The sequence below is a fragment of the Escherichia sp. HH26CH genome (genome assembly GCF_009820205.1).
GTDB lineage: Bacteria > Pseudomonadota > Gammaproteobacteria > Enterobacterales > Enterobacteriaceae > Escherichia > Escherichia coli_F.
In genome coordinates, this window is sequence record NZ_VNXM01000005.1 from 1 (window position 1) to 57671 (window position 57671).

The 57671-nt window shown below is 51.0% G+C and carries 56 protein-coding genes, 1 other RNA gene and 1 pseudogene (1 of these 58 running past the window's edge); 37 read left to right on the forward strand and 21 right to left on the reverse strand.

From position 1 onward, the window contains the following. Positions 1–75 precede the first annotated feature (75 nt). Entirely contained in the window at positions 76–984 is a 909-nt protein-coding gene (locus FQ015_RS00450; protein WP_000646925.1) for a prohibitin family protein, read from the reverse strand. A 375-nt stretch (positions 985–1359) separates the two neighbouring features. On the opposite strand from FQ015_RS00450, the gene cmtB reads away from it, so the two are divergent. The 10 genes from cmtB (at position 1360) to mscS (ending at position 11758) form a co-directional block, all read left to right on the forward strand. Then, positions 1360–1803 carry a PTS mannitol transporter subunit IIA gene (cmtB, locus tag FQ015_RS00455; RefSeq protein ID WP_039021546.1) on the forward strand — a complete coding sequence of 148 codons (444 nt, stop codon included), beginning with the start codon at positions 1360–1362 and terminating at the stop codon, positions 1801–1803. Positions 1804–1830: 27 nt separating this feature from the next. Beyond that, a complete protein-coding gene (cmtA, locus tag FQ015_RS00460; RefSeq protein ID WP_160523565.1) occupies positions 1831–3219 on the forward strand; it encodes a PTS mannitol transporter subunit IICB in 1389 nt (462 codons plus the stop codon). 14 nt (positions 3220–3233) lie between these two features. Beyond that, on the forward strand, positions 3234–4511 hold the full coding sequence (locus tag FQ015_RS00465; protein ID WP_039021544.1) for a zinc-binding dehydrogenase: 1278 nt from the start codon (positions 3234–3236) through the stop codon (positions 4509–4511). After that, complete coding sequence (gene glpX, locus FQ015_RS00470; RefSeq protein ID WP_039021543.1) at positions 4508–5473, forward strand: class II fructose-bisphosphatase; 966 nt, start codon at positions 4508–4510, stop codon at positions 5471–5473. The genes FQ015_RS00465 and glpX overlap by 4 nt, the downstream gene beginning before the upstream one ends. A gap of 21 nt (positions 5474–5494) precedes the next feature. Continuing rightward, a complete protein-coding gene (gene fumE, locus FQ015_RS00475; protein WP_000224154.1) occupies positions 5495–6004 on the forward strand; it encodes a fumarase E in 510 nt (169 codons plus the stop codon). After that, positions 6001–6714, forward strand: coding sequence for a nucleoside/nucleotide kinase family protein (locus FQ015_RS00480; protein WP_039021542.1), 714 nt, complete (start codon positions 6001–6003; stop codon positions 6712–6714). The genes fumE and FQ015_RS00480 overlap by 4 nt, the downstream gene beginning before the upstream one ends. A gap of 284 nt (positions 6715–6998) precedes the next feature. Continuing rightward, positions 6999–8018, forward strand: coding sequence for an erythrose-4-phosphate dehydrogenase (gene epd / locus FQ015_RS00485; protein ID WP_000218480.1), 1020 nt, complete (start codon positions 6999–7001; stop codon positions 8016–8018). A gap of 49 nt (positions 8019–8067) precedes the next feature. After that, positions 8068–9231, forward strand: a complete 1164-nt coding sequence (gene pgk / locus FQ015_RS00490) for a phosphoglycerate kinase (RefSeq protein WP_000111269.1) — start codon at positions 8068–8070, stop codon at positions 9229–9231. A 214-nt stretch (positions 9232–9445) separates the two neighbouring features. After that, positions 9446–10525: a class II fructose-bisphosphate aldolase gene (gene fbaA, locus FQ015_RS00495; RefSeq protein ID WP_000034372.1), complete on the forward strand. Its 1080-nt coding sequence runs from the start codon at positions 9446–9448 to the stop codon at positions 10523–10525. A 357-nt stretch (positions 10526–10882) separates the two neighbouring features. Beyond that, positions 10883–11758 (forward strand): small-conductance mechanosensitive channel MscS, encoded by an 876-nt coding sequence (mscS, locus tag FQ015_RS00500; RefSeq protein WP_160523566.1) that lies wholly within the window; start codon positions 10883–10885, stop codon positions 11756–11758. A gap of 41 nt (positions 11759–11799) precedes the next feature. Here the strand turns inward: mscS and dctP are convergent. Both dctP and FQ015_RS00510 read right to left on the reverse strand, forming a co-directional pair. Next, positions 11800–12842: pseudogene (gene dctP / locus FQ015_RS00505) on the reverse strand (TRAP transporter substrate-binding protein DctP). Between the two features lie 54 nt (positions 12843–12896). Beyond that, positions 12897–13826 carry a hypothetical protein gene (locus tag FQ015_RS00510; RefSeq protein ID WP_160523567.1) on the reverse strand — a complete coding sequence of 310 codons (930 nt, stop codon included), beginning with the start codon at positions 13824–13826 and terminating at the stop codon, positions 12897–12899. Positions 13827–14040: 214 nt separating this feature from the next. On the opposite strand from FQ015_RS00510, the gene argO reads away from it, so the two are divergent. The 3 genes from argO to srsR all read left to right on the forward strand — a co-directional run bounded on the left by argO (position 14041) and on the right by srsR (position 16573). Next, positions 14041–14676, forward strand: coding sequence for an arginine exporter ArgO (argO, locus tag FQ015_RS00515; RefSeq protein ID WP_160523568.1), 636 nt, complete (start codon positions 14041–14043; stop codon positions 14674–14676). Positions 14677–14768: 92 nt separating this feature from the next. Next, positions 14769–15509, forward strand: coding sequence for an oxidative stress defense protein (locus FQ015_RS00520; RefSeq protein ID WP_000669834.1), 741 nt, complete (start codon positions 14769–14771; stop codon positions 15507–15509). A 167-nt stretch (positions 15510–15676) separates the two neighbouring features. After that, a complete protein-coding gene (srsR, locus tag FQ015_RS00525) occupies positions 15677–16573 on the forward strand; it encodes a LysR family transcriptional regulator SrsR (protein ID WP_000350807.1) in 897 nt (298 codons plus the stop codon). Here srsR and scpC read toward each other — a convergent pair. From scpC to argP, 5 genes are all read right to left on the reverse strand, one after another. Next, complete coding sequence (gene scpC / locus FQ015_RS00530) at positions 16570–18048, reverse strand: propionyl-CoA:succinate CoA transferase (protein ID WP_039021541.1); 1479 nt, start codon at positions 18046–18048, stop codon at positions 16570–16572. The genes srsR and scpC overlap by 4 nt on opposite strands. 23 nt (positions 18049–18071) lie before the next feature. Beyond that, the gene (gene scpB, locus FQ015_RS00535; protein WP_000122080.1) at positions 18072–18857 is read right to left on the reverse strand and encodes a methylmalonyl-CoA decarboxylase; all 786 of its coding nucleotides are present in this window, start codon (positions 18855–18857) and stop codon (positions 18072–18074) included. A 10-nt stretch (positions 18858–18867) separates the two neighbouring features. Then, positions 18868–19863 carry a methylmalonyl Co-A mutase-associated GTPase MeaB gene (gene meaB, locus FQ015_RS00540; protein WP_039021540.1) on the reverse strand — a complete coding sequence of 332 codons (996 nt, stop codon included), beginning with the start codon at positions 19861–19863 and terminating at the stop codon, positions 18868–18870. Beyond that, entirely contained in the window at positions 19856–22000 is a 2145-nt protein-coding gene (gene scpA / locus FQ015_RS00545) for a methylmalonyl-CoA mutase (protein WP_039021539.1), read from the reverse strand. Before scpA ends, meaB begins: the two co-directional genes overlap by 8 nt. 203 nt (positions 22001–22203) lie before the next feature. Next, a complete protein-coding gene (gene argP / locus FQ015_RS00550; RefSeq protein WP_001360955.1) occupies positions 22204–23097 on the reverse strand; it encodes a DNA-binding transcriptional regulator ArgP in 894 nt (297 codons plus the stop codon). A 140-nt stretch (positions 23098–23237) separates the two neighbouring features. Between argP and FQ015_RS00555 the strand changes: the two genes are divergently transcribed. The 4 genes from FQ015_RS00555 to ibsC all read left to right on the forward strand — a co-directional run bounded on the left by FQ015_RS00555 (position 23238) and on the right by ibsC (position 26084). Further along, the gene (locus tag FQ015_RS00555) at positions 23238–23468 is read left to right on the forward strand and encodes a LysR substrate-binding domain-containing protein (protein ID WP_160523569.1); all 231 of its coding nucleotides are present in this window, start codon (positions 23238–23240) and stop codon (positions 23466–23468) included. Positions 23469–23646: 178 nt separating this feature from the next. Further along, complete coding sequence (gene rpiA, locus FQ015_RS00560) at positions 23647–24306, forward strand: ribose-5-phosphate isomerase RpiA (RefSeq protein WP_000189743.1); 660 nt, start codon at positions 23647–23649, stop codon at positions 24304–24306. Between the two features lie 255 nt (positions 24307–24561). Then, positions 24562–25794, forward strand: a complete 1233-nt coding sequence (serA, locus tag FQ015_RS00565) for a phosphoglycerate dehydrogenase (protein WP_001151604.1) — start codon at positions 24562–24564, stop codon at positions 25792–25794. 230 nt (positions 25795–26024) lie between these two features. Next, positions 26025–26084 carry a type I toxin-antitoxin system toxin IbsC gene (ibsC, locus tag FQ015_RS00570; protein WP_071525914.1) on the forward strand — a complete coding sequence of 20 codons (60 nt, stop codon included), beginning with the start codon at positions 26025–26027 and terminating at the stop codon, positions 26082–26084. 100 nt (positions 26085–26184) lie between these two features. Here the strand turns inward: ibsC and FQ015_RS00575 are convergent, their stop codons facing one another. The 3 genes from FQ015_RS00575 to zapA all read right to left on the reverse strand — a co-directional run bounded on the left by FQ015_RS00575 (position 26185) and on the right by zapA (position 27362). After that, entirely contained in the window at positions 26185–26787 is a 603-nt protein-coding gene (locus FQ015_RS00575) for a 5-formyltetrahydrofolate cyclo-ligase (RefSeq protein ID WP_160523570.1), read from the reverse strand. Positions 26788–26807: 20 nt separating this feature from the next. Continuing rightward, positions 26808–26991: non-coding RNA, 6S RNA (gene ssrS, locus FQ015_RS00580), on the reverse strand. 41 nt (positions 26992–27032) lie between these two features. Continuing rightward, on the reverse strand, positions 27033–27362 hold the full coding sequence (gene zapA / locus FQ015_RS00585; RefSeq protein ID WP_001276008.1) for a cell division protein ZapA: 330 nt from the start codon (positions 27360–27362) through the stop codon (positions 27033–27035). A 167-nt stretch (positions 27363–27529) separates the two neighbouring features. Between zapA and ygfB the strand changes: the two genes are divergently transcribed. Genes ygfB through ubiI form a run of 4 tightly spaced genes read left to right on the forward strand, consistent with a single transcriptional unit; the run spans position 27530 to position 31859 of the window. Further along, positions 27530–28108, forward strand: a complete 579-nt coding sequence (gene ygfB / locus FQ015_RS00590) for a UPF0149 family protein YgfB (RefSeq protein ID WP_001295378.1) — start codon at positions 27530–27532, stop codon at positions 28106–28108. A gap of 25 nt (positions 28109–28133) precedes the next feature. Then, a complete protein-coding gene (gene pepP / locus FQ015_RS00595; RefSeq protein WP_160523571.1) occupies positions 28134–29459 on the forward strand; it encodes a Xaa-Pro aminopeptidase in 1326 nt (441 codons plus the stop codon). Beyond that, positions 29456–30634: a 2-octaprenyl-6-methoxyphenyl hydroxylase gene (ubiH, locus tag FQ015_RS00600; RefSeq protein ID WP_160523572.1), complete on the forward strand. Its 1179-nt coding sequence runs from the start codon at positions 29456–29458 to the stop codon at positions 30632–30634. The genes pepP and ubiH overlap by 4 nt, the downstream gene beginning before the upstream one ends. Positions 30635–30656: 22 nt before the next feature. After that, complete coding sequence (gene ubiI / locus FQ015_RS00605; protein ID WP_160523573.1) at positions 30657–31859, forward strand: FAD-dependent 2-octaprenylphenol hydroxylase; 1203 nt, start codon at positions 30657–30659, stop codon at positions 31857–31859. 73 nt (positions 31860–31932) lie between these two features. Here ubiI and FQ015_RS00610 read toward each other — a convergent pair whose 3' ends face one another. After that, entirely contained in the window at positions 31933–32016 is an 84-nt protein-coding gene (locus tag FQ015_RS00610; protein ID WP_122633141.1) for a hypothetical protein, read from the reverse strand. Positions 32017–32306: 290 nt separating this feature from the next. Between FQ015_RS00610 and gcvT the strand changes: the two genes are divergently transcribed. From gcvT to FQ015_RS00630, 4 genes are all read left to right on the forward strand, one after another. Further along, positions 32307–33401 carry a glycine cleavage system aminomethyltransferase GcvT gene (gcvT, locus tag FQ015_RS00615; protein WP_000068704.1) on the forward strand — a complete coding sequence of 365 codons (1095 nt, stop codon included), beginning with the start codon at positions 32307–32309 and terminating at the stop codon, positions 33399–33401. A gap of 22 nt (positions 33402–33423) precedes the next feature. After that, the gene (gene gcvH, locus FQ015_RS00620) at positions 33424–33813 is read left to right on the forward strand and encodes a glycine cleavage system protein GcvH (RefSeq protein ID WP_001295377.1); all 390 of its coding nucleotides are present in this window, start codon (positions 33424–33426) and stop codon (positions 33811–33813) included. A gap of 118 nt (positions 33814–33931) precedes the next feature. After that, complete coding sequence (gene gcvP, locus FQ015_RS00625; RefSeq protein WP_115738230.1) at positions 33932–36805, forward strand: aminomethyl-transferring glycine dehydrogenase; 2874 nt, start codon at positions 33932–33934, stop codon at positions 36803–36805. A gap of 60 nt (positions 36806–36865) precedes the next feature. Further along, positions 36866–37609 carry an SDR family oxidoreductase gene (locus FQ015_RS00630; RefSeq protein ID WP_160523574.1) on the forward strand — a complete coding sequence of 248 codons (744 nt, stop codon included), beginning with the start codon at positions 36866–36868 and terminating at the stop codon, positions 37607–37609. Positions 37610–37670: 61 nt separating this feature from the next. Here FQ015_RS00630 and bglA read toward each other — a convergent pair whose 3' ends face one another. After that, on the reverse strand, positions 37671–39104 hold the full coding sequence (gene bglA, locus FQ015_RS00635; protein ID WP_160523575.1) for a 6-phospho-beta-glucosidase BglA: 1434 nt from the start codon (positions 39102–39104) through the stop codon (positions 37671–37673). Positions 39105–39148: 44 nt separating this feature from the next. Here bglA and yqfB point away from each other — a divergent pair, with 44 nt between their 5' ends. Continuing rightward, complete coding sequence (yqfB, locus tag FQ015_RS00640) at positions 39149–39460, forward strand: N(4)-acetylcytidine aminohydrolase (protein ID WP_001182967.1); 312 nt, start codon at positions 39149–39151, stop codon at positions 39458–39460. Between the two features lie 163 nt (positions 39461–39623). Then, on the forward strand, positions 39624–40283 hold the full coding sequence (gene trhA / locus FQ015_RS00645) for a PAQR family membrane homeostasis protein TrhA (protein WP_032185065.1): 660 nt from the start codon (positions 39624–39626) through the stop codon (positions 40281–40283). 195 nt (positions 40284–40478) lie between these two features. Here the strand turns inward: trhA and ygfZ are convergent, their stop codons facing one another. Further along, positions 40479–41459, reverse strand: coding sequence for a tRNA-modifying protein YgfZ (ygfZ, locus tag FQ015_RS00650; protein ID WP_000886103.1), 981 nt, complete (start codon positions 41457–41459; stop codon positions 40479–40481). A 251-nt stretch (positions 41460–41710) separates the two neighbouring features. On the opposite strand from ygfZ, the gene sdhE reads away from it, so the two are divergent. Together sdhE and FQ015_RS00660 are read left to right on the forward strand one after the other, a co-directional pair. Next, positions 41711–41977 (forward strand): FAD assembly factor SdhE, encoded by a 267-nt coding sequence (sdhE, locus tag FQ015_RS00655; RefSeq protein WP_000354046.1) that lies wholly within the window; start codon positions 41711–41713, stop codon positions 41975–41977. Beyond that, a complete protein-coding gene (locus FQ015_RS00660) occupies positions 41958–42365 on the forward strand; it encodes a protein YgfX (protein ID WP_000244781.1) in 408 nt (135 codons plus the stop codon). Before sdhE ends, FQ015_RS00660 begins: the two co-directional genes overlap by 20 nt. Before the next feature lie 39 nt (positions 42366–42404). Here the strand turns inward: FQ015_RS00660 and fldB are convergent, their stop codons facing one another. Then, the gene (gene fldB / locus FQ015_RS00665) at positions 42405–42926 is read right to left on the reverse strand and encodes a flavodoxin FldB (RefSeq protein WP_039020580.1); all 522 of its coding nucleotides are present in this window, start codon (positions 42924–42926) and stop codon (positions 42405–42407) included. A 111-nt stretch (positions 42927–43037) separates the two neighbouring features. On the opposite strand from fldB, the gene xerD reads away from it, so the two are divergent. From xerD to lysS, 5 genes are all read left to right on the forward strand, one after another. Further along, positions 43038–43934: a site-specific tyrosine recombinase XerD gene (xerD, locus tag FQ015_RS00670; protein ID WP_000806638.1), complete on the forward strand. Its 897-nt coding sequence runs from the start codon at positions 43038–43040 to the stop codon at positions 43932–43934. Positions 43935–43958: 24 nt separating this feature from the next. Further along, positions 43959–44669, forward strand: coding sequence for a bifunctional protein-disulfide isomerase/oxidoreductase DsbC (gene dsbC / locus FQ015_RS00675; protein ID WP_039020579.1), 711 nt, complete (start codon positions 43959–43961; stop codon positions 44667–44669). Positions 44670–44674: 5 nt separating this feature from the next. Further along, entirely contained in the window at positions 44675–46408 is a 1734-nt protein-coding gene (gene recJ / locus FQ015_RS00680; protein WP_160523576.1) for a single-stranded-DNA-specific exonuclease RecJ, read from the forward strand. 90 nt (positions 46409–46498) lie between these two features. Beyond that, positions 46499–47597, forward strand: a protein-coding gene (gene prfB / locus FQ015_RS00685) for a peptide chain release factor 2 (protein ID WP_001701073.1) whose coding sequence is annotated in 2 segments (ribosomal slippage) — positions 46499–46573 and positions 46575–47597 — 1098 coding nt in all. Because the reading frame shifts where the segments join, the coding sequence is not laid out codon by codon here. Positions 47598–47606: 9 nt separating this feature from the next. Beyond that, positions 47607–49124: a lysine--tRNA ligase gene (lysS, locus tag FQ015_RS00690; RefSeq protein WP_160523577.1), complete on the forward strand. Its 1518-nt coding sequence runs from the start codon at positions 47607–47609 to the stop codon at positions 49122–49124. A gap of 42 nt (positions 49125–49166) precedes the next feature. Here lysS and idi read toward each other — a convergent pair whose 3' ends face one another. Then, on the reverse strand, positions 49167–49715 hold the full coding sequence (idi, locus tag FQ015_RS00695; protein WP_096986670.1) for an isopentenyl-diphosphate Delta-isomerase: 549 nt from the start codon (positions 49713–49715) through the stop codon (positions 49167–49169). 54 nt (positions 49716–49769) lie between these two features. Between idi and FQ015_RS24055 the strand changes: the two genes are divergently transcribed. Beyond that, positions 49770–49862: a hypothetical protein gene (locus FQ015_RS24055; protein ID WP_223344823.1), complete on the forward strand. Its 93-nt coding sequence runs from the start codon at positions 49770–49772 to the stop codon at positions 49860–49862. Here the strand turns inward: FQ015_RS24055 and yqfG are convergent. Both yqfG and uacT read right to left on the reverse strand, forming a co-directional pair. Continuing rightward, positions 49837–49962: a protein YqfG gene (gene yqfG, locus FQ015_RS00700; protein ID WP_001050745.1), complete on the reverse strand. Its 126-nt coding sequence runs from the start codon at positions 49960–49962 to the stop codon at positions 49837–49839. The two genes, FQ015_RS24055 and yqfG, sit on opposite strands and share 26 nt — an antisense overlap. A gap of 1 nt (position 49963) precedes the next feature. After that, positions 49964–51412, reverse strand: a complete 1449-nt coding sequence (gene uacT / locus FQ015_RS00705) for a urate/proton symporter UacT (RefSeq protein WP_105271611.1) — start codon at positions 51410–51412, stop codon at positions 49964–49966. Between the two features lie 435 nt (positions 51413–51847). Between uacT and ygfT the strand changes: the two genes are divergently transcribed. Together ygfT and FQ015_RS00715 are read left to right on the forward strand one after the other, a co-directional pair. Further along, entirely contained in the window at positions 51848–53767 is a 1920-nt protein-coding gene (ygfT, locus tag FQ015_RS00710; protein ID WP_039020577.1) for a formate-dependent uric acid utilization protein YgfT, read from the forward strand. Next, positions 53767–54255, forward strand: a complete 489-nt coding sequence (locus FQ015_RS00715) for a 4Fe-4S dicluster domain-containing protein (RefSeq protein ID WP_000838422.1) — start codon at positions 53767–53769, stop codon at positions 54253–54255. The genes ygfT and FQ015_RS00715 overlap by 1 nt, the downstream gene beginning before the upstream one ends. Positions 54256–54290: 35 nt before the next feature. On the opposite strand, the gene ghxQ is transcribed toward FQ015_RS00715, so the two are convergent. The 3 genes in view from ghxQ to xanQ are tightly spaced (at most 35 nt apart) and all read right to left on the reverse strand, a layout consistent with a single transcriptional unit that may run on beyond the window. Next, positions 54291–55658 (reverse strand): guanine/hypoxanthine transporter GhxQ, encoded by a 1368-nt coding sequence (ghxQ, locus tag FQ015_RS00720; protein WP_000012163.1) that lies wholly within the window; start codon positions 55656–55658, stop codon positions 54291–54293. Between the two features lie 35 nt (positions 55659–55693). Further along, positions 55694–57010, reverse strand: coding sequence for a guanine deaminase (guaD, locus tag FQ015_RS00725; RefSeq protein ID WP_160523605.1), 1317 nt, complete (start codon positions 57008–57010; stop codon positions 55694–55696). A 17-nt stretch (positions 57011–57027) separates the two neighbouring features. Beyond that, positions 57028–57671: the end of a xanthine/proton symporter XanQ gene (gene xanQ / locus FQ015_RS00730; protein ID WP_039020574.1), read on the reverse strand. The gene runs 757 nt beyond the window's last position; the window shows 644 of its 1401 coding nt (coding positions 758–1401); the start codon falls outside the window, past its right edge; its stop codon occupies positions 57028–57030.

A 57671-nucleotide genomic window follows, 5' to 3' on the forward strand; every position in this document is an offset into this window, starting at 1 on the left:
CCTGTTAGGGCGCGGCTGGTAACAGAGCCTTACAGGCGCATTTGAAAAACCTCCGGCTATGCCGGAGGATATTTATTACTTAGTAGAGATAAACGGAACTGTACTGCCGGGGATCATGGTATCGGGTAGCTTACCGTCCCAACGCTCAGCAGTGGTGAGGGCAACAAGTCCGGGATTATCCCGCAGAGCTTCACCGCGCAGGCGGATCGCTTCTGCTTCAGCCGCACTTTTTAAACGAATAGTTTCAGCCTCTGCCGCGCCTCTTACGCGAATAGTCTCAGCTTCTGCTTTGGCTGCCGCCAGTTTACTGTCTGCTTCTGCCTGGGCCTGAGTTACCGCTATTTGCGCCTGGATTTTCTCTGTTTCCAGATTTTGCTTACGTGTGGCAATGGCGACTTCTGCTTTCATTCGATCTTCAATCGATTTTTCATAAGCGTCAGAAAAATCAATATTTTCAATCTGGACACCATCAATCACCACCGGGCCAACAACGGCTTTACGCATTGCATTTTGCAGATCCTGAACCAGTTTTGTACGATCCTGTACCGCGCTGATGGCGGTATATTGGCCGAAAACGTTCTCCAGTTGAGTTGGCAACTGACGGACAATCAGACGATCTTTTAATGCTTCAATGGTGTTGTAGGTGGTATAAACCGCGCCTGCTTCTGAAGGTTTAATGTGGAAGCTGACTGATACTGTCATTTGTGCCGGTTGCTGGTCGCGGCTGTAGGCCTGTAATCCCTGATAAACCACAGCCTGATTACGCGTGGAAATTTTCTCTACGCTTTCCATAAAAGGGATCTTAAAACCCAGACCCGGCTCGGCAACTTTTACGATTTTTCCGTAGCGCAGCAAAATGCCGCGTTCACCTTCATTAACGGTGTAATACGAGAGAAATGGCAGCACAACCACGGTAAGCACGCCAATGGCGATAGCAATAGATTTTTGTGGGCGAAATGAGGTTATTGAAACAGGCGCTTTCATGAGAATCTTCCTTGAGTAAAGTGTGGGAATATGTCACATGAGGTGAGGAGAAAACAGCCAACAGGTGAGAATTCAGAATCTATAAAGGGGGAGAGCGAAAAACATCGGCTAAAAAAGTATGTTTTCGAACATTCAATAGATAAATAGAGATATGCATCACAAATACATAGGCAGATAAAACATTGGTTTTGTGATAAACATAACAAACACAAACTTGACTTTATAAGTATAAATTTCATGTTGTTGTTATTTAAAATTTTATTATTTTGGTTCATGTTTTTTTTCTTCTCGCGTGCCCAATTGCTTTCATTAAATCGCACGAGTATTTTATTTTTACCGCCGGACGGTACCCTAAAAATAAAATAAGGATAATTTATGCGGCTTATTGATTATTTTCCAGAATCATCAATCTCAGTTATACATTCAGCAAAAGATTGGCAGGAAGCTATCAATTTCTCGATGGCATCATTGCTGGATAAAAACTATATCAGCGAGAATTACATTCAGGCTATTAAAGATTCCACCATTAACAATGGCCCTTATTATATTCTCGCACCAGGCGTGGCAATGCCTCATGCGCGACCGGAATGTGGGGCGCTTAAAACCGGGATGTCTTTGACGTTACTTAAACAAGGCGTTTATTTTCCGGGGAATGACGAACCGATTAAATTACTTATCGGTCTTTCTGCTGCCGATGCCGATTCGCACATTGGTGCTATTCAGGCGTTAAGTGAATTGTTGTGCGAAGAAGAAATACTTGAACAACTCTTAACTGCAACATCAGAAAAACAATTAGCGGACATTATCAGCCGCGAATAATGACTCTCTCCTCTACAGGATAATATTATGGAAAACAAGTCTGCTCGTGCAAAGGTCCAGGCTTTTGGGGGCTTTTTGACTGCAATGGTCATTCCCAATATTGGTGCTTTTATTGCCTGGGGTTTTATAACGGCGTTATTTATTCCCACCGGTTGGTTGCCTAACGAACATTTCGCCAAAATTGTCGGCCCCATGATCACCTATTTATTACCGGTGATGATTGGTTCTACCGGTGGCCATTTAGTCGGCGGTAAACGCGGCGCAGTCATGGGCGGAATAGGGACAATTGGTGTAATCGTCGGCGCAGAGATTCCGATGTTCCTTGGCTCAATGATCATGGGACCGTTAGGTGGGCTGGTCATAAAATATGTCGATAAGGCACTGGAAAAACGCATACCTGCTGGTTTTGAGATGGTTATCAATAACTTCTCATTAGGTATCACCGGGATGCTCCTTTGTCTGCTGGGTTTTGAAGTTATCGGCCCGGCGGTGTTAATTGCCAATACTTTCGTCAAAGAGTGTATTGAGGCGCTGGTACATGCGGGCTATCTGCCTTTGCTGTCAGTCATCAATGAACCGGCGAAAGTGCTTTTCCTCAATAACGCGATAGATCAGGGCGTCTATTACCCGTTGGGGATGCAACAGGCTTCAGTTAACGGTAAATCCATCTTCTTTATGGTGGCGTCCAACCCTGGGCCTGGCTTAGGACTGCTGCTGGCGTTTACTTTGTTTGGTAAAGGGATGAGTAAACGTTCTGCGCCCGGGGCGATGATTATTCACTTCCTCGGTGGGATCCACGAACTGTATTTCCCGTATGTGCTGATGAAGCCGCTGACCATTATTGCCATGATTGCCGGCGGTATGTCTGGCACCTGGATGTTTAACTTACTGGACGGTGGTCTGGTGGCTGGTCCAAGTCCGGGGTCTATCTTTGCTTACCTTGCACTGACGCCGAAAGGTTCGTTCCTGGCGACAATTGCCGGTGTTACGGTAGGTACCCTGGTGTCCTTTGCTATCACTTCCGTAATACTGAAGATGGAAAAAACGGTGGAAACGGAGAGCGAAGATGAGTTTGCGCAGTCCGCCAATGCGGTTAAGGCGATGAAACAAGAAGGTGCATTCTCGTTAAGCCGGGTTAAGCGTATCGCCTTTGTTTGCGATGCGGGAATGGGCTCCAGCGCGATGGGCGCAACCACCTTCCGTAAGCGCCTGGAAAAAGTGGGGCTGGCAATAGAAGTAAAACATTACGCGATAGAAAACGTGCCTGCGGATGTGGATATCGTCGTTACTCACGCTAGTCTGGAAGGGCGCGTGAAACGCGTGACGGATAAACCGCTGATATTGATTAATAACTATATTGGCGATCCCAAACTCGACACTTTATTTAATCAATTAACCGCTGAACATAAAAACTGATTGCCGAGGTAAAAATGAAAACCAAAGTTGCTGCTATTTATGGCAAGCGGGATGTCCGTCTGCGCGAATTTGAACTGCCCGAAATTACCGATAATGAACTGCTGGTGAGTGTAATTTCTGACAGTGTGTGTTTATCGACCTGGAAAGCGGCGTTACTCGGTAGCGAACATAAACGGGTGCCCGACGATTTAGAAAATCATCCGGTCATTACCGGGCATGAATGTGCCGGGATTATTGTTGAAGTGGGGAAAAATCTTACCGACAAATATAAAAAAGGCCAACGTTTTGTATTGCAACCGGCGATGGGGCTACCAAGCGGGTATTCTGCGGGATACAGCTACGAATATTTTGGCGGTAATGCTACCTATATGATTATTCCGGAGATCGCCATTAACCTGGGCTGCGTATTACCGTATCACGGATCTTATTTTGCTGCGGCGTCTCTGGCAGAGCCGATGTGCTGCATTATTGGCGCTTATCATGCCAATTATCACACCACGCCATATGTTTATGAGCATCGCATGGGCGTGAAACCTGGTGGCAATATTGCGCTGCTGGCGTGTGCGGGCCCGATGGGGATAGGCGCTATCGATTACGCTATTCACGGCGGCATACAACCGTCGCGGGTAGTGGTGGTCGATATCGACGACAAACGCCTGGCACAGGTGCAGAAGCTGCTGCCGGTGGAGCTGGCGGCCAGCAAAGGCATTGAGCTGATATATGTGAATACCAAAGGAATGGCCGATCCGGTACAGAAGCTGCGGGCGCTGACAGGAGATGCTGGGTTCGATGACATTTTTGTTTATGCGGCGGTGCCTGCTGTCGTTGAGATGGCTGACGAATTACTGGCGGAAGATGGCTGCCTGAACTTCTTTGCCGGGCCGACGGATAAAAACTTCAAAGTGCCGTTTAATTTCTACAACGTCCATTACAACAGCACGCACGTCGTCGGTACATCCGGTGGTTCAACGGACGATATGAAAGAGGCGATTGCCCTTAGCGCCACGGGACAGTTGCAACCGTCGTTTATGGTGACGCATATCGGTGGCCTGGATGCAGTGCCAGAAACCGTTCTCAATTTACCGGATATCCCCGGTGGTAAAAAACTCATTTACAACGGCGTTACCATGCCGCTCACCGCCATTGCCGATTTTGCCGAAAAAGGTAAAACAGATCCGCTGTTTAAAGAGCTTGCGCGGCTGGTTGAGGAAACGCACGGCATCTGGAATGAACAGGCCGAGAAATATCTGCTGGCGCAATTTGGCGTTGATATCGGGGAGGCCGCGCAATGATGTCCCTGGCGTGGCCATTATTTCGCGTTACGGAGCAGGCAGCGTTGGCTGCCTGGCCGCAAACCGGATGTGGCAACAAAAATAAAATTGATGGCCTGGCGGTCACCGCGATGCGCCAGGCATTAAACGATGTCGCTTTTCGTGGGCGAGTGGTTATCGGCGAGGGAGAAATTGACCATGCGCCGATGCTGTGGATTGGCGAAGAGGTGGGCAAAGGCGATGGGCCAGAAGTCGATATCGCGGTTGATCCGATTGAAGGCACGCGGATGGTGGCGATGGGGCAGAGCAATGCGCTGGCGGTCATGGCTTTCGCCCCTCGAGATAGCCTGTTACACGCGCCCGATATGTATATGAAAAAACTGGTTGTTAATCGGCTGGCGGCGGGCGCGATTGATCTGTCTTTGCCTCTGGCGGACAACTTGCGCAACGTGGCGAAAGCGTTAGGCAAACCGCTGGACAAGTTGCGTATGGTTACGCTGGATAAACCGCGCCTGAGTGCCGCAATTGAGGAAGCAACACAGCTGGGCGTGAAGGTTTTTGCCCTGCCGGATGGCGATGTCGCCGCCAGCGTGCTGACCTGCTGGCAAGATAATCCTTACGACGTGATGTACACCATCGGCGGTGCGCCAGAAGGCGTGATTTCTGCCTGCGCCGTTAAAGCATTAGGCGGGGATATGCAGGCCGAGCTGATTGATTTTTGTCAGGCCAAAGGGGATTACACGGAAAATCGGCAGATTGCAGAACAGGAACGCCAGCGTTGCAAGGCAATGGGCGTTGACGTTAACCGTGTGTACTCGCTCGATGAGCTGGTGAAGGGGAACGATATCCTTTTTAGCGCTACGGGCGTGACGGGCGGCGAGTTGGTGAATGGTATCCAACAGACGGCGAATGGAGTGCGGACGCAGACATTACTGATCGGCGGCGCGGACCAAACGTGTAATATAATAAACTCCCTGCATTGATGGTGATCTATCGGAAGACCAATGGCGACGCTGACAGAAGATGATGTGCTTGAGCAACTGGACGCACAGGACAATTTATTGTCATTTATGAAAACTGCACATGCCATTTTGCTCCAGGGGATACGCCAGTTTCTGCCGTCGCTGTTTGTCGATAACGATGAAGAGATCGTGGAATATGCAGTGAAGCCGTTACTCGCTCAAAGCGGCCCGCTTGACGATATTGATGTTGCGCTACGTTTGATTTTTGCGCTGGGGAAAATGGACAAATGGCTGTATGCCGATATCACGCACTTTTCCCAGTTCTGGCATTACCTGAATGAACAGGATGAAACGCCCGGATTTGCCGATGACATTACCTGGGATTTTATCAGCAACGTCAATAGCATAACCCGCAATGCGACGCTCTATGACGCGTTAAAAGCGATGAAGTTCGCTGATTTCGCCGTCTGGTCAGAGGTGCGTTTTAGTGGGATGGTCAAAACGGCGCTGACGCTGGCAGTAACGACCACCTTAAAGGAATTAACGCCGTGAAAATCGAACTGACGGTGAATGGATTGAAGGTACAGGCGCAGTACCCGAACGAAGAGATTGAAAATGTGCATAAACCGTTGCTGCGTATGCTGGCAGCCTTACAGACGGTAAATCCGCAGCGGCGTACCGTGGTTTTTCTTTGCGCTCCGCCGGGGACGGGTAAATCTACCCTAACCACTTTCTGGGAATATCTCGCGCAACAAGACCCGGAACTACCCGCTATTCAGACGCTGCCGATGGATGGTTTTCACCATTACAATAGCTGGCTGGATGCGCATCAATTGCGCCCCTTTAAAGGCGCACCAGAGACATTCGATGTGGCAAAACTGGCGGAAAATCTGCGCCAGGTAATGGAAGGGGATTGTACGTGGCCGCAGTACGATCGACAAAAGCATGATCCTGTTGAAGATGCGTTGCACGTTACCGCACCACTCGTCATCGTCGAAGGAAACTGGTTGTTGCTGGATGACGAGAAGTGGCGGGCGTTGGCATCTTTCTGCGATTTTTCTGTTTTTATTCATGCCCCCGTTCAAATTCTGCGGGAACGCTTGATTAGTCGTAAAATTGCGGGGGGATTATCGCGGGATGAAGCTGAAGCTTTTTATGCCCGAACCGATGGTCCCAATGTCGAGCGTGTGCTGCTGAATAGTTGTCAGGCCAATCTGATATTAGAGATGACGGAAGAAGGCAGGTATAACTTCATAAGCTGACAATTTATTCCAGTTATTGTGCGGTTATTATTACGCCAGTCTGGAATAAAGCCTCCTACAAGAAGGGAAGAAAATGTGACGTAAGTCAGATAATTGTCTTCTTTGACTGGACAATCATTCCTTTTATTCCACGTTTCGCTTATTCTAGCTGAAGCGTTTCAGTCGATTAAATGTTCGACAATTAACCAATCAGTCGCAGTTTGCGACAGGTAAGGTTTCCCCGGACGATTTGCTGGATTACTCTGTCTGGCAAATTTGCTCAGGGAAAACCTTGCAGGAGATCTATGACCGTACGCGTAGCGATAAATGGCTTCGGTCGCATCGGGCGTAATGTGGTTCGTGCTTTGTATGAATCCGGACGCCGGGCGGAAATTACCGTGGTGGCAATCAACGAACTGGCGGATGCTGCGGGCATGGCGCATTTGTTGAAATATGACACCAGTCATGGCCGTTTTGCATGGGAAGTACGACAGGAACGCGATCAACTTTTTGTTGGTGATGACGCCATCCGCGTATTGCATGAACGTTCGCTGCAATCGCTTCCCTGGCGTGAACTAGGCGTTGATGTGGTTCTCGACTGCACCGGCGTATATGGCTCCCGCGAGCATGGCGAAGCACATATTGCCGCCGGGGCCAAAAAAGTGCTCTTTTCACATCCTGGTAGTAACGATCTCGACGCGACCGTGGTTTACGGCGTCAATCAGGATCAACTTCGTGCGGAACACCGCATCGTTTCTAACGCTTCCTGTACCACGAATTGCATAATTCCCGTCATCAAATTGTTAGATGATGCGTACGGTATTGAGTCCGGCACTGTGACCACAATTCACTCCGCCATGCACGATCAACAGGTTATTGATGCATATCATCCTGACCTGCGTCGCACCCGGGCAGCCAGCCAGTCGATCATTCCAGTCGATACTAAACTGGCCGCCGGTATCACACGATTTTTTCCGCAATTTAACGATCGCTTTGAAGCAATTGCGGTGCGTGTACCAACCATAAATGTGACGGCAATCGATTTAAGCGTGACGGTGAAGAAACCTGTAAAAGCCAATGAAGTCAACCTGTTGCTGCAAAAAGCAGCACAAGGTGCATTTCATGGTATAGTTGACTATACGGAATTGCCGTTGGTCTCTGTAGATTTTAACCACGATCCGCACAGTGCCATTGTCGATGGCACCCAAACCCGGGTCAGTGGCGCACACCTGATCAAAACGTTGGTCTGGTGCGATAACGAATGGGGCTTTGCTAACCGAATGCTCGACACGACGTTAGCTATGGCTACTGTTGCTTTCAGGTAAGACGCAAGCAGCGTCTGCAAAACTTTTAGAATCAACGAGAGGATTCACCATGTCTGTAATTAAGATGACCGATCTGGATCTTGCTGGGAAACGTGTATTTATCCGTGCGGATCTGAACGTACCAGTAAAAGACGGGAAAGTAACCAGCGACGCGCGTATCCGTGCTTCTCTGCCGACCATCGAACTGGCCCTGAAACAAGGCGCGAAAGTGATGGTAACTTCCCACCTGGGTCGTCCTACCGAAGGCGAGTACAACGAAGAATTCTCTCTGCTGCCGGTTGTTAACTACCTGAAAGACAAACTGTCTAACCCGGTTCGTCTGGTTAAAGATTACCTCGACGGCGTTGACGTTGCTGAAGGTGAACTGGTTGTTCTGGAAAACGTTCGCTTCAACAAAGGCGAGAAGAAAGACGACGAAACCCTGTCCAAAAAATATGCTGCACTGTGTGACGTGTTCGTAATGGACGCATTCGGTACTGCTCACCGCGCGCAGGCTTCTACTCACGGTATCGGTAAATTCGCTGATGTTGCGTGCGCAGGCCCGCTGCTGGCAGCTGAACTGGACGCGCTGGGTAAAGCACTGAAAGAACCTGCTCGCCCGATGGTGGCTATCGTTGGTGGTTCTAAAGTATCTACCAAACTGACCGTTCTGGACTCCCTGTCTAAAATCGCTGACCAGCTGATCGTGGGTGGTGGTATTGCTAACACCTTTATCGCGGCACAAGGCCACGATGTGGGTAAATCCCTGTACGAAGCTGACCTGGTTGACGAAGCAAAACGTCTGCTGACCACCTGCAATATTCCGGTTCCGTCTGACGTTCGCGTAGCAACTGAGTTCTCTGAAACTGCACCGGCTACCCTGAAATCTGTTAACGATGTGAAAGCTGACGAGCAGATCCTGGATATCGGCGATGCTTCTGCGCAGGAACTGGCTGAAATCCTGAAGAATGCGAAAACCATTCTGTGGAACGGCCCGGTTGGCGTGTTCGAATTCCCGAACTTCCGCAAAGGTACTGAAATCGTGGCTAACGCTATCGCAGACAGCGAAGCGTTCTCCATCGCTGGCGGCGGCGACACTCTGGCAGCAATCGACCTGTTCGGCATTGCTGACAAAATCTCCTACATCTCCACTGGCGGCGGCGCATTCCTCGAATTCGTGGAAGGTAAAGTACTGCCTGCAGTAGCGATGCTCGAAGAGCGCGCTAAGAAGTAAAAAATCACAGGGCAGGGAAACCTGCCCTTGTTGCAGCGCGCTTTTAGAGCACGCATTTTTTCATACTCTAAATAATTCGAGTTGCAGGAAGGCGACAAGAGAGTGAATCCCCAGGAGCTTACATAAGTAAGTGACTGGGGTGAGCGAACGCAGACGCAGCACATGCAACTTGAAGTATGACGAGTATAAGGCCCGACGATACAGGACAAGAGACATGTCTAAGATTTTTGATTTCGTAAAACCTGGCGTAATCACTGGTGATGACGTACAGAAAGTTTTCCAGGTAGCAAAAGAAAACAACTTCGCACTGCCAGCAGTAAACTGCGTCGGTACTGACTCCATCAACGCCGTACTGGAAACCGCGGCTAAAGTTAAAGCGCCGGTTATCGTTCAGTTCTCCAACGGTGGTGCTTCCTTTATCGCTGGTAAAGGCGTGAAATCTGACGTTCCGCAGGGTGCTGCTATCCTGGGTGCGATCTCTGGTGCGCATCACGTTCACCAGATGGCTGAACACTATGGTGTTCCAGTGATCCTGCACACCGACCACTGCGCGAAAAAACTGCTGCCGTGGATCGACGGTCTGCTGGACGCGGGTGAAAAACACTTCGCAGCTACCGGTAAGCCGCTGTTCTCTTCTCACATGATCGACCTGTCTGAAGAATCTCTGCAAGAGAACATCGAAATCTGCTCTAAATACCTGGAGCGTATGTCCAAAATCGGCATGACTCTGGAAATCGAACTGGGTTGCACCGGTGGTGAAGAAGACGGCGTGGACAACAGCCACATGGACGCTTCTGCACTGTACACCCAGCCGGAAGACGTTGATTACGCATACACCGAGCTGAGCAAAATCAGCCCGCGCTTCACCATCGCAGCTTCCTTCGGTAACGTACACGGCGTATACAAGCCGGGTAACGTTGTTCTGACTCCGACCATCCTGCGTGACTCTCAGGAATATGTTTCCAAGAAACACAACCTGCCGCACAACAGCCTGAACTTCGTATTCCACGGCGGTTCCGGTTCTACTGCTCAGGAAATCAAAGACTCCGTAAGCTACGGCGTAGTGAAAATGAACATCGATACCGATACCCAATGGGCAACCTGGGAAGGTGTTCTGAACTACTACAAAGCGAACGAAGCTTATCTGCAGGGTCAGTTGGGCAACCCGAAAGGCGAAGATCAGCCGAACAAGAAATACTACGATCCGCGCGTATGGCTGCGTGCCGGTCAGACTTCGATGATCGCTCGTCTGGAAAAAGCATTCCAGGAACTGAACGCGATCGACGTTCTGTAAGATATTCCTTTCTGCTTATCTCAAGGCCCGCTCTGCGGGTCTTTTTTTCGCCAAAAGCAAAATTGCCTGATGCGCTACGCTTATCAGGCCTACATGTATCCTGCAATATACTGAATTTACAGGCTTTTGTAGGCTGGATAAGGCGTTCACGCCGCATCCGGCATGACAAAGTGCACATTGATATCTGTCTGAGCCCCGCTCTGCGGATCTTTTTTCACCAAAAGCAAGGTGATGCAGATGAGAAATCTGTGATCTATTTGGCAAAATTATGCTTTATTGTTTACCCTTGTCAGACTGCCCGTCATAAGGCGGCGGAGTGTATTTCTCCATTTTGAGTCAGTTGAAAAGGAATATTGAATGGAAGATTTGAATGTTGTCGATAGCATAAACGGCGCGGGGAGCTGGCTGGTGGCTAACCAGGCGCTGCTGCTAAGTTATGCAGTAAACATCGTGGCGGCACTCGCGATCATCATCGTTGGTTTGATTATCGCGCGGATGATTTCCAACGCGGTGAATCGCCTGATGATCTCCCGTAAAATCGATGCCACCGTTGCTGATTTTCTTTCTGCATTAGTCCGTTACGGAATTATCGCCTTTACGCTAATCGCTGCACTGGGCCGCGTGGGCGTACAAACAGCGTCAGTCATTGCTGTACTCGGTGCCGCCGGCTTAGCTGTTGGTCTGGCTTTGCAGGGGTCCCTGTCTAACCTGGCCGCTGGCGTGTTACTGGTCATGTTCCGCCCGTTCCGTGCCGGAGAATATGTTGACCTCGGCGGCGTAGCCGGTACTGTGCTGAGCGTGCAGATTTTCTCCACCACCATGCGTACTGCAGACGGTAAAATTATCGTTATTCCGAACGGTAAAATTATTGCCGGGAATATTATTAACTTCTCCCGCGAGCCAGTTCGCCGTAACGAATTTATTATTGGCGTGGCGTATGATTCCGATATTGATCAGGTTAAGCAGATCCTGACCAATATTATCCAGTCTGAAGACCGCATTTTGAAAGATCGCGAAATGACTGTGCGTCTGAACGAACTTGGCGCATCGTCGATTAATTTTGTGGTCCGCGTCTGGAGCAAAAGCGGCGATCTACAAAACGTGTACTGGGATGTGCTGGAGCGTATTAAACGTGAATTTGATGCCGCCGGTATCAGCTTCCCATACCCGCAAATGGATGTGAACTTTAAGCGGGTGAAAGAGAATAAAGAGAGCGAAGCGGTAATACGTTAATCATGTAAAGCGCCCATGAAGTTCATGGGCGCACTACCAATTTAACGCATTGTTTCATCAAGTATATTGGCAACTTTTTGCATGACTTCCCCGGCTTTCTCCACGCCTTCATTATTTTGCTTTTCTACCCACTGAGTTTGCTCTTGCTGATAACCAATTGCTTTCTGCCAGGCGTCCAGTTCTGATTTTTTCAGATAGCGAACCTGTGCTCCTTCCTGCTCAAGCGTTTTTACCATGCTGATCAGGTTGTTATCTAATGCCTTGCCCAGCGCTTTCTCGGTTGTAATGGCAGCTCGTTGAATAGCCTCGCGATCTCTTTTATCAAGGTTTTCCCACGTTTGTTTATTCATTACCAACAGATAAACATGACCAAGCCAGAGAGAAGGGGAGAGCAACACATTCGGCGCAGCACGTTCAGCATGGATGTCATATCCGCTATCAAGATTGACCATTAAGCCATCGAGTTTTCCGTCGCGGAGTGCTGTCGTAATTTGCTCATTCCGCGGTAAGGTTACGGTTTTTGCTCCCGTATGATTTAAATAAGCCCGATGCCAGAAAATGGCTGTTCGCCAGGTGGTTCCCTGAAGCGCAGTCAATTTATCAATGGGCCTGGTAGAGAAAAAGCCTACCGGGTAGCCAAGGAAAAACTGTAAATTCACGATATTGTTACGGTCAAGTTCAGCGTTAACTCAGGTATTTCTGCATAAACGCGACGAAAAAATTCTACCTGACTGGCTCCATAATCCGGACCAATAGAAAAGCTCTTGAAGATTTGATGAAGCGGCAATTGTTTCGCTGTGTATTCCGGCACTACTATACCCATATCAGCTTTACTGCCATCGCTTATCGTCGCCAGTGCATCATAGCTGATGGCGGTTTCACCGTTCCAGTGTGGTTCGATTTTCAAACGCCCCTGAGATTCTTTTTCGATTTCTGCAAAAAATGTATTTTGAATTAGCTGAGTACGCATTCCACTATAAGATTCATGATCGTTATAGCGCAGAATTTTTTCTGCTGCAAAATTGGGCGTAGATATCAGAAGTGATCCTGATAACACAGAGAATAAGAATGGCTTGAATATCATGTCAGTTCCTTCTGTAATTTTATTGGTCATCATTAATATTAAAAGCTGTGAACTTTAACAACTAAAATCAAACTTCATATTTTTAAAGTCCAGCCAGGCATTACCTGCACCGAAATTATACCCACCGAAATACTCTTCAAACTCAATATAATAAGGCGACATTTCGTTTGGTATAGACTGCACGGGCGCCATTGAACCACCGAGATGATTGGGCAGATGTGCACTATGCCACTGATGAGTTTCACATTTACTCTTTCCCTCTGCATCTTTAGAAAAATAATGAATGGACTGATATTCCGTATTATTTCTTTCTGTGGGGCTAATTCCCGCATTAGGATCAAAAGCGCGCGGCTCGCATGAAATCGCCAGATTGTAAGCCAGCGACTGCTCAGGAATGGTGCCCATTTTACGGTATACAAAATTGCTTTCAGGCGTATCTTTTGGTCTGACGTTAGCCTGAAAATAACTAAAAGCACTGCCGCTAGTCAGCCATTCTGGCGTATCTTGCTGGTCGCGATAGTGGTTAGGTATAAGTTCAGGTGGCTGACAAAATGGGCCGTTGAACTCGTGCTGGGTGAGTAAAATTACCGCATAAGAACAGCCTAATATATCTTCCATCCGAAATAGCCGTGGATGTCGTTGCTTTTCTGCCTGCCAGAAAACATAAAGGTCTGGATCTTCGGGTGGGGTGCTGGATTCAAAATTCTCAAACACATCCAATATTTCTTCTGTACATGGTGTTCCGCCATCGTTGTGCTCGGGCGCAACAGCAAAGAAAGATAATGCGACAATCTCTGGCCCATAAATCCGATAATCTTCCGGCAACAGCAGGGTAAATCCATGATTCAATGGGAAACCATTATTTGGATCCAGCGGCCACTGTTCGGGCGTTATGCCTGGTGGTAGGCCAAAGCACCAACCTTGTCGGCGTGGCATATTTTCGTGGATAGGGTAGGGGAGAAGAGTGAGATCATAGGCTTGCATAGTGTTAGTCCTTTACAACGCTAGCAGGAAAGAGAGCCATAACGCCGTTTATGTTATGGGGAATGATGAGATCTTTATCCTAAAATAAGTTACCGAATAGAATTATTTATTTTTTTATTAAAATTATTTATATGCTATTAGCATTATAAATTTTATCTAATAACAATCCCGCGATATAGTCTCTTCATCAGATACTTAATTCGGAATATCCAACGTGTTTTCTTATTACTTTCAAGGCCTTGTACTTGGGGCAGCTATGATCCTGCCGCTCGGTCCACAAAATGCTTTTGTGATGAATCAGGGCATTCGTCGTCAGTACCACATTATGATTGCCTTACTTTGTGCTATCAGCGATTTGGTCCTGATTTGCGCCGGGATTTTTGGTGGCAGCGCGTTATTGATGCAGTCGCCGTGGTTGCTTGCGCTGGTCACCTGGGGCGGCGTAGCCTTCTTGCTGTGGTATGGTTTTGGCGCTTTTAAAACAGCAATGAGCAGTAATATTGAGTTAGCCAGTGCCGAAGTCATGAAGCAAGGCAGATGGAAAATTATCGCCACCATGTTGGCAGTGACCTGGCTGAATCCGCATGTTTACCTGGATACTTTTGTTGTACTGGGCAGCCTTGGTGGGCAGCTTGACGTCGAACCAAAACGTTGGTTTGCGCTCGGGACAATTAGCGCCTCTTTCCTGTGGTTCTTTGGTCTGGCTCTTCTCGCAGCCTGGCTGGCACCGCGCCTGCGCACGGCAAAATCACAGCGCATTATCAATCTGGTAGTGGGATGTGTTATGTGGTTTATTGCCTTGCAGCTGGCGAGAGACGGTATTGCGCATGCACAAGCCTTGTTCAGTTAGGCGCTATCTGATGGAAAAATAAAACAGAGGCGCTAAGCTTGCCTCCAGAGGTCCTGAATTTTGGGCAAGTCAATTAACACGGAGAGACTAACGTGAAGTTCAAAGTTATCGCCCTGGCGGCATTAATGGGTATTAGCGGGATGGCAGCGCAGGCTAACGAATTGCCGGATGGACCGCATATTGTCACCTCCGGTACGGCAAGCGTGGATGCGGTGCCAGACATTGCCACTCTTGCGATTGAAGTCAACGTGGCCGCGAAGGATGCCGCTACTGCCAAGAAACAGGCGGATGAGCGCGTCGCACAATACATTTCCTTCCTTGAACTCAATCAGATCGCGAAAAAAGATATCAGCTCAGCGAACTTACGCACCCAGCCAGATTATGATTATCAGGATGGTAAAAGTATCCTGAAAGGCTACCGTGCTGTGAGAACGGTGGAAGTCACGCTCCGTCAGTTAGACAAACTGAATTCCTTGCTGGATGGTGCGCTGAAGGCGGGTCTTAACGAAATTCGTTCTGTATCGCTGGGCGTGGCGCAGCCGGATGCCTATAAAGACAAAGCGCGTAAGGCAGCGATTGATAACGCGATTCATCAGGCGCAGGAACTGGCGAACGGCTTTCATCGTAAACTAGGGCCGGTATATAGCGTGCGCTACCATGTTTCCAACTATCAGCCCAGCCCAATGGTGCGGATGATGAAAGCCGATGCCGCGCCGGTCTCAGCCCAGGAAACTTACGAGCAGGCTGCTATTCAGTTTGATGATCAGGTCGATGTGGTCTTCCAGTTAGAACCTGTGGATCAACAACCCGCTAAAACACCTGCCGCACAATAATACTTGTAGCCCGACGTATTGGTCGGGCTAATGCCTTTACCCGATATTGCCTCCTTTTTCTGTAATTTTCTGTAAAACCATGACGTAATCACCTATCTTTGCTCGCGGTTTCATCAAGGATAGGCTGACTGAAACGGTTAAGCGGACAAGGATGCGGGGGAGCGGGGATGGACATTTTTATTTCGAAAAAGATGCGCAATTTCATTTTATTAGCGCAAACCAATAATATTGCCCGGGCGGCAGAAAAAATCCATATGACGGCTTCGCCATTTGGCAAAAGCATTGCCGCGCTGGAAGAACAAATTGGCTATACGCTATTTACCCGCAAAGATAATAATATCAGCCTCAATAAAGCCGGGCAGGAACTGTATCAAAAACTGTTCCCGGTTTATCAACGGCTTTCTGCGATTGATAATGAAATCCATAACTCAGGACGTCGTTCACGAGAAATTGTGATAGGCATAGATAATACTTATCCGACCATTATTTTTGATCAGTTGATTAGTCTCGGAGATAAGTACGAAGGCGTGACCGCCCAGCCAGTTGAGTTCAGCGAAAACGGCGTTATCGATAATCTTTTTGACCGTCAGTTAGATTTTATAATCTCCCCACAGCATGTATCTGCACGAGTTCAGGAACTGGAAAACCTGACTATCAGTGAACTACCACCGCTGCGATTGGGCTTTCTCGTTTCTCGCCGTTATGAAGAGCGACAAGAGCAAGAGTTGCTTCAGGAGCTACCCTGGCTACAAATGCGCTTTCAGAACCGGGCCAACTTCGAAGCAATGATTGATGCGAATATGCGTCCTTGTGGGATCAATCCCACAATTATTTATCGACCTTACAGTTTTATGGCCAAAATCAGCGCCGTGGAGCGCGGACATTTTCTGACGGTGATCCCGCATTTTGCCTGGCGACTGGTGAATCCGGCAACGCTGAAATATTTTGATGCGCCGCACAGGCCGATGTATATGCAGGAATATCTTTATTCAATCAGAAATCATCGTTATACCGCCACGATGCTTCAGCATATTGCTGAAGATCGTGACGGGACGAGTCATTAACCCAGCATTGAGCCGGTTGCAATTAAATTACGGTGTAAATCGAATACGTGGCTAAGATCGTGGTGAATATGTCCGCCGGGCGCATTTTCCAGATAGCGATGCAGATAATCCCGATACATAGGATGTGCACAATTATCAATGATGGTGCGGGCGCGTTGAAGCGGGGAAAGACCACGCAGATCGGCGATCCCTTGTTCGGTGATGATCACTTTGACGCTGTGTTCGCTGTGATCAACATGGCTGCACATTGGCACGACGGTTGAGATCTTGCCTTCTTTAGCAATCGACGGGGCCATAAAGATCGACAGATACGCGTTGCGTTCAAAATCACCGCTGCCACCGATGCCGTTCATCAGATCGACCCCGGCTACGTGCGTTGAGTTGGCATGCCCGTAAATATCAAACTCCAGGCCGACGTTCAGAGCGATGACGCCCAGACGACGGATGATTTCCGGGTTATTGGAAATCTCCTGCGGACGCAACACAATGCGGCTGGCAAAGTAATCCATATTGTCGTAAATCTTGCGCAGGGAATCGGCCGAGATAGTCAGGCTGGAGGCGCTGGCCCCGCTGATTTTGCCCGTTTCCAGTAAATGCACCACCGATTCCTGTAGCACTTCCGAATACATCATGAACGGAGGAATTTCCGGGTTTTCCCCTAGTCGCGCCATGACTGCATTATTGATATTGCCCACGCCACTTTGCAGCGGCAGAAATTCCGGCGGAATACGCCCATGCGCCATTTCCTGCAACAAGAACGTGACCACGTTATCGGCAATCTGCTGGCACATGGGATTTTGCTTATCCAGCATATTACCGGCGTCGGGCAAGTTGGTTTCCACGACGGCGACAATCTTTTTCGGATCGATTTGCACATAGCGGGTACCGACGCGATCCATTGCATGGAAGATCGACACGCTATTGCGCCGCGGTGGCGCGCCAGGAATCACAATATCCGCCAGTTCTGCAACGCGCGGATCGTGATAGTGATTGAGTTCAATGATCACTTTCTTCGCCCGCAGCAGCCAGGTCGGCGCATTACCGATCCCGCTGGTTAACCAGACTCGACCATCCGGTGCCAGTGCCGATGCTTCAATGACGGCAACATCAATTTCGCCGAAGAAACCGTAATTGACCATTTGCGCCACTTCGCTCAAATGCAGGTCAACGAAACTCACCGCGCCCTGATTGATCTTTTTACGTAAACCGGACGATGTTTGATATGGCGCACGCCAGGAAACAGCATCGGCGTCAGAAAGTATATCGTCAGCGGCGGCGCTGATTGACGCCCCCGTCAGCAGGCGGATTTGATACGGCTTTTTGGCCTCATGCTGTTCGTTAGCTCTGCGGGCAATGGCGGTGGGAAGGGCTTTCGGCGAACCCGCCGGGGTAAAGCCGCTAAATGCCACCATGTCGTTATGCTGGATAATTTCTGCCGCTTCATCGGCGGTCATCCTTGTCCACTGAGTTTCCATTTTTACTCCTTCGTTCGCAGGGATTAATGACCAACGAAATTAGGTTTACGTTTTTCGAGGAAAGCGTTCATCCCTTCCTGGTAATCTTCGCTGTCATAAACCGCGCGGCGCATCCCCTGAATACGTTCAAATTCATCGGAGTTCATGGTGTGCGCTTCGCCCAGTACACGCAGTTCTTCTTTGATAACGGCAATGGCTAACGGCGCTTTCTCAGAGATGTGGTGCGCCATTTGTAAGGTGAAATCTTCCAGTTCTTCCACTTCCACAACATGGTTGAGGATGCCGACAGCCAGCGCGCGCTGGGCTGTGATTGGCGAAGCGGTAAAAATCAGCTCTTTGACAATGTGGAAGCCCGCGTCGCGGGTCAGGTTGTGAATGCCGACCAGGTTATACGGGACGCCGAGGTTTACAGGCGTCATTGAGAAGGTTGAGGTACTGGCGGCGATGATCAGATCGGAACTCATGATCATTTCAAATGCGCCCCCCCAAACACTACCTTCCACCATCGAAATGATCGGTTTCGGGAATTTTTGGATCATGCGGGTGATTTGACGCAACGGATCATCATAGGAGAGCGGATCGCGACCGCCAGACGGCAGTTCGTGAATATCGTGACCTGCGGAGAAGACTTTGGATCCACTCGGCGCGCGCAAAATGATACAGCGAATTTCCGGCCGGTTGAGATCGCTTAATGCCTGCATAAGATCATCAATAAAGACTTTACTTAAGGCATTAAGTTTTCGGCCATAGTTAAACTCAATGACCGCCACTTTGTTGATAGTGACAACGTTCACATACTGATAAGACATAAAAATTCCTTTAATCAAAATATTGCGTCTGGATAAATTCACTGAGCTGTCGCAGGCCGGTGCGCGGTGAGAGCGTATTGTTTTTGACCGCTAAAAGCGTCTGGCGGTAATAGCGATCGAAATCTTCATTCGCGAACAGGTGATTCAGTACTTCTTCTTCGGTTTGTTTACGCAGCCATTCCACAGATTGTTGTTGCCGCACTTGCTGTAAACGACCACTGGCAGTTAGCGCGGTTTTGAAGTCGATGATGGCGTGCCAGATCTCATCGATTCCACGTTTTTCCAGTGCGCTACAAGTCAGAACTCGTGGCTGCCATTCGTCGTATTTACGTCGCAGAATATGCAGGGCACTCTCGTACATATGCCGGGCAATGGCGACATTGGTATGGTTATCGCCATCGTCTTTGTTGATAACGATCAGATCTGCCACTTCCATCAGCCCCTTTTTAATCCCCTGCAGATCATCGCCGCCACCGGCAATTTGCAACGAGATAAAACAGTCCACCATGCGGGCGACTTCCGTTTCCGACTGTCCGACGCCAACCGTTTCGACAATCACTACGTCATAACCCGCCGCTTCGCATAACAGCATTAATTCCCGCGCTCGCTGACTGGCACCGCCCAGATGGCCGGAGGATGGTACCGGGCGAATAAACGCCGCCTCGGCACGCGCCAGGTCATTCATGCGGGTTTTATCCCCGAGAATGCTACCGCCAGTGACCGGGCTGCTGGGATCGACCGCAATAACTGCAACCTTTAATCCCTCACGAATCAACAACATGCCAAAGGCTTCAAGAAAGGTGCTTTTCCCCGCACCGGGTGTGCCAGTAACGCCCAGTCGCAGGGCGTTACCGCAGTACGGCATAATGGCATCAAGCAGTTGCGTACTTAGCGCCTGATGACGCGGGTGACGGCTTTCCACCAGCGTCATGGCCTGGGCGAGCGTGGCACGCTCACCCTGACGTAAGCGGCGAATACTTTCTGCCAGCGTGGCTTCATTAATCATGATGCTGGCTTATCAGATTCAGTACGTCGCGCACGCTGTCGAGCATAGGCGTACCTGGACCATAAATCGCCGCCACGCCGCGCTCCTGCAGGAAGGCGTAATCCTGCGGCGGAATGACGCCACCCGCGACCACGCAGATATCTTCGCGTCCCCATTTTTTCAGCGCTTCGACCAGTTCCGGGATCAGCGTTTTATGACCGGCAGCCAGTGAAGATGCGCCCACTACGTGAACGTCGTTTTCTACTGCCAGGCGGGCGATCTCTTCAGGTGTAGAGAACATCGGGCTTAAATCTACGTCGAAACCGAGATCGGAATAGGCGCTGGCGATCACTTTCGCGCCGCGATCGTGCCCATCCTGGCCCATTTTGGCGATCAGAATGCGCGGGCGACGACCATTGTCGGCAAGGAACTGCTCCGTTTGCGCAACAATGGCATCGAACTCGGAGGCCGATTTCTCAGACTGATGATAGCTTTGCGCAATCACGCCGGTAACACACTGGCTTGGCACCAGATAACGGTCGAAAGCGGCTTCCAGCGCATCGGAAATTTCACCCAGGGTGGCGCGAACGCGAGCGGCATTAACAGCGGCAGCCAGCAGGTTTTCGTTATGCTGTGCGGCGTGAGTCAGGGCGCTCAACGCGGCGGTTACGGCGGCATCATCACGGGTGGCGCGAATGCGTTCCAGCGAAGCAATTTGCTCGTTACGCACCATCACGTTGTCGATCTCAAGTACATCGGTTTCGTCTTCGTGATCCAGTTTGTACTTGTTGACACCAACGATGACACGCTTGCCCTGGTCGATCAACGACTGTTCGCGTGCGGAGGCCTCTTCGATCATTCGTTTTGGCAGACCTGCTTCGATCGCTTTCGCCATGCCACCGGCTTCGTCGATCTGTTGGATAATGGCTCTGGCTTGTTTGACGATTTGATCGGTCAGCGATTCAACGTAATAGGATCCGGCCAGTGGATCGACGGTGCGGCAGAGTTCTGATTCTTCCTGAATGATGATCTGGGTATTGCGGGCAATGCGTGCTGAGAAATCGGTAGGCAAACCAAGCGCTTCATCAAAGGCGTTGGTATGCAGTGACTGAGTACCGCCCAGCGTTGCAGCCAGTGCTTCAATGGTGGTGCGGATAACGTTGTTATACGGATCCTGTTCAGTCAGGCTCCAGCCTGAGGTCTGGCAGTGGGTACGCAGCGCCAGTGATTTCGGATCCTGTGCGCCAAATCCACTGACCGCTTCGCTCCATAAATAACGTGCCGCACGCAACATGGCGACGTTCATAAACAGATCCATGCCAATGCCGAAGAAAAACGACAGGCGAGGAGCGAAGTCATCAATTTTCAGCCCAGCGGAGATTGCTGCTTTGATGTACTCAATCCCATCAGCGAGCGTAAATGCTACCTGCTGCACGCAGTTGGCACCCGCTTCACCCATATGGTAACCGCTGATACTGATGGTATTAAATCGCGGCATGTTGCCGGAACACCAGGCGATGATGTCTGCGATAATACGCATTGACGGTTTTGGCGGGTAAATATAGGTGTTGCGGCAGAGATACTCTTTGAGGATATCGTTCTGAATGGTGCCTGTCAGTTTATCGGGCGTAACTCCTTGCTCTTCTGCGGCGACAATATAAAACGCCAGTACTGGTAGTACTGCGCCATTCATGGTCATCGAAACCGACATTTTATCCAGCGGGATCTGGTCGAACAGGACTTTCATATCTTCCACGGTGTCGATGGCGACGCCCGCTTTGCCGACGTCACCCGCAACGCGCGGGTTATCGGAGTCGTAGCCACGGTGGGTGGCAAGGTCAAACGCAACGGAAAGACCTTTTTGCCCGGCGGCCAGGTTACGGCGATAAAAAGCGTTGGACTCTTTTGCTGTTGAAAAACCAGCATACTGACGGATGGTCCACGGTTGGGCGGTATACATAGTGGCACGCGGGCCACGAACGTAGGGCGGCAAACCAGGAAGGGTATCTGTCACCTCCAGATTATCGAGATCGGCTTCGGTATACAGCGGCTTGATGGCGATCCCTTCTGCGGTTTGCTGAACCAGCGAGTCGACAGTTTTCTCCCGACGGCTCAATTCCTTGTTGGCAAGCTGTTGCCACTCCTGCACGTTAGACATTATTTGCTCCATAAAACGCAATCAAAATGAGGGTATTTGCGCTTACGGTGAGCTTTTTACGTGGGTTTGTCGCCAGCAAAAAAAATGCATTCAGACGTCGTTTTTTGCCGCCTGAGATTTGTCTATTTTGTGATGTGATTCAAGGAATACAAAAAGAACTGGAGGTGATGCCTGGTATGTATTACCAGGCATTATTTGATGGATTATTCCTGACGAAGAACTTTGTGACCATAATCGAGCAACGCATCAGTGACTTTACGCATCATGCGGCTTTCAGGAGCAAAGCGGTGCCAGTAGAGCATCCGGCGTTGAAATAGCCCTGGCGTTAAGTCAATCAGTTCGCCGCTGGCCAGTTCTTTCTCGATTTGCAGATGTGGGATCATACAGCAGGTGGTCCCCTGACGAGCAAGTTGCACGAACGCTTCTGAAGAATTAACGATATGGCAGGGTACGCTGCCTGGAGGCAGATCAAAGTTTTGCTGCAAAAAGGCCTGGTGCATATCATCAAGATGGTCAAACGCGACCACTGGCGCTTTCAGTAATGCCGAACGCGTTACGCCGTTAGGGAAATATTTTTCGGCGAACGGTTTTGAGCTGACGAACAGATAGTCGAGCGCACCGAGCTTATCGACAAGACAACTCGGTAGCGCCTGATGTTGAATACTCACCGCGCCGACCACTTCGCCGCGACGCAGACGTTCCTGAGTGCGGGTTTCATCTTCTACCTGCAAGTTGAGGCGGATAGGCGAATCAGCTAACACAGGAGCCAGCGCCGGAAGCAACCACGTTGCCAGACTGTCAGCGTTGACCGCCAGTGAAAGCAGCAGCGGAGTTGAACCGGTTTGTTCATCGCCCAGCCACTCTTCTTCCAGTAACTCCACCTGGCGTAGCAGTGCCAGCAGTTTTTGACCTTGTTCTGTCGGGCGCGGTGGTACGGTACGCACCAACAGCGGCTGCCCGAACATATTTTCCAGTTGCTTAATGCGCTGTGAGACGGCTGATTGTGTAATGCACAGCTTTTGTGCCGCGCGCTCAAATCCTCGTTCACGTATCACCGCATCCAGTGCCTGTAATGTTCTGTAGTCCGGGCGTTTCATTGCTGTTGTCTGCTCCTGGTAAATGCTTTTTCCTGCACTATGACACAATTTTGCGTCAGGTTGCATATACCGAAGCCGTCGGCGGGTACATTTGTATCAGTGGTTAAACACGCAGCTTAAAAGATCAGGGATTTGCGCTATTGCATTTCGCTCAGCGAGTTCACGCCCTGGTTGTGTTGAATGGCGTGGCGTTATTGCCTCAATTTGCCTGTAAACAGGGGCTTGCCAACGGTGAACTGGTGCGCCTGTTCGCACCGTGGAGCGGCATACCCAGACCGTTGTATGCTTTATTTGCCGGGCGAAAGGGGATGCCCGCCATTGCGCGATATTTTATGGATGAGTTAACCACGCGGCTTGCCAACGGGGTCTGAATCGCTTTTTTTGTATATACTCGTCATACTTCAAGTTGCATGTGCTGCGTCTGCGTTCGCTCACCCCAGTCACTTACTTCTGTAAGCTCCTGGGGATTCACTCTCTTGTCGCCTTCCTGCAACTCGAATTATTTAGAGTATAATGCGAGTGAAATTTCATACCACAGGCGAAACGATCATGACGCAGGATGAATTGAAAAAAGCAGTAGGATGGGCGGCACTTCAGTATGTTCAGCCCGGCACCATTGTTGGTGTAGGTACAGGTTCCACCGCCGCACACTTTATTGATGCGCTCGGCACGATGAAAGGCCAGATTGAAGGGGCTGTTTCCAGTTCAGATGCTTCCACAGAAAAACTGAAAAGCCTAGGCATTCACGTTTTTGATCTCAACGAAGTCGACAGCCTTGGCATCTACGTCGACGGTGCAGATGAAATCAACGGCCACATGCAGATGATCAAAGGCGGCGGCGCGGCGCTGACCCGTGAAAAAATCATTGCTTCGGTTGCGGAAAAATTTATCTGTATTGCAGACGCTTCTAAGCAGGTTGATATTCTGGGCAAATTCCCGCTGCCAGTAGAAGTTATCCCGATGGCACGTAGTGCAGTGGCGCGCCAGCTGGTGAAACTGGGCGGTCGTCCGGAATACCGTCAGGGCGTGGTGACCGATAACGGCAACGTGATCCTCGACGTCCACGGCATGGAAATCCTTGACCCGATAGCGATGGAAAACGCCATAAATGCGATTCCTGGCGTGGTGACTGTTGGCTTGTTTGCTAACCGTGGCGCGGACGTTGCGCTGATTGGCACACCTGACGGTGTCAAAACCATTGTGAAATGATCTGACGGGGGAACCTCCCCCGTTAAAAAAATTCTCTTCATTAAATTTGGTGACATGTGTCACGTTTTTACCTGGCTATTGTCGATTGCTCTAAATAAATCCTCTAATCCAGCATATTCATCCAAGAAAAACCTTTGCGTGATATTTCCTCAACATCGCGACGCAAACGTTCATATTGCCGCAATATTATTTTTTGATATGTTGAAAGACGGATGCAAATCCGCACACAACATTTCAAAAGACAGGATTGGGTAAATGGCAAAGGTATCGCTGGAGAAAGACAAGATTAAGTTTCTGCTGGTAGAAGGCGTGCACCAAAAGGCGCTGGAAAGCCTTCGTGCAGCGGGTTACACCAACATCGAATTTCACAAAGGCGCGCTGGATGATGAACAATTAAAAGAATCCATCCGCGATGCCCACTTCATCGGCCTGCGATCCCGTACCCATCTGACTGAAGACGTGATCAACGCCGCAGAAAAACTGGTCGCTATTGGCTGTTTCTGTATCGGAACAAACCAGGTTGATCTGGATGCAGCTGCAAAACGCGGGATCCCGGTATTTAACGCACCGTTCTCTAATACGCGCTCTGTGGCGGAGCTGGTAATTGGTGAACTTCTGCTGCTATTGCGCGGCGTACCGGAAGCCAACGCTAAAGCGCACCGTGGTGTCTGGAACAAGCTGGCGGCGGGTTCTTTTGAAGCGCGCGGCAAAAAGCTGGGTATCATCGGCTATGGTCATATTGGTACACAGTTGGGCATTCTGGCTGAATCGCTGGGAATGTATGTTTACTTTTATGATATTGAAAACAAACTACCGCTGGGCAACGCCACTCAGGTACAGCATCTTTCTGATCTGCTGAATATGAGCGATGTGGTGAGTTTGCATGTGCCAGAGAATCCGTCCACCAAAAATATGATGGGCGCGAAAGAGATTTCACTAATGAAGCCCGGCTCGCTGCTGATTAATGCCTCGCGCGGAACGGTGGTGGATATTCCGGCGCTGTGTGACGCGCTGGCGAGCAAACACCTGGCAGGTGCGGCAATCGATGTCTTCCCGACGGAACCGGCGACCAACAGCGATCCATTTACCTCTCCGCTGTGTGAATTCGACAACGTCCTTCTGACGCCACATATTGGCGGTTCGACTCAGGAAGCGCAGGAGAATATCGGCCTGGAAGTTGCGGGTAAATTGATCAAGTATTCTGACAATGGCTCAACGCTCTCTGCGGTGAACTTCCCGGAAGTCTCGCTGCCACTGCACGGTGGGCGTCGTCTGATGCACATCCACGAAAACCGTCCGGGCGTGCTAACTGCGCTGAACAAAATCTTCGCCGAGCAGGGCGTCAACATCGCCGCGCAATATCTGCAAACTTCCGCCCAGATGGGTTATGTGGTTATTGATATTGAAGCTGACGAAGACGTTGCCGAAAAAGCGCTGCAGGCAATGAAAGCTATTCCGGGCACCATTCGCGCCCGTCTGCTGTACTGATCTCCCTTCTTTAATAATCAACGGGCAAGTCACTGGCTTGCCCGTATTTTTTTATCTGTTTTCCCCACATTTGCAGTGCCGTACATATGTCTTTGCGAGCCTGCTCGAATAAAGAAATTAATGTCAGATCAATGCGTTGTCTTTGTATGTGAAGGATTTACGATGGCGAAGCAGCACAGGACTGTAACGGTAAAGCCCTCACCGAAGCGAGGGCTTGAAGGAGAAGGGTTATGATGCGACTCGTCATCATACTGATTGTACTGTTACTCATAAGTTTCCCAGCTTATTAACAGTCAGTCTCAGGGGAGGAGTCATCCTCCCTTACCCTTACTCACTAAATTAGGTTAAAGAATCAACGATGTCAATCAGGGCGATGCAGGTGTATCGCCCTTACCACTCCCAGACTTTCGACGGTGTAACCACCGCAGGAAGAGGGATATCCCACTCTTCAACGGGGAGTTTTTCCACCAACTGACAATCATGCGCATAACCCACCGGTTGCATTTTATAGTGCTGCCAGCTTTGTAAGGTTCGATCATAAAAACCACCGCCCATTCCCAGGCGCTGACCGTACTCATCAAAGGCGACCAGCGGTGTGATCAACACGTCTAATCGGGAAAGGGGTAGCACGTCACGCACATCCAGTTTTGGCTCATGGATCTTCAACCTGTTCATCACCAGTTCGCTTTGCGGATGGTAATTCAGGAACAGCAAATTACCGGCACTAAAGGGATGCAAAACTGGAAGATATACGCGCTTACCGGCGCGCCAGAGTTGTTCTATGAGTGGCTGGGTGTCGAGTTCGCCATCAAAAGAGAGGAATACAGCGACCGTATGTGCCATCACCACCGGGGGATACGTCATCATCCGGGTAGCGGCTTGTTGACCCATTTCCTGCTGTTGTTCCGGCGTTAACGCACGACGACGTTGCCGAATCATTTTGCGGATTTCTTGTCGAGATAATGTCAGTGGGATTTCTGGTAGTTGCGTCATGGCTGGTGCCAGATAAGAAGGGAATCTCCGAGATGCCGCCGCAGGCTGTAACCCTTGAACCCTTGGTTCAAGGTGAATGTGTCGTCACAGTTTTAAGGCTTCTCGGACGGACCGAGCATGCTCACCAACCGCGGAGCGCCACATTCTTGTGGTATGAAATATCGGCTCAGGGGACTGGCCCGCTTGCGAACATCTCAGAGAAATTTTGTCTTCACGGTTACTCTACCACAGTAAACCGAAAAGTGTCATTCAAAGTTTTGGTTAGTTTTTTCGGTGATGCGACCTTGTTCAAGTAACGCTTGTTCTATGGTCTGCTGCAGCATCCGAATACGCTGTTCCATGCTTGCCGCGTAATCACGAGTCTTCGCTTTTTCTTGCGCTAACTCATAGCTGATATTCAATGCGGCAATGAAGACCAACTGTTCAGTATTTGTGACTCTAGTGCGTTCTTTCAGATCTTGCAACCGTTGGTTCAGATCGTCCGCTGCCTGATTCAACGCATCCCTTTGGTCAGGCGGGCAGTTCACACGCAGTGAACGGCCAAAAATTTGGATATCGACGGGTTGTGCAGACATGCCACCTTCCTGCTGATTGACTGCGCTGCCTTCGTCTTTAGACCCATGGTCTGCGAAGGGGCGACACTATAGCTACCCTGATGAGAAGAGACAAGCCCTTTTCTGGTCCACCAGGGCCCAAAGTGGTAGCATATCATGAATATTCCTCCCTTTGACGACGAATGCTTATGTCTATACAGAACGAAATGCCTGGTTACAACGAAATGAACCAGTATCTGAACCAACAAGGGACGGGTCTGACCCCTGCTGAGATGCATGGTTTAATCAGTGGGATGATATGTGGTGGTAACGATGACAGCTCATGGCTGCCGCTGCTACACGACCTGACGAACGAAGGCATGGCTTTCGGTCATGAGCTGGCACAGGCATTGCGCAAAATGCACTCTGCTACCAGTGATGCCCTGCAGGATGACGGTTTCCTTTTTCAGCTTTATCTGCCTGATGGCGATGATGTCAGTGTTTTCGATCGTGCTGATGCGCTGGCAGGTTGGGTCAATCACTTCCTGCTTGGTCTTGGCGTTACGCAACCGAAGCTGGACAAAGTGACCGGCGAAACCGGTGAAGCCATCGACGATCTGCGTAACATCGCGCAGCTGGGCTACGACGAAGACGAAGATCAGGAAGAGCTGGAAATGTCGCTTGAAGAGATCATCGAGTACGTCCGTGTTGCCGCGCTGTTATGCCACGACACCTTTACTCATCCGCAACCGACCGCGCCAGAAGTACAAAAACCGACTCTACACTAAAAACAAAAAACGTAAGGAGAGTGTTATGAGTGAGATATCCCGGCAAGAGTTTCAGCGTCGCCGTCAGGCCCTGGTGGAGCAAATGCAACCCGGCAGCGCCGCGCTGATTTTTGCTGCACCAGAAGTAACACGTAGCGCCGACAGCGAATACCCCTATCGTCAGAACAGTGACTTCTGGTACTTCACCGGCTTTAACGAACCGGAAGCGGTGCTGGTGCTGATTAAAAGCGACGACACTCATAACCACAGCGTTTTGTTTAACCGCGTTCGCGACCTGACGGCAGAGATCTGGTTTGGTCGTCGCCTAGGCCAGGATGCCGCGCCAGAGAAACTGGGCGTTGACCGCGCACTGGCGTTCAGTGAAATCAATCAGCAACTTTATCAACTGCTTAATGGTCTGGATGTGGTTTACCACGCTCAGGGCGAATATGCCTATGCTGATGAAATCGTGAACAGCGCGCTGGAAAAGCTGCGTAAAGGTTCGCGACAGAATCTCACCGCCCCGGCAACGATGATCGACTGGCGTCCTGTTGTTCATGAAATGCGCCTGTTCAAATCGCCGGAAGAGATTGCCGTACTTCGCCGCGCGGGTGAAATCACTGCCCTGGCGCATACACGGGCGATGGAAAAATGCCGTCCGGGAATGTTCGAGTACCATCTGGAAGGCGAAATTCACCACGAATTTAACCGCCACGGTGCGCGCTATCCTTCCTATAACACTATTGTCGGCAGCGGTGAAAACGGCTGCATTCTGCACTACACCGAAAACGAGTGTGAACTGCGTGACGGTGACCTGGTGTTGATTGACGCGGGTTGTGAATACAAAGGTTACGCGGGCGATATTACCCGCACCTTCCCGGTCAACGGCAAATTCACCCAGGCCCAGCGTGAAATCTACGACATTGTGCTGGAGTCTCTTGAAACCAGCCTGCGGCTGTATCGTCCGGGAACGTCCATTCAGGAAGTCACCGGTGAAGTGGTGCGCATCATGGTTAGCGGCCTGGTAAAACTCGGCATCCTGAAAGGTGATGTTGATGAACTGATCGCTCAGAACGCCCATCGTCCTTTCTTTATGCATGGCCTTAGCCACTGGTTAGGTCTGGATGTCCATGATGTTGGTATTTATGGTCAGGATCGCTCGCGCATTCTGGAACCGGGCATGGTACTGACCGTAGAGCCGGGGCTGTACATTGCGCCGGATGCGGATGTACCAGAACAATATCGCGGTATCGGCATTCGTATCGAAGACGACATTGTGATTACCGAAACCGGCAATGAAAACCTCACTGCCAGCGTAGTGAAAAAGCCGGAAGAAATTGAAGCGTTGATGGCTGCTGCGAGAAAGCAATGAGCGTAATCATCGTCGGTGGCGGCATGGCGGGCGCGACGCTGGCGCTGGCTATTTCCCGGTTAAGTCACGGGGCGCTGCCGGTACATTTGATTGAAGCGACTGCGCCAGAGTCACATGCTCATCCGGGCTTTGATGGACGAGCTATTGCGCTGGCGGCGGGTACTTGTCAGCAACTGGCGCGCATCGGCGTCTGGCAATCTCTGGCTGATTGCGCAACCGCCATCACCAGCGTGCATGTCAGCGATCGTGATCATGCCGGATTCGTCACCCTCGCCGCAGAAGATTACCAACTGGCGGCGCTGGGGCAGGTTGTCGAATTGCATAATGTCGGGCAACGGCTGTTTGCATTGCTGCGCAAAGCACCTGGCGTAACGCTGCATTGCCCTGATCGCGTGGCTAACGTTGCCCGTGCTCAGAGTCACGTTGAAGTGACGCTGGAGAGTGGCGAGACGCTGACGGGCTGCGTGCTGGTAGCCGCTGATGGCACCCATTCCGCGTTAGCCACCGCGTGCGGCGTTGACTGGCAGCAGGAGCCTTACGAACAACTGGCTGTGATTGCTAACGTTGCGACTTCCGTTGCGCACGAAGGCCGGGCGTTTGAGCGTTTCACACAATATGGCCCGTTGGCGATGTTGCCGATGTCTGACGGACGCTGTTCGCTGGTCTGGTGCCATCCACTGGAACGGCGCGAAGAGGTGCTGTCGTGGAGCGACGAGACGTTTTGCCGTGAACTCCAGTCGGCCTTTGGTTGGCGACTTGGGAAAATTACCCACGCTGGTAAACGCAGTGCTTACCCGCTGGCGTTAACCCGCGCCGCCAGACCTGTTACCCATCGTACCGTGCTGGTGGGCAATGCGGCGCAAACTCTGCACCCGATTGCCGGGCAAGGGTTCAACCTCGGTATGCGAGATGTGATGAGCCTTGCGGAAACCCTGACTCAGGCGCAAGAGCGCGGAGAAGACATAGGTGATTACGGCGTCTTGTGCCGTTATCAGCAGCGTCGACAGAGCGATCGAGAAGCAACCATCGGCGTCACGGACAGCCTTGTACATCTTTTTGCCAACCGTTGGACGCCGCTGGTTGTCGGGCGCAACATCGGGCTGATGGCAATGGAATTATTCACTCCGGCACGCGATGTGCTGGCGCAGCGCACTCTCGGTTGGGTGGCGCGTTGAAGGCGGTTTTAAGGAATAAACAATGCAAAGTGTTGATGTAGCCATTGTTGGCGGCGGCATGGTGGGGCTGGCGGTTGCCTGCGGCTTACAGGGGAGCGGCTTACGCGTTGCCGTACTGGAGCAGCGCGTACCGGAACCCCTGGCGGCGGATGCACCACCACAACTGCGCGTTTCGGCTATCAATGCCGCCAGCGAAAAATTACTCACCCGTCTTGGCGTCTGGCAGGAGATTCTCTCCCGCAGAGCCAGTTGCTATCACGGCATGGATGTGTGGGACAAAGACAGTTTTGGTCACATTTCGTTTGACGATCAAAGCATGGGCTATAGCCATCTTGGGCATATCGTTGAAAATTCAGTCATTCACTACGCGCTGTGGAACAAAGCACAGCAGTCCTCAGATATCAGCCTGTTAGCCCCTGCAGAATTACAGCAGGTCGCCTGGGGAGAGAACGAAACCTTCCTGACGCTGAAAGACGGCAGCATGTTAACGGCGCGTCTGGTAATTGGCGCAGACGGCGCTAATTCCTGGTTGCGCAACAAAGCCGATATTCCGCTGACTTTCTGGGATTATCAGCATCACGCGCTGGTGGCGACCATTCGCACGGAAGAACCGCATGATGCGGTGGCGCGACAGGTTTTCCATGGCGAAGGCATTCTGGCCTTTTTGCCGCTTAGCGATCCGCATCTTTGCTCAATTGTCTGGTCACTGTCCCCAGAGGAAGCACAGCGGATGCAGCAGGCAGGCGAAGACGAATTTAACCGCGAGTTAAATATCGCTTTTGATAATCGCCTGGGCTTATGCAAGGTTGAGAGTGAACGTCTGGTGTTCCCGCTGACTGGGCGTTATGCGCGCCAGTTTGCCGCGCACCGTCTGGCGCTGGTGGGCGACGCCGCGCATACCATTCACCCGTTGGCGGGGCAGGGGGTGAATCTCGGCTTTATGGATGCTGCAGAGCTGATTGCTGAACTGAAACGGTTGCATCGTCAGGGTAAAGACATCGGGCAGTACATTTACCTGCGTCGCTATGAGCGTAGCCGCAAGCACAGTGCGGCGCTGATGCTGGCAGGTATGCAGGGATTCCGCGATCTGTTTTCCGGGGCTCATCCGGCGAAAAAACTGCTGCGTGATATTGGCCTGAAACTGGCCGACACGCTTCCTGGCGTTAAACCACAACTTATCCGTCAGGCAATGGGATTAAACGATTTGCCTGAATGGCTGCGCTAAAAATTTCTCTTCTGCTGTTTATTTGATACCCATCACACTTTCATCTCCCGGTTTTTTCGCCGGGAGATTTTCCTCATTTGAAATAAACTAATTTCACCTCTGTTTTCGCATTATATTTTCTAATGTCACGAATTTTTGATTTAGTGTTTTTTGACATTTTTTCAGTTCTTAATGTTGTATTATTCAAATTAACTTTCTCATCTAATTATCTTTGTATAGAGAATGGTTAATTTTTTGGTTTTTTATTCTGTTGCGATTTTGGCGTTTTTTAACCATAAGCTAATGTGATGTTCAATTTTACCTTATGGTTAACAGTCTGTTTCGGTGGTAAGTTCAGGGAAAAGAGAACGATTGCGTTGGGGACCGGGAGTGGCTCCGATGCTGGGTTTCGTGGTGATAATTTCACCATGAAAAAGTTGTCAGCCCCGCTTATTCAATGAGGACAAGATGGCACAACAGACTCCTTTGTACGAACAACACACGCTTTGCGGCGCTCGCATGGTGGATTTCCACGGCTGGATGATGCCGCTGCATTACGGTTCGCAAATCGACGAACATCATGCGGTACGTACCGATGCCGGAATGTTTGATGTGTCACATATGACCATCGTCGATCTTCGCGGCAGTCGCACCCGGGAGTTTCTGCGTTATCTGCTGGCGAACGATGTGGCGAAGCTCACCAAAAGCGGCAAAGCCCTCTACTCGGGGATGTTGAATGCCTCTGGCGGTGTGATAGATGACCTCATCGTCTACTACTTTACTGAAGATTTCTTCCGCCTTGTTGTTAACTCCGCCACCCGCGAAAAAGACCTCTCCTGGATTACCCAACACGCTGAGCCTTTCGGCATCGAAATTACCGTTCGTGATGACCTCTCCATGATTGCCGTACAAGGGCCGAATGCGCAGGCAAAAGCTGCCACACTGTTTAATGACGCCCAGCGTCAGGCGGTGGAAGGGATGAAACCGTTCTTTGGCGTGCAGGCGGGCGATCTGTTTATTGCCACCACCGGTTATACCGGTGAAGCGGGCTATGAAATTGCGCTGCCCAATGAAAAAGCGGCGGATTTCTGGCGAGCGCTGGTGGAAGCGGGCGTTAAGCCCTGCGGTCTGGGCGCGCGTGACACGCTGCGTCTGGAAGCGGGTATGAATCTTTATGGTCAGGAGATGGACGAAACCATTTCTCCTTTAGCAGCCAACATGGGCTGGACCATCGCCTGGGAACCGACTGATCGTGACTTTATCGGTCGTGAAGCTCTGGAAGCGCAGCGTGAACATGGCACAGAAAAACTGGTTGGTCTGGTGATGACCGAAAAAGGCGTGCTGCGTAATGAACTGCCGGTACGTTTTACCGATGCGCAGGGCAATCAGCATGAAGGCATTATCACCAGCGGTACTTTCTCCCCGACGTTGGGTTACAGCATTGCGCTGGCACGCGTGCCGGAAGGTATTGGCGAAACGGCGATTGTGCAAATTCGCAACCGTGAAATGCCGGTAAAAGTGACGAAACCTGTTTTTGTGCGTAACGGCAAAGCCGTCGCGTGATTTACTTTTTGGAGATTAATTGATGAGCAACGTACCAGCAGAACTGAAATACAGCAAAGAACACGAATGGCTGCGTAAAGAAGCCGACGGCACTTACACTGTTGGCATCACTGAGCACGCTCAGGAGCTGTTAGGCGATATGGTGTTTGTTGACCTGCCGGAAGTGGGCGCAACGGTAAGCGCGGGCGATGACTGCGCGGTTGCCGAATCGGTAAAAGCGGCGTCAGACATTTATGCGCCAGTAAGCGGTGAAATCGTGGCGGTAAACGACGCACTGAGCGATTCTCCGGAGCTGGTGAACAGCGAACCGTATGCAGGCGGCTGGATCTTCAAAATCAAAGCCAGCGATGAAAGCGAACTGGAATCACTGCTGGATGCGACCGCATACGAAGCATTGTTAGAAGACGAGTAACGGCTTTATTCCTCTTCTGCGGGAGAGGATCAGGGTGAGGAACTTTTACGCCTCACCCTCACTCTCTTCGCAAGGAGAGAGGTTCACAATTCACTGCACGTTTCAGGAACCATCGCTCATGACACAGACGTTAAGCCAGCTTGAAAACAGCGGCGCTTTTATTGAACGCCATATCGGACCGGACGCCGCGCAACAGCAAGAAATGCTGAATGCCGTTGGAGCACAATCGTTAAACGCGCTGACCGGCCAGATTGTGCCGAAAGATATTCAGCTTGCGACACCACCGCAGGTTGGCGCACCGGCGACCGAATACGCCGCGCTGGCGGAACTCAAGGCTATTGCCAGTCGCAATAAACGCTTCACGTCTTACATCGGCATGGGTTACACCGCTGTGCAGCTACCGCCGGTTATCCTGCGTAACATGCTGGAAAATCCGGGCTGGTATACCGCGTATACTCCGTATCAACCTGAAGTCTCCCAGGGTCGCCTTGAAGCACTGCTCAACTTCCAGCAGGTAACGCTGGATTTGACCGGGCTGGATATGGCTTCGGCTTCTTTGTTGGATGAAGCCACCGCTGCCGCCGAAGCAATGGCGATGGCAAAACGCGTCAGTAAACTGAAAAATGCCAACCGCTTCTTCGTTGCTTCTGACGTGCATCCGCAAACTTTAGATGTAGTACGTACACGCGCAGAAACCTTTGGTTTTGAAGTGATTGTCGATGATGCACAAAAAGCGCTCGATCACCAGGACGTCTTCGGCGTGCTGTTACAGCAGGTTGGCACTACCGGTGAAATTCACGACTACACTGCGCTTATCAGCGAACTGAAATCACGCAAAATTGTGGTCAGCGTCGCCGCCGATATTATGGCGCTGGTGCTGTTAACCGCGCCGGGTAAACAGGGCGCGGATATTGTTTTTGGTTCGGCGCAACGCTTCGGCGTGCCGATGGGCTACGGTGGCCCACATGCGGCATTCTTTGCGGCGAAAGATGAATACAAACGCTCAATGCCGGGCCGTATTATTGGTGTATCGAAAGATGCTGCGGGCAATACCGCGCTGCGCATGGCGATGCAGACTCGCGAGCAACATATTCGCCGTGAGAAAGCGAACTCCAACATTTGTACTTCGCAGGTACTGCTGGCAAACATCGCCAGCCTGTATGCCGTTTATCACGGTCCGGTTGGCCTGAAACGTATCGCTAACCGCATCCACCGTCTTACTGATATCCTGGCTGCAGGTCTGCAACAAAAAGGTCAGAAGCTGCGCCATGCGCACTATTTCGATACTTTGTGTGTGGAAGTGGCCGACAAAGCGGGCGTGCTGGCGCGTGCCGAAGCGGCTGAAATCAACCTGCGTAGCGATATTCTGAATGCGGTGGGGATCACCCTTGATGAAACCACCACGCGCGAAAACGTGATGCAGCTTTTCAGCGTACTGCTGGGCGATAATCACGGACTGGACATCGACACGCTGGACAAAGACGTGGCTCACGACAGCCGTTCTATTCAGCCTGCAATGCTGCGCGATGACGAAATTCTCACCCATCCGGTGTTTAATCGCTACCACAGCGAAACCGAAATGATGCGCTATATGCACTCGCTGGAGCGTAAAGATCTGGCGCTGAATCAGGCGATGATCCCGCTGGGTTCCTGCACCATGAAACTGAACGCCGCCGCCGAGATGATCCCAATCACCTGGCCGGAATTTGCCGAACTGCACCCGTTCTGCCCGCCGGAACAGGCCGAAGGTTATCAGCAGATGATCGCGCAACTGGCTGACTGGCTGGTGAAACTGACCGGTTACGACGCCGTCTGTATGCAGCCGAACTCTGGCGCTCAGGGCGAATACGCGGGGCTGCTGGCGATTCGTCATTATCATGAAAGCCGCAACGAAGGGCATCGCGATATCTGCCTGATCCCGGCTTCTGCGCATGGCACTAACCCGGCTTCCGCGCATATGGCAGGAATGCAGGTGGTGGTTGTGGCGTGTGATAAAAACGGCAACATCGATCTGACTGACCTGCGCGCGAAAGCGGAGCAGGCGGGCGATAATCTCTCCTGCATTATGGTGACCTATCCTTCCACCCACGGCGTGTACGAAGAAACGATCCGTGAAGTGTGTGAAATCGTGCATCAGTTCGGCGGTCAGGTTTACCTTGATGGCGCGAACATGAACGCCCAGGTTGGCATCACTTCGCCGGGCTTTATTGGCGCGGACGTTTCGCACCTTAACCTGCATAAAACTTTCTGCATTCCGCACGGCGGTGGTGGTCCGGGTATGGGACCGATCGGCGTGAAAGCGCATTTGGCACCGTTTGTTCCGGGTCATAGCGTGGTGCAAATCGAAGGCATGTTAACCCGTCAGGGCGCGGTTTCTGCGGCACCGTTCGGTAGCGCTTCTATTCTGCCAATTAGCTGGATGTACATCCGCATGATGGGCGCAGAAGGGCTGAAAAAAGCAAGCCAGGTGGCAATCCTCAACGCCAACTATATTGCCAGCCGCCTGCAGGATGCCTTCCCGGTGCTGTATACCGGTCGCGACGGTCGCGTGGCGCATGAATGTATTCTTGATATTCGTCCGTTGAAAGAAGAAACCGGCATCAGCGAGCTGGATATTGCCAAGCGCCTGATCGACTACGGTTTTCACGCGCCGACTATGTCGTTCCCGGTGGCGGGGACGCTGATGGTAGAACCGACTGAATCTGAAAGCAAAGTGGAACTGGATCGTTTTATCGATGCGATGCTGTCTATCCGCGCAGAAATCGACCAGGTGAAAGCCGGTGTTTGGCCGCTGGAAGATAACCCGCTAGTGAACGCGCCGCACATTCAGAGCGAACTGGTCGCCGAGTGGGCGCATCCGTACAGCCGTGAAGTTGCAGTATTCCCGGCAGGCGTGGCAGACAAATACTGGCCAACAGTGAAACGTCTGGATGATGTTTACGGGGACCGTAACCTGTTCTGCTCCTGCGTACCGATTAGCGAATACCAGTAATTTACTGATTCGACTATCTTCTAAAGGCGCTTCGGCGCCTTTATTTTTTTAGGAAAACAAATGACTATAGCACTTGTGACCGGTGGCAGTCGCGGAATCGGGCGGGCAACTGCATTACTGTTGGCGCAAGAAGGATATACGGTGGCGGTTAATTATCAGCAAAACCGCCACGCAGCGCAGGAAGTTGTGAACTTAATAACTGAAGCAGGTGGCAAAGCGTTTGCGCTCCAGGCGGATATCAGTGACGAAAACCAGGTGGTGGTGATGTTTGCGGCAATCGACCAGCGCGATGAACCGCTAGCCGCACTGGTCAATAACGCCGGGATCTTGTTTACCCAGTGCACCGTAGAAAACCTTACCGCAGAGCGAATCAACCGGGTACTTTCCACCAATGTGACGGGATATTTTCTCTGTTGCCGCGAGGCGGTAAAACGCATGGCGCTTAAAAATGGCGGTAATGGCGGTGCTATCGTCAACGTCTCTTCAGTGGCCTCACGGCTGGGATCTCCGGGGGAATACGTTGATTATGCGGCCTCGAAAGGGGCGATTGATACGTTAACCACAGGGCTGTCGCTGGAAGTCGCCGCGCAGGGGATCCGCGTTAACGGCGTGCGGCCAGGGTTTATTTATACCGAAATGCACGCCAGCGGTGGCGAACCTGGACGCGTTGATCGCGTTAAGTCGAACATCCCCATGCAGCGCGGTGGGCAGGCGGAAGAGGTCGCGCAGGCCATCGTCTGGCTGTTAAGTGATAAAGCCTCTTATGTCACGGGAAGTTTTATCGATTTGGCGGGTGGAAAATAAAACAGGACAGTTGTCTGACCGGATGCAACGCAACAAGTATTGCATCCGGTACTTCATCGACTTAAAGCTTCTCGCCGTTGCTGGCAATCACCTCTTTGTACCAGTTAAAGCTCTTCTTACGTGAACGCGACATATCGCCAGTACCGTCGTCATGTTTATTCACATAGATAAAGCCGTAGCGTTTGCTGTACTGCCCGGTGGTGAACGACACGCAGTCGATGCAACCCCACGGTGTGTAGCCCATCAGATCCACGCCATCGTAAGTCACCGCTTTTTTCATCTCTTCAATATGGGCGCGCAGGTAGTCAATGCGGTAGTCGTCGTTGATGCTGCCATCTTCTTCCACTTTGTCGTAAGCGCCAAAACCGTTTTCGACAATAAACAGCGGCTTCTGGTAACGCTCATACAGTTCGCAAAGTGCGTAACGCAGACCCACCGGATCAATCTGCCAGCCCCAGTCCGAAGCCTTAACATAAGGGTTCGGTACGCTGCCTTCAAAACCAGAGATCGCATCGCCGGTGCCGCCTTCGGCTTTCACTGCGTTGGTCATGTAATAGCTGAAACCAAGATAATCGCAGGTGCCTTCACGCAGTACATCGAGATCGCCTTCTTCCATTTTGATGTTAAATCCGCGACGCTCCCACTCGTTCAACACATAGGATGGGTAATAGCCACGCAGTTGCACATCGGTAAAGACGTAGCGTTCGCGCATCGACTCCTGGGCGAACATCACATCGTCCGGATTACAGGAGTAAGGGTAAAGCGGCACCATCGCCAGCATACAGCCGACTTTCATTTCCGGGTTAATGCGACGCGCGGCTTTCACCGCCAGGGCGCTGGCGACAAACTGGTGATGCAGCACCTGATACATCGTCTCTTCCGGGTTTTCATGTTCGGTATACACCACGCCAGAGCAGCAGTAACCGAACAGAGGTGCACGCCAGTTACGCTGGTTGTTAATTTCGTTGAAGGTCATCCAGTATTTGACTTTATGCTTATAGCGTTCAAATACCACTTCCGCGAAACGTACAAAGAAATCAACCACTTTACGGTTGGTCCAGCTACCGTATTGCTGCACCAGATGCAGCGGCATTTCAAAGTGGGAGAGGGTGATCACCGGTTCGATGTTGTATTTCAGCAGTTCATCGAACATATCATCGTAGAACTTCAGCCCTTCTTCGTTTGGCTGAGTTTCATCACCTTTTGGGAAAATGCGCGTCCAGGCGATGGAAGTGCGAAAACATTTGAAGCCCATTTCGGCAAATAGCTTGATGTCTTCCTTGTAGTGACCATAAAAATCAACGGCTTCATGGTTTGGATAGTATTTTCCTGGCAAGACTTCTTTGGTGATTTCGCGCGGCACGCCGTGTGCGCCACCGGTCAGAACGTCACAAATGCTCGGCCCTTTGCCGCCTTTGTTCCAGCCGCCTTCGACCTGATGAGCGGCAACTGCGCCGCCCCATAAGAAATCTTTCGGTAAGGTGAGTTTTTTCACTATCATAGGCTCCAGATGAGTCAATTCTTACAGGAAATAGTACCATGCAGCCAAACGACATCACTTTTTTTCAACGTTTCCAGGATGACATTCTGGCTGGGCGTAAAACCATCACCATCCGCGACGAGTCTGAATCGCACTTCAAAACGAGTGATGTGCTTCGTGTCGGGCGTTTTGAAGATGACGGTTATTTTTGCACGATTGAAGTCACCGCAACCTCAACCGTAACGCTGGATACACTGACGGAAAAACATGCAGAGCAGGAAAATATGACCCTGACTGATCTGAAAAAGGTCATTGCCGATATCTATCCCGGCCAGACACAGTTTTATGTGATTGAATTTAAATGCCTTTAAATTGAACTCACGCCTGTTAGTTGAAATTTCGCATTTAATTTCATGATTTTTCGGAGATTAGTCTCAAATCAGAATTTATTTTAGCTAACAGGTGTTCACTGGAACTATTCTCAGTTACGCTGGAGAAGTGTTCACGTGCGTGTACGTTTCTCCGGAGTAAGTTATGGTTCAGAAGCCCCTCATTAAGCAGGGATATTCGCTGGCAGAGGAAATTGCCAACAGCGTCAGTCACGGCATTGGGCTGGTGTTTGGTATCGTTGGGCTGGTGTTGCTACTGGTTCAGGCGGTGGATCTCAATGCCAGCGCCACAGCGATAACCAGTTACAGCCTCTATGGCGGCAGTATGATCCTGCTGTTTCTTGCTTCGACGCTTTATCACGCCGTTCCCCATCAACGGGCAAAAATGTGGCTGAAGAAATTTGACCACTGTGCCATTTATCTATTGATTGCCGGAACCTACACGCCGTTTTTGCTGGTGGGGCTGGATTCTCCGTTAGCGCGCGGGTTGATGATTGTTATCTGGAGCCTGGCGCTGTTGGGGATTCTGTTCAAGCTGACCATCGCGCACCGATTCAAAATTTTATCTCTGGTGACTTATCTGGCGATGGGCTGGCTGTCGCTGGTGGTGATTTATGAAATGGCCGTTAAGCTCGCGGCGGGCAGCGTTACCTTACTGGCGGTAGGCGGAGTGGTTTATTCGCTCGGGGTGATTTTCTATGTCTGCAAACGCATTCCGTACAATCATGCCATCTGGCACGGCTTTGTGCTCGGCGGCAGCGTGTGCCACTTTCTGGCGATCTATTTGTATATTGGGCAGCCGTAATTGGTGCGCCGTTGTAGGCATGATAAGACGCGTCAGCGTCGCATCAGGCATCGGATCGCTACCGCCGGATGCGGCGTGAACGCCTTATCCGACCTACGGGCCGCGTCCTTGTTGTGATAAAGGCATCAAATCCCAGGCATGATTAGACGCGTCAGCGTCGCATCAGGTGATAAATGCCTGATGCGATACAGAGATTTACTCTTCGAGTGAATACGGCAGCGGCTCAATATGCAATGTATTCGCATCGTCGCGTACGCGGAAGATGCTGTCCGGTTCCATATCGTTATTCATGACGACCTGTACCACGACCTGACCATCTTCCAGTTTTACCGCAGCCAGCACCGTACCGGTACGACGCCAGTTCTCGCCCATTTTCAGCTCTAAATCTTCACCCGCTTCCGGCAGTCGGCTGGCGCTACCTGCCAGCAGCCAGAGGGCACGTTTGTTGGCACCGCGGAATTTAGCCCGTGCCACCATCTCTTGTCCGGTATAGCAGCCTTTTTTAAAGCTGATGCCGCCCAACGCCTGGAGGTTGGTCGCCTGTGGGATAAACTGCCCGCTGTTGGCGGCATCAATCACCGGGAAACCCGCTTCAATGTTTAATGCCAGCCACTGTTGGCTATTGTTCAGTTCTGCTTCACCGCGCAGTTTATCGGTCAGCATATTGGCGGTAGCTTCATCGGTTACAATCAGGAAACGTTCTGCCGGGTGTTCAAACCATAGCAGGGTAGTCGCACCTTCTCTGATAACCTGCTTTTCCTTCGAAGGTAATTCACTAAAGAGGTTTGCCAGCGCAGCACGTGCCTGAAAACCGGCAACACCAAGCAGCACACGTTCATCGTCTGGCGCGATGGTCACTTTAGAGAACACCGCATATTTTTTCAGTTCAGTCAGTTGCGACTCGCGCACGCTGCGCCGTTCAATCCACGCAAAGCCGTCGCCGTCGCGGAACAGACGTAAATTGCTCCACATTTTACCTTTGGCGTCGCAATGGGCGGCGAGCAGGTGCTGATCTTCTGTCATCTGGCTGACATCTGCTGTCACCTGACCCTGCATATATTTTTCGCTGTCCGTGCCAGTAATGGTGGCAAGCGCCCAGTCATCAAGCGTCATCAGCGTCAGCGGTAAACGGGCAGAAGCCGTAGGCTGACGGGGAGGAAAAGGTGTAAAAGCCATAATGGAGTCCTGTTTTACAAACGGCGTATTTATGACTAATGGTAAAAGAGCTATGAGGCAATGCAAGTGCTTTCACTACGCGATCTGTGCCTTCTGATATGCTTTGCGAGGCGACTTCCAAAAAAATGAATCCCTTGAAATATTGTGGGTTAATTTCGCGATCGCGATTGTGTTTACTGATATTCCCGCAAAAGAAGTCGAAAAACACGTTACAATAGCCTGGTACTGGATTTTCGTGAGACAGGAAGAAGATGGACATTAATAACAAAGCCCGCATTCACTGGGCATGCCGCCGTGGTATGCGCGAACTCGATATTTCAATCATGCCGTTTTTCGAACATGAGTACGACAGCTTAAGTGATGACGAAAAACGCATCTTTATTCGTCTGCTGGAATGTGACGATCCCGATCTGTTCAACTGGCTGATGAATCATGGTAAACCGGCCGATGCAGAACTGGAAATGATGGTCCGACTCATCCAGACACGGAATCGGGAACGTGGTCCTGTGGCAATCTGATTTACGCGTCTCCTGGCGCGCGCAGTGGCTTTCCTTGCTGATTCATGGGCTGGTTGCCGCTGTTATTTTACTCATGCCCTGGCCGTTAAGTTACACTCCGTTATGGATGGTGTTACTTTCGCTGGTGGTGTTTGATTGCGTTCGCAGCCAGCGACGCATTAATGCCCGCCAGGGGGAAATTCGCCTGTTGATGGACGGGCGTTTGCGTTGGCAAGGGCAGGAGTGGAGCATCGTCAAAGCGCCGTGGATGATTAAGAGCGGCATGATGCTGCGTTTACGTTCTGACAGCGGTAAACGGCAACATTTATGGCTGGCAGCCGACAGCATGGACGAAGCCGAATGGCGGGATTTACGGCGGATTTTGTTGCAACAAGAGACGCAAAGATAAAGATGACGGCAAAGCCTGTGCGCTAAGCCGTCAGTGACATCAGGCGTAATGCTCTGCCATTTCGTTGAGGATTTGCTCGCACCAGCTCTGAATACGCTCGTCGCTAAGGTCATACTGGTTAGTTTCGTCCAGTGCCAGACCCACGAACAGTTGCCCGTCAGCAATCACCGGTTTCGGGCTGGTAAACTCATATCCTTCCGTTGGCCAGTAGCCGACGAACTTCACGCCTTTGGTCGAGAGTTTCTCATGCAGCATGCCGAGCGCATCGAGGAACCACTCGCCGTACCCCAGTTGATCTCCAAGCCCATATAGCGCAACAATTTTACCTTCGAGATTCAGGTCGTCGAGCTGATCCCAGACGGCTTCCCAGTCTTCCTGGATTTCGCCAAAATCCCAGGTCGGGATACCCAGAATGAGCACATCGTACTGCTCCATTAATTTCGGGGAGTCGTCCTTGAGGTTATGTAAGGTCACCAGTTCTGGGCCGATAATATCGCGGATTTTTTCTGCCGCCATTTCGGTGTAACAGGTGCTGGAACCGTAAAAAAGACCCATATTCATAACGTAAGCTTCTCGATTCTGCTGTGGCTTTTGCGGCTAGTGTATCAGAATCGCTTTAGTCACGGCACAATAAGGCATAATGGATCAAATGAGTGACCATAAGGGGCGCAAGTGAAACAGGATCTGGCACGCATCGAGCAGTTTCTTGATGCTCTGTGGCTGGAAAAAAATCTGGCTGAAAATACGTTGAACGCATACCGTCGCGATCTGTCAATGATGGTGGAGTGGTTGCATCACCGCGGGTTGACGCTGGCGACGGCGCAAAGTGACGATTTGCAGGCATTACTGGCAGAACGGCTGGAGGGGGGGTATAAAGCCACCAGTTCAGCACGTTTGCTGAGTGCGGTGCGCCGATTGTTCCAGTATCTTTATCGCGAAAAATTTCGTGAAGATGATCCCAGCGCGCATCTCGCTTCGCCGAAATTGCCCCAGCGTTTGCCAAAAGATTTAAGCGAAGCGCAGGTCGAACGATTATTACAGGCACCATTAATTGATCAGCCACTGGAGCTGCGCGATAAAGCCATGCTTGAAGTGTTGTATGCTACCGGGCTGCGTGTCTCTGAATTGGTCGGGCTGACAATGAGTGATATCAGCCTGCGTCAGGGCGTAGTGCGGGTCATTGGTAAAGGCAACAAAGAACGCCTGGTGCCGTTAGGTGAAGAGGCGGTTTACTGGCTGGAAACGTATCTCGAGCATGGGCGACCGTGGTTGTTGAACGGTGTCTCTATTGACGTGTTGTTTCCCAGCCAGCGCGCGCAGCAGATGACGAGACAAACCTTCTGGCACCGCATTAAACATTATGCTGTGCTGGCGGGGATCGACAGCGAAAAGCTGTCACCGCATGTGTTGCGTCACGCCTTTGCCACTCATTTATTAAATCATGGTGCGGATTTACGCGTGGTTCAGATGCTACTGGGCCACAGCGATCTCTCCACCACGCAAATTTATACGCATGTCGCTACCGAGCGTCTGCGGCAACTTCATCAACAGCATCACCCGCGGGCGTGATGTCTGAAAAGAACGGGAAGATTTATGAAGAAAGGTTTTATGTTATTTACGTTGTTGGCGGCGTTTTCTGGTTTTGCTCAGGCTGATGACGCGGCAATTCAACAGACGTTAGCCAAAATGGGCATCAAAAGCAGCGATATTCAGCCTGCGCCCGTGGCTGGTATGAAGACAGTTCTGACTAACAGCGGTGTGTTGTACATCACTGATGATGGTAAACATATCATTCAGGGACCAATGTATGAAGTTAGCGGAACGACTCCGGTCAATGTCACTAATAAGATGTTGTTAAAGCAGCTGAACGCGCTTGAAAACGAGATGATCGTTTATAAAGCGCCGCAGGAAAAACACGTCATTACCGTGTTTACTGATATTACCTGTGGTTACTGCCACAAACTGCATGAGCAAATGGCAGACTACAACGCGCTGGGGATCACCGTGCGTTATCTTGCTTTCCCTCGCCAGGGGCTGGAGAGCCAGGCTGAGCAACAAATGAAAGCCATCTGGTGTGCGAAAGATAAAAAGAAAGCGTTTGATGATGTGATGGCGGGTAAAGCTGCCACTCCGGCAAGTTGCGATATCGATATTGCCGATCATTACGCACTTGGCGTCCAGCTTGGCGTTAGTGGCACTCCGGCAATTGTGCTGAGCAATGGCACACTTGTTCCGGGTTACCAGCCGCCGAAAGAGATGAAAGAATTCCTCGACGAACACCAAAAAATGACCAGCGGTAAATAATTCGCGTGAAACAACAGATACAACTTCGTCGCCGTGAAGTCGATGAAACGGCAGACTTGCCCGCTGAATTGCCTCCCTTGCTGCGCCGTTTATATGCCAGCCGGGGAGTACGCAGTGCGCAAGAACTGGAACGTAGTGTAAAAGGTATGCTGCCCTGGCAGCAACTGAGCGGCGTCGAAAAGGCCGTTGAGATCCTTTACAACGCTTTTCGCGAAGGAACGCGGATTATGGTGGTCGGTGACTTCGACGCCGACGGTGCCACCAGCACGGCTCTAAGCGTGCTGGCGATGCGCTCGCTTGGTTGCAGCAATATCGACTACCTGGTACCAAACCGTTTCGAAGACGGTTACGGCTTAAGCCCGGAAGTGGTCGATCAGGCCCATGCCCGTGGCGCGCAGTTAATTGTCACGGTGGATAACGGCATTTCCTCCCATGCGGGGGTTGAACATGCTCGATCGTTGGGCATTCCGGTTATTGTTACCGATCACCATTTGCCGGGCGAAACATTACCCGCGGCGGAAGCGATCATTAACCCTAACTTGCGCGACTGCAATTTCCCGTCGAAATCACTGGCAGGCGTGGGTGTGGCGTTTTATTTAATGCTGGCGCTGCGCACCTTTTTGCGTGATCAGGGCTGGTTTGATGAGCGTGGTATCGCAATTCCTAACCTGGCAGAACTGCTGGATCTGGTCGCGTTGGGGACAGTGGCAGACGTCGTGCCGCTGGATGCTAATAATCGCATTCTGACCTGGCAGGGGATGAGTCGCATCCGTGCCGGAAAGTGCCGTCCAGGGATTAAAGCGTTGCTGGAAGTGGCCAACCGCGATGCGCAAAAACTCGCCGCCAGCGATTTAGGTTTTGCGCTGGGGCCACGTCTCAATGCAGCCGGGAGACTGGATGATATGTCCGTTGGTGTGGCGCTGTTGCTGTGCGACAACATCGGCGAAGCGCGCGTACTGGCAAATGAACTCGATGCGCTAAACCAGACGCGAAAAGAGATCGAACAGGGAATGCAGGTTGAAGCCCTGACCCTGTGCGAGAAACTGGAGCGCAGCCGCGACACGCTACCCGGCGGGCTGGCAATTTATCACCCGGAATGGCATCAGGGCGTGGTTGGTATTCTGGCTTCGCGTATTAAAGAGCGTTTTCACCGTCCGGTTATCGCTTTTGCGCCTGCGGGTGACGGTACGCTGAAAGGTTCCGGTCGCTCCATTCAGGGGCTGCATATGCGTGATGCGCTGGAGCGATTAGACACACTCTACCCCGGCATGATGCTGAAGTTTGGCGGTCATGCGATGGCGGCAGGCCTGTCGCTGGAAGAGGATAAATTCGAACTCTTTCAGCAACGGTTTGGCGAACTGGTTACTGAGTGGCTGGACCCTTCGCTATTGCAAGGCGAAGTGGTGTCAGACGGCCCGCTAAGCCCAGCCGAAATGACCATGGAAGTGGCGCAACTGCTGCGCGATGCTGGCCCGTGGGGGCAGATGTTCCCGGAGCCGCTGTTTGACGGTCATTTCCGTCTGCTGCAACAGCGACTGGTGGGTGAACGTCATTTGAAAGTCATGGTCGAACCGGTCGGCGGCGGTCCGCTGCTGGACGGTATTGCTTTTAATGTCGATACCGCCCTCTGGCCGGATAACGGCGTGCGCGAAGTGCAACTGGCTTACAAGCTGGATATCAACGAGTTTCGTGGCAACCGCAGCCTGCAAATTATCATCGACAATATCTGGCCAATTTAGCGTCATATTATCTATAAAAAAGAGCGTGGATTCGGTACAATCCCGCTCTTATCACCGCATTTTGACTAGCTCAATAAAAGAAATCAGACCATGTTTGAAATTAATCCGGTAAATAATCGCATTCAGGACCTCACGGAACGCTCCGACGTTCTTAGGGGGTATCTTTGACTACGACGCCAAGAAAGAGCGTCTGGAAGAAGTAAACGCCGAGCTGGAACAGCCGGATGTCTGGAACGAACCCGAACGCGCACAGGCGCTGGGTAAAGAGCGTTCCTCCCTCGAAGCCGTTGTCGACACCCTCGACCAAATGAAACAGGGGCTGGAAGATGTTTCTGGTCTGCTGGAGCTGGCTGTAGAAGCTGACGACGAAGAAACCTTTAACGAAGCCGTTGCTGAACTCGACGCCCTGGAAGAAAAACTGGCGCAGCTTGAGTTCCGTCGTATGTTCTCTGGCGAATATGATAGCGCCGACTGCTACCTCGATATTCAGGCAGGTTCTGGCGGTACGGAAGCACAGGACTGGGCGAGCATGCTTGAGCGTATGTATCTGCGCTGGGCTGAATCGCGTGGTTTCAAAACTGAAATTATCGAAGAGTCGGAAGGTGAAGTGGCGGGTATTAAATCCGTGACTATCAAAATCTCCGGCGATTACGCTTACGGCTGGCTGCGTACAGAAACTGGCGTTCATCGCCTGGTGCGTAAGAGCCCGTTTGACTCCGGCGGTCGTCGCCACACGTCGTTCAGCTCCGCGTTTGTTTACCCGGAAGTTGATGATGATATCGATATCGAAATCAATCCGGCGGATCTGCGCATCGACGTTTATCGCGCATCCGGCGCGGGTGGTCAGCACGTTAACCGTACCGAATCTGCGGTGCGTATTACTCACATCCCAACCGGGATTGTGACCCAATGCCAGAACGACCGTTCCCAGCACAAGAACAAAGACCAGGCCATGAAGCAGATGAAAGCGAAGCTTTATGAACTGGAGATGCAGAAGAAAAATGCCGAGAAACAGGCGATGGAAGATAACAAATCTGACATCGGCTGGGGCAGCCAGATTCGTTCTTATGTCCTTGATGACTCCCGCATTAAAGATCTGCGCACCGGGGTTGAAACCCGCAACACGCAGGCAGTGCTGGACGGCAGCCTGGATCAATTTATCGAAGCAAGTTTGAAAGCAGGGTTATGAGGAACCAACATGTCTGAACAACACGCACAGGGCGCTGACGCGGTAGTCGATCTTAATAATGAGCTGAAAACGCGTCGTGAGAAGCTGGCGAACCTGCGTGAGCAGGGGATTGCCTTCCCGAACGATTTTCGTCGCGATCATACCTCTGACCAATTGCACGCAGAATTCGACGGCAAAGAAAACGAAGAACTGGAAGCGCTGAACATCGAAGTTGCCGTTGCTGGCCGCATGATGACCCGCCGTATTATGGGTAAAGCGTCTTTCGTTACCCTGCAGGATGTGGGGGGCCGCATTCAGCTGTACGTTGCTCGTGACGATCTGCCGGAAGGCGTTTACAACGAGCAGTTCAAAAAATGGGACCTCGGCGACATCCTCGGCGCGAAAGGTAAACTGTTCAAAACCAAAACCGGCGAACTGTCTATCCATTGCACCGAGCTGCGTCTGCTGACCAAAGCACTGCGTCCGCTGCCGGATAAATTCCACGGCTTGCAGGACCAGGAAGCGCGCTATCGTCAGCGTTATCTGGATCTCATCTCTAACGATGAATCCCGCAACACCTTTAAAGTGCGCTCGCAGATCCTCTCTGGCATTCGCCAGTTCATGGTGAATCGTGGCTTTATGGAAGTTGAAACGCCGATGATGCAGGTGATCCCAGGCGGCGCGGCGGCGCGTCCGTTTATCACCCATCACAATGCGCTGGATCTCGACATGTACCTGCGTATCGCGCCGGAACTGTACCTCAAGCGTCTGGTAGTTGGTGGCTTCGAGCGTGTATTCGAAATCAACCGTAACTTCCGTAACGAAGGTATCTCCGTACGTCATAACCCAGAGTTCACCATGATGGAACTCTATATGGCTTACGCGGATTACAAAGATCTGATCGAGCTGACCGAATCGCTGTTCCGTACTCTGGCACAGGATATTCTCGGTAAGACGGAAGTGACCTACGGCGACGTGACGCTGGACTTCGGTAAACCGTTCGAAAAACTGACCATGCGTGAAGCGATCAATAAATATCGCCCGGAAACCGACATGGCGGATCTGGACAACTTCGACTCTGCGAAAGCGATTGCTGAATCTATCGGCATCCACGTTGAGAAGAGCTGGGGTCTGGGCCGTATCGTTACCGAGATCTTCGAAGAAGTGGCAGAAGCACATCTGATTCAGCCGACCTTCATTACTGAATATCCGGCAGAAGTTTCTCCGCTGGCGCGTCGTAATGACGTTAACCCGGAAATCACTGACCGCTTTGAGTTCTTCATTGGTGGTCGTGAAATCGGTAACGGTTTTAGCGAGCTGAATGACGCGGAAGATCAGGCGCAGCGCTTCCTGGATCAGGTTGCCGCGAAAGACGCAGGCGACGACGAAGCGATGTTCTACGACGAAGATTACGTCACCGCACTGGAACACGGCTTACCGCCGACAGCAGGTCTGGGAATTGGTATCGACCGTATGGTAATGCTGTTCACCAACAGCCATACCATCCGTGACGTTATTCTGTTCCCGGCGATGCGTCCGGTAAAATAAGCATTACGTTATGCTCACAACCCCGGCAAATGTCGGGGTTTTTTAATTGTGCTGCGCGAAAGCAGACAACAATTTTCTTGCTTCACTATTGGCTGCCTGCATCACCATCCACGGACTGAACGCCCACGGCGTGGCATCAATACCGCGTAAAACCGCTGCTAAATCACACCATTGATAATCCATCACTTCATCATCGTTGATCTGTAACGCACTGGTCGTGCGTGCGGCAAATACCGGACATACTTCATTTTCTACAATGCCATTCGGATCGGTGGCGCGGTAGCGAAAGTCAGGATAGACCGGTTCTGGTGCTGTTATTTCCACACCCAGTTCAAAGCGGCAACGGCGGATCACCGCGTCTTCGTTGCTTTCGCCCAGTTGTGGGTGCCCACAAACCGAGTTAGTCCACACGCCCGGCCATGCTTTTTTGCTAAGGGCGCGGCGGGTAACTAATAATTGCCCTTTGGCATTAAACAGCCAGCAGGAGAACGCGAGATGTAAGAGAGTGTCTGCCGTGTGTGCGGCATACTTTTCCAGCGTACCCGTGGGAACTCCCTGTGCATTCAATAAAATGACGTGTTCCGTTTGCATAATTTCTCACATGTAATTCTAATCACTCATCATTATAGATAATTGAAGAGTGAAATGATTAACCAAGTGAGCGTTTATCGACAACCGCCCGTTTTGAGCGGATGTCGACAGGTAAAACCATTTAAAAAAGCAGCATCATATATTTGAAGCGACTTTCAATGGCCATTGCAACACAGTCAGAAATGACAGGAATAGAGAGAGTAAAAAGCAACAACAGACTGAATATAGCGCGCATTAAAAGATTCATATTATTCTCCATGCTCATTTTTCTTCAGCTTGCGCATCAGAAGCCACATACGTACTGTCCTGACTTTTAAATCTTTATCAGAGACGGATTCCTTCACCAGATCAGCATGATGCTGATAGCCATTAAAGAAGACGTTCAGCACAACGGCGCTAAGGGTTGCGAGCATAATGCCGCTATGCAGCAACGGTTGCAGTACGGCCGGTAACTTAGAAAAGAAATCGTGAGAGAGCGTCGGAGTCATGCCAACGCCGAGACTGATCGCCACAATATAGAGGTTGTAACGGTTAGTGGTGTAGTTACAGCGCGACAGAATTCGAATCCCCGTCGCCAGTACCATGCCGAACATCACCAGCCCTGCGCCGCCAAGCACAAATTGCGGAATCGAGGCTACCAGCACCGCCATTTTGGGCACCATGCCAAACATGATTAATATGATCCCCGAAGAAATACACACCCAGCGACTATGAACGCGCGTCACGCTAACCAGGCCAACGTTTTGAGAAAATGACGTGTGGGGGAAGCTGTTAAACGTTCCGCCTATCATTGTCCCTACACCATCGACACGCAGCCCGCGAATAATATCGTGCGAAGAGAGTTTACGACCGACTATTTCACCCAGTGCCAGGAACATCCCCATCGACTCGATAAACACGATGATTAACACAGCGGTCATGGTTAGAATAGAAACGGGGTCAAATACCGGCATACCAAACGACATTGGGGTGACAATCGCAAACCACGAAGCATCATGTAGCCCGGACAAATTGACTTCATTCATCATCCACGAAAGTAAAAAGCCAAATACAATCCCCAGTAATACGGCGACGTTGGACATAAATCCTTTCGCATAGCGAGTAATGAGCAAGATAAAAATTAAGACGGCAAAGGAGATACCTAAATAAACGGGATTACCATATTGCGGATTCCCTTTACCTCCAGCGGCCCAGTCAATACCGACCTGAATAATGCTAAGCCCGATAGAAGTAATAACCACACCGGTAACCAGTGGCGGGAATAAAGGCATTAAGCGACCGATAAGTGGTGCTAATAATGTGGTGATAAATCCCGCGGCGATAGTGGCACCAAATATCCCCAGCAGGCCGATATCCGGGTTCATGCCAATGGCTATCATTGGTGTTACAGCAGCAAAGGTTACCGACATAATCACCGGCAGACGGATCCCCATAAAGCGGCCGATACCGATACATTGTAATAATGTGACGATCCCGCAGCAAAAGAGATCCGAGCTAATGAGCATCGCAATAGCTTCTTTTGAGAGGCCCAGTCGGTCACCAATCATAAGAGGAACAGCGACTGCACCTGCGTACATTACAAGGACGTGTTGCAGACCGAGTATGATCAGCTTTCCTGGTGATAATATGCGGTCAACCTCATCAGTTGGGCGGTCTTGCCCTTGAGATGAGGGAAGTTGGGAATCTATGGCGCTCATCAGTGTTTCTCCTTTCGCCCGCCAGAGTAAAAAGCAACCGTTTACGTTATTGAAACTGTCTAAACATATGCTCGTGGAATGCCAGTTTTTGCGAGGAAGGGGAGTTAGAGACAGGAATTGCGGAGGCAATCACATAATCGTGGTTAAACCATGAAAATGAGAAGAGAACCTGACAATGGAATTATCTGTAATTTTCTCATATTGATATTTCATTAATCATTCTGGCATGTCGCACTCTCGCATTTAATCGTTTTTATCTGGATAGCGCTCTTTTGGTCGGCAATGTTGAAATAATGAAAGCGGCACAGATTGAGGGGCAATAATTTGAACTCAGTCGCAAAATTATAATTAAAACGGTCATGCTACCTAATATATGCCCGTTTATTGCATCGCGAAATTTGAGAAGACATAACTCATTAAATGAAAGGGATGCAAATGAATAAGTTTATCGCTGCTGAAGCTGCGGAATGTATAGGCTGTCATGCCTGTGAAATTGCCTGTGCGGTGGCACATAATCAAGAAAACTGGCCGCTGAGTCACAGTGACTTTCGACCGCGTATCCACGTTGTAGGGAAAGGCCAGGCTGCGAATCCGGTGGCCTGCCATCATTGCAACAATGCCCCTTGCGTTACGGCTTGTCCGGTTAATGCTCTGACTTTCCAGCCCGATAGCGTACAACTGGACGAGCAAAAATGTATTGGTTGTAAAAGATGCGCAATCGCTTGCCCCTTTGGCGTCGTTGAGATGGTCGATACGATTGCGCAGAAATGCGACCTTTGTAACCAGCGCAGTTCCGGCACGCAAGCCTGTATTGACGTATGCCCAACACAGGCGTTACGGCTGATGGACGATAAAGGGTTGCAGCAGATAAAGGTGGCCCGCCAGCGCAAAACGGCAGCAGGAAAAGCGTCATCAGACGCTCAGCCATCTCGCAGTGCAGCGTTGCTCCCCGTTAACTCGCGTAAAGGCGCAGATAAAATTTCAGCGAGTGAACGGAAAACCCACTTTGGCGAAATTTATTGCGGGCTGGATCCACAACAAGCGACTTATGAGAGTGACCGCTGTGTTTATTGCGCCGAAAAAGCTAACTGCAACTGGCATTGCCCGCTGCATAACGCTATTCCGGATTACATCCGTCTGGTGCAGGAAGGAAAGATTATTGAAGCGGCAGAACTTTGCCACCAGACCAGTTCCTTACCAGAAATCTGCGGCAGGGTATGTCCACAGGACCGTCTTTGTGAAGGCGCATGTACTTTGAAAGATCACTCTGGCGCAGTCTCTATTGGTAATCTGGAACGCTACATCACCGATACTGCGCTGGCGATGGGCTGGCGTCCTGATGTCAGCCATGTTGTTCCCCGTATCGAAAAAGTGGCGGTGATTGGCGCTGGGCCTGCAGGGTTAGGGTGTGCTGATATTCTGGCGCGCGCGGGAGTTCAGGTTGATGTCTTTGATCGCCATCCAGAAATTGGCGGTATGCTGACTTTTGGCATTCCTCCTTTCAAACTCGATAAAACGGTATTAAGCCAGCGGCGAGAGATATTCACCGCAATGGGAATCGACTTTCATCTCAACTGTGAGATTGGCCGCGATATTACCTTTAGCGATTTAACTTCTGAATATGATGCCGTTTTCATCGGCGTGGGGACTTACGGGATGATGCGAGCAGATTTGCCGCATGAAGATGCGCCCGGTGTCATTCAGGCTCTACCGTTCCTGACCGCCCATACTCGCCAGTTGATGGGATTGCCGGAATCTGAAGAGTATCCGCTGACGGATGTTGAAGGTAAGCGAGTCGTGGTATTGGGAGGTGGCGATACGACAATGGATTGTTTGCGTACCTCCATCCGCCTCAATGCCGCCAGCGTGACCTGCGCGTATCGTCGTGATGAAGTCAGTATGCCGGGCTCGCGCAAAGAGGTGGTCAATGCGCGCGAGGAAGGTGTCGAGTTTCAGTTCAATGTTCAGCCGCAATATATCGCTTGTGACGAAGATGGGCGTTTAACTGCGGTGGGCCTTATTCGTACCGCTATGGGTGAGCCGGGTCCGGATGGACGCCGTCGTCCTCGTCCGGTAGCGGGTTCAGAGTTTGAGCTGCCTGCCGATGTTCTGATTATGGCCTTTGGTTTCCAGGCGCATGCCATGCCGTGGTTGCAAGGCAGCGGAATTAAGCTCGATAAATGGGGCCTGATTCAAACCGGGGACGTCGGGTATTTACCCACCCAGACGCATCTGAAAAAAGTCTTTGCTGGTGGGGATGCAGTTCATGGCGCGGATCTGGTTGTCACGGCAATGGCCGCAGGAAGGCAGGCGGCGCGCGATATGTTAACTCTGTTTGATACGAAGGCATCGTGATGAAATCGTTAATTATCGTTAATCCGGCTGACTGTATTGGCTGCCGTACTTGTGAAGTGGCCTGTGTGGTCGCTCACCCTTCAGAACAGGAGTTGAATGCCGATGTCTTTTTGCCTCGGCTGAAGGTACAGCGACTGGACAGCATCAGTGCGCCGGTGATGTGCCATCAGTGTGAAAACGCCCCTTGTGTTGGCGCTTGCCCCGTGGGAGCGCTGACGATGGGCGAGCAGGTGGTGCAGGCCAATTCTGCCCGTTGTATTGGCTGTCAGAGTTGCGTCAGTGCGTGCCCGTTTGGGATGATAACCATTCAGTCGTTGCCGGGGGATACCCGGCAACAAATTGTGAAATGCGATCTCTGTGAACAGCGGGAAGAGGGGCCTGCCTGCGTTGAATCTTGCCCGACACAGGCGCTGCAGTTGCTTACTGAAAGAGAACTCAGGCGAGTCCGCCAGCAGCGTATTGTTGCCAGCGGTGAGAATCCTCTCTGAAAGAATTCTCCGCGCTGAAAGGCGCGGAGAATCTATTAGATAGCCCATCCACCCGCGTAAAATGCGACCAGTGCGGCAGTAATGATTACCGTACCAATATTCAGCTTTTGCCATTCGCGTGCAAAGACGCGGCCTACGACCAGTGTCACAAAGCCCAGCATAATACCGGTAACGATATTACAAGTCAGAACGATAAACACGGCACACACCAGGCCAGCCATTGCGTCAATAAAATCGTTGAAATCCAGCTTCGAGACGTTACTTAACATCAGCAAACCTACGTACATCAGAGCGGGTGCAGTGGCGTAACCAGGGATCAAAAATGACAGTGGTGATAAAAACAGAATCAACAGGAATAACGCCCCCACTACGGTTGCGGTCAACCCTGTTTTACCCCCGGCGGCGGTTCCTGCCGCTGATTCGATATAAACCGCTGCGGGCGCAGCACCCACCAGGCCGGAGAATATTGAACTTACTGAGTCACTGGTCAGGGCTTTACCGCCGTTGATGATCTGGTTGTCTTTATCTAACAAATTCGCCTGACCGGCGACGGCACGGATGGTACCGGTGGCGTCGAACACTGCGGTCATCACCAATGCCAGTACACTCGGAAGTACAGTTGGCTGGAGTGCCCCCATAATATCGAGGCTGAAAATCAGAGACTTACCATCTTCGCCAGTCAGACTGGGCATCGCCACCAGACCGTGGTACTTCACCGCTGGATCAAAGATTAAGCCGATGATCGAAATTGCAATAATCACCAACAAGATCCCGCCAGGTACGCGGCACTTTTCCAGACCGAAGATGACCGCCAGACCCAGTAAGCTCATCATCACCGGGAAGGAGGTAAACGCACCGAGCGCCACCGGCAAGCCTTCAATCGGGTTTTTGATAACCATTCCCACACCGTTAGCAGCAATCAGCAGCAGAAACAGGCCGATACCGATACCTGTGCCGTGAGCGATACCCATCGGTAAATTACGTAATATCCAGGTTCGCACACCGGTTACAGAAATGGCGGTGAAGATGACGCCCATCAGAAAGACCGCACCCAGTGCGACAGGAACGCTAATTTGTTGCCCGAGTACCAGACTGAATGCGGTAAATGCCGTTAAGGAAATAGCGCAACCAATCGCCATTGGCAAGTTGGCCCACAAGCCCATCAGCAACGAGCCGAAGCCCGCGACCAGACAGGTGGCAACAAACACAGCTGCGGGAGGAAAACCTGCTTTGCCCAGCATTCCCGGAACGACGATAACGGAATAAACCATGGCCAGAAAGGTCGTTAAGCCAGCCAGTACTTCCTGACGAACGGTACTGCCACGAGCGGTAATTTTAAAATAATTATCCAGCGCGCCTTGTGGCTTTGGTGCGTCCGGTGTTTGTAGGATGTCTCCAGACATAATGATGTCCTCACGAGGATGTTAAAGTTTTATTATTAGTTGCGTTCGTACACCAGACGACCATCAACGTAGGTGCGGTAGATCGAACGGTCATCGCCCAACGTCATCATCACGAACAATTTGTCGACTAAAGAAACAGAGTTGTCATAGCGCAGCTGCTGTAGCGGGGTGGCGGTGGGTTCCATCACCACGAAATCAGCCTCTTTGCCAGGTAAAAAGTTGCCAATCAAATCGTCAAGGCCCAGAGATTTCGCCCCGCCGAGCGTGGCAAGGTAAAACGCTTCATATGCCGAGAGGCGATAGCCTTGTAATTGCAACACTTTGTAGGCTTCGTTCAGCGTTTGCAGCATGTTGAAAGTTGTTCCTGCGCCAATGTCAGTCCCCATGCCCACTTTGACTTTCTTCTGCCATGCTTTTTTCAAGTTGAATAAGCCACTGCCGAGGTAAAGGTTGGAGGTAGGACAGAAAGCAATGCTGGATTTGGTTTCGCTGAGACGATCCCACTCTTTCTCTTCGAGATGGATGCAGTGAGCGAAGACACAATTTTTACCTGTCAGACCGTACTGATGGTAAACATCCAGATAACCATCATGGTCAGGATAAAGCGATTTGACCCAGGCAATTTCATCTTTATTTTCACAAAGATGGGTATGTACCCATGTGTCGGGATACTCTTCTTTCAGGCGTTGCGCCATCGCCATCTGTTCAGGAGATGAGGTTGGGGCGAAGCGTGGCGTAATCGCATACAACAGACGACCATTTTTGTGCCAGCGTTCGATCAGTTCTTTGCTTTGGTGATAGCTGCTTTCGGCAGTGTCGAGCAGATAATCCGGTGCGTTGCGGTCCATCATCACCTTACCGGCAATCATACGCATATTGATATGACTGGCGGCTTCAAACAGCGCATCAACGGATTGCGGATGAACGGTACCAAACACCAACGCTGTGGTGGTTCCGTTACGTAAAAGCTGCTTGATGAAGAACGCCGACATTTCGCGGGCGTACTCTAAATCCTCATAACGACGTTCAGTAGGGAAGGTGTGTTTATTCAACCACTCCAACAATTGTTCACCATAGGCCCCAACCATTTCACTTTGCGGATAATGGATATGTGTATCGACAAAGCCCGGTACTACCAGTTTGCCGCGATAGTCGCGCACGCGAATGGTGTCAGGAATTTGATGCTTTCCGTCTTCCCATTCGCCAAACCATTCCACTTTTCCCTGTTTAATGAGTAATAAACCATCCTCAATAAACCGCAGCGCAGAGGCAATCTCTTCCGGGTTATCGACCGTACGGGTGACATCAATAAAACTGCCTCGTACCGCTTTTAACGTGTGTTCTCCTGACATCATTGACTCCTTTACTGTTAATCTATCTCTTCCGCTGAGGTAATACCAGGCAGAACGTTTTCCTGTCGGTAGCCACCAGGGAGGATAATATTTAATAAAATCGCAGTTAACCCACCAGCACAAATAGGGTTTTCAACTAATACATAAATAGAGGCTGGCAATATTTTAAAAATTTCCGGATCGTAGGAGACGCCAAGCCCTAAACCTAAAGAAGTGGCGACAATAAGTGTTTCACGGCGCTTTAATCCGTTGGTGATGATGATGCGAATCCCAGCGATGGCAATCATGGAAAACATCAACGTCATTGCGCCTCCCAGAACAGCCGAGGGAATGGTCGTGAAGAAGCCGCCAATCATCGGAAACAAGCCGAGAATAACCAACATGACCGCGATGGTTCGCCCGACATAACGTGAAGCGACACCGGTCATCTGAATAACCCCATTATTTTGCGCAAACGTGGTTAACGGTAATGAACCGACAGCGGAAGCGATAACCGAAACCAGGCCATCTGCCAGTACGCCGCCTTTCAGACGCGACTGATACTCTTCTCCCTGGATGGGGCGGCGGGAAACCATTGCCGTGGCGGTGATATCCCCGACAGCTTCCAGCACGCTAAGCAAATAAATCGTGCCGACCACCAGGAACTGATGGAAGCTGAAAC

What these genes read in the sequence shown, in the direction of transcription:
- FQ015_RS00450 (WP_000646925.1), bottom strand. Translation starts at nt 984, where the DNA reads ATGAAAGCGCCTGTTTCAATAACCTCATTTCGCCCACAAAAATCTATT.
- cmtB (WP_039021546.1), top strand. Translation starts at nt 1,360, where the DNA reads ATGCGGCTTATTGATTATTTTCCAGAATCATCAATCTCAGTTATACAT.
- cmtA (WP_160523565.1), top strand. Translation starts at nt 1,831, where the DNA reads ATGGAAAACAAGTCTGCTCGTGCAAAGGTCCAGGCTTTTGGGGGCTTT.
- FQ015_RS00465 (WP_039021544.1), top strand. Translation starts at nt 3,234, where the DNA reads ATGAAAACCAAAGTTGCTGCTATTTATGGCAAGCGGGATGTCCGTCTG.
- glpX (WP_039021543.1), top strand. Translation starts at nt 4,508, where the DNA reads ATGATGTCCCTGGCGTGGCCATTATTTCGCGTTACGGAGCAGGCAGCG.
- fumE (WP_000224154.1), top strand. Translation starts at nt 5,495, where the DNA reads ATGGCGACGCTGACAGAAGATGATGTGCTTGAGCAACTGGACGCACAG.
- epd (WP_000218480.1), top strand. Translation starts at nt 6,999, where the DNA reads ATGACCGTACGCGTAGCGATAAATGGCTTCGGTCGCATCGGGCGTAAT.
- pgk (WP_000111269.1), top strand. Translation starts at nt 8,068, where the DNA reads ATGTCTGTAATTAAGATGACCGATCTGGATCTTGCTGGGAAACGTGTA.
- fbaA (WP_000034372.1), top strand. Translation starts at nt 9,446, where the DNA reads ATGTCTAAGATTTTTGATTTCGTAAAACCTGGCGTAATCACTGGTGAT.
- mscS (WP_160523566.1), top strand. Translation starts at nt 10,883, where the DNA reads ATGGAAGATTTGAATGTTGTCGATAGCATAAACGGCGCGGGGAGCTGG.
- FQ015_RS00510 (WP_160523567.1), bottom strand. Translation starts at nt 13,826, where the DNA reads ATGCAAGCCTATGATCTCACTCTTCTCCCCTACCCTATCCACGAAAAT.
- srsR (WP_000350807.1), top strand. Translation starts at nt 15,677, where the DNA reads ATGGACATTTTTATTTCGAAAAAGATGCGCAATTTCATTTTATTAGCG.
- scpC (WP_039021541.1), bottom strand. Translation starts at nt 18,048, where the DNA reads ATGGAAACTCAGTGGACAAGGATGACCGCCGATGAAGCGGCAGAAATT.
- scpB (WP_000122080.1), bottom strand. Translation starts at nt 18,857, where the DNA reads ATGTCTTATCAGTATGTGAACGTTGTCACTATCAACAAAGTGGCGGTC.
- meaB (WP_039021540.1), bottom strand. Translation starts at nt 19,863, where the DNA reads ATGATTAATGAAGCCACGCTGGCAGAAAGTATTCGCCGCTTACGTCAG.
- scpA (WP_039021539.1), bottom strand. Translation starts at nt 22,000, where the DNA reads ATGTCTAACGTGCAGGAGTGGCAACAGCTTGCCAACAAGGAATTGAGC.
- argP (WP_001360955.1), bottom strand. Translation starts at nt 23,097, where the DNA reads ATGAAACGCCCGGACTACAGAACATTACAGGCACTGGATGCGGTGATA.
- rpiA (WP_000189743.1), top strand. Translation starts at nt 23,647, where the DNA reads ATGACGCAGGATGAATTGAAAAAAGCAGTAGGATGGGCGGCACTTCAG.
- serA (WP_001151604.1), top strand. Translation starts at nt 24,562, where the DNA reads ATGGCAAAGGTATCGCTGGAGAAAGACAAGATTAAGTTTCTGCTGGTA.
- FQ015_RS00575 (WP_160523570.1), bottom strand. Translation starts at nt 26,787, where the DNA reads ATGACGCAACTACCAGAAATCCCACTGACATTATCTCGACAAGAAATC.
- zapA (WP_001276008.1), bottom strand. Translation starts at nt 27,362, where the DNA reads ATGTCTGCACAACCCGTCGATATCCAAATTTTTGGCCGTTCACTGCGT.
- ygfB (WP_001295378.1), top strand. Translation starts at nt 27,530, where the DNA reads ATGTCTATACAGAACGAAATGCCTGGTTACAACGAAATGAACCAGTAT.
- pepP (WP_160523571.1), top strand. Translation starts at nt 28,134, where the DNA reads ATGAGTGAGATATCCCGGCAAGAGTTTCAGCGTCGCCGTCAGGCCCTG.
- ubiH (WP_160523572.1), top strand. Translation starts at nt 29,456, where the DNA reads ATGAGCGTAATCATCGTCGGTGGCGGCATGGCGGGCGCGACGCTGGCG.
- ubiI (WP_160523573.1), top strand. Translation starts at nt 30,657, where the DNA reads ATGCAAAGTGTTGATGTAGCCATTGTTGGCGGCGGCATGGTGGGGCTG.
- FQ015_RS00610 (WP_122633141.1), bottom strand. Translation starts at nt 32,016, where the DNA reads ATGTCAAAAAACACTAAATCAAAAATTCGTGACATTAGAAAATATAAT.
- gcvT (WP_000068704.1), top strand. Translation starts at nt 32,307, where the DNA reads ATGGCACAACAGACTCCTTTGTACGAACAACACACGCTTTGCGGCGCT.
- gcvH (WP_001295377.1), top strand. Translation starts at nt 33,424, where the DNA reads ATGAGCAACGTACCAGCAGAACTGAAATACAGCAAAGAACACGAATGG.
- gcvP (WP_115738230.1), top strand. Translation starts at nt 33,932, where the DNA reads ATGACACAGACGTTAAGCCAGCTTGAAAACAGCGGCGCTTTTATTGAA.
- FQ015_RS00630 (WP_160523574.1), top strand. Translation starts at nt 36,866, where the DNA reads ATGACTATAGCACTTGTGACCGGTGGCAGTCGCGGAATCGGGCGGGCA.
- yqfB (WP_001182967.1), top strand. Translation starts at nt 39,149, where the DNA reads ATGCAGCCAAACGACATCACTTTTTTTCAACGTTTCCAGGATGACATT.
- trhA (WP_032185065.1), top strand. Translation starts at nt 39,624, where the DNA reads ATGGTTCAGAAGCCCCTCATTAAGCAGGGATATTCGCTGGCAGAGGAA.
- ygfZ (WP_000886103.1), bottom strand. Translation starts at nt 41,459, where the DNA reads ATGGCTTTTACACCTTTTCCTCCCCGTCAGCCTACGGCTTCTGCCCGT.
- sdhE (WP_000354046.1), top strand. Translation starts at nt 41,711, where the DNA reads ATGGACATTAATAACAAAGCCCGCATTCACTGGGCATGCCGCCGTGGT.
- fldB (WP_039020580.1), bottom strand. Translation starts at nt 42,926, where the DNA reads ATGAATATGGGTCTTTTTTACGGTTCCAGCACCTGTTACACCGAAATG.
- dsbC (WP_039020579.1), top strand. Translation starts at nt 43,959, where the DNA reads ATGAAGAAAGGTTTTATGTTATTTACGTTGTTGGCGGCGTTTTCTGGT.
- lysS (WP_160523577.1), top strand. Translation starts at nt 47,607, where the DNA reads ATGTCTGAACAACACGCACAGGGCGCTGACGCGGTAGTCGATCTTAAT.
- idi (WP_096986670.1), bottom strand. Translation starts at nt 49,715, where the DNA reads ATGCAAACGGAACACGTCATTTTATTGAATGCACAGGGAGTTCCCACG.
- FQ015_RS24055 (WP_223344823.1), top strand. Translation starts at nt 49,770, where the DNA reads ATGATTAACCAAGTGAGCGTTTATCGACAACCGCCCGTTTTGAGCGGA.
- yqfG (WP_001050745.1), bottom strand. Translation starts at nt 49,962, where the DNA reads ATGAATCTTTTAATGCGCGCTATATTCAGTCTGTTGTTGCTTTTTACT.
- uacT (WP_105271611.1), bottom strand. Translation starts at nt 51,412, where the DNA reads ATGAGCGCCATAGATTCCCAACTTCCCTCATCTCAAGGGCAAGACCGC.
- ygfT (WP_039020577.1), top strand. Translation starts at nt 51,848, where the DNA reads ATGAATAAGTTTATCGCTGCTGAAGCTGCGGAATGTATAGGCTGTCAT.
- FQ015_RS00715 (WP_000838422.1), top strand. Translation starts at nt 53,767, where the DNA reads ATGAAATCGTTAATTATCGTTAATCCGGCTGACTGTATTGGCTGCCGT.
- ghxQ (WP_000012163.1), bottom strand. Translation starts at nt 55,658, where the DNA reads ATGTCTGGAGACATCCTACAAACACCGGACGCACCAAAGCCACAAGGC.
- guaD (WP_160523605.1), bottom strand. Translation starts at nt 57,010, where the DNA reads ATGTCAGGAGAACACACGTTAAAAGCGGTACGAGGCAGTTTTATTGAT.